This window comes from Vibrio sp. UCD-FRSSP16_30 (genome assembly GCF_001676025.1).
In the GTDB taxonomy this organism is placed as follows: domain Bacteria; phylum Pseudomonadota; class Gammaproteobacteria; order Enterobacterales; family Vibrionaceae; genus Vibrio.
In genome coordinates this window covers 115,344-173,014 of sequence record NZ_LZFW01000057.1, presented here as the reverse complement: position 1 = coordinate 173,014, position 57,671 = coordinate 115,344, and the positions used below count along the sequence as shown (strand labels likewise).

The window sequence follows — 57,671 nt, the reverse complement described above, 5'->3', positions numbered from 1 at the left end:
GTTTTCAGCTTGGCCAATGGCTTTTAATGCATCGGTATAACCTTGCGCGATAAAGTAGTTCACCGCTTGCATGTCACCGGCTGCAATGGCTTGTGACACCATGGTGGTTGCCTTTGCTTCCGCTTCCGCAGAACGTTCACGCGCTTCGGCTTGTAAGATAGCTGCTTGCTTTTCACCTTCTGCTTTTAGGATCTCAGATTGCTTGTGACCTTGAGCTTTTAGAATTTCAGCTTGTCTGATGCCTTCCGCTTCTAGTACTTCAGCACGTTTGTTACGCTCAGCCTTCATCTGCGCATTCATTGCCGCCGTTAGATCCGCGGGTGGTTGCACGTCTTTAATTTCAATACGGGTAACTTTAACGCCCCATGGGTTGGTTGCTTCATCGACAATAGTCAGTAGGCGGGTATTGATGACGTCTCTTTGGCTGAGCATTTCATCAAGCTCCATAGAGCCCAGAACAGTACGAATATTGGTTAGAGTTAGGTTGCGAATGGCATGCTCAAGCTCGGTAACTTCATAAGCGGCTTTAGGCGCATCAAAAACTTGCACGAAACAGACGGCGTCGATAGTGACATTGGCGTTGTCTTTTGAAATAACTTCTTGAGCTGGAATATCCATCACTCGTTCCATCATGTTGATTTTATTACCGATAGAGTCGATAAATGGAACGATTAAGTTAAGTCCTGGTTGAAGAGTTTTAGTGTAACGACCAAAACGTTCAACGGTCCAGTTACTCCCTTGAGGAACAGTTTTGATACCAGAAATGATTAAGATAACGGCCAATGCGATAAAAATAGCAATGGTAATGAGGGTTGAATCCATACTGACTTTCCTCTAAGTAAAAGTATTTAAGCATTCACTATACCTTATTTTTTGTTGAATCTATGTCCAACTACAAGAAAAAGTATCGTCAATAAAAAGAAAAAAGGCGTGAAATAATCACGCCTTAATAGGATAACGGTTTTAATATTCAATAGGGTTAGTAAAGAATAGAGTACAGCTGTCTGCGGTATTGTTTTGCTACTGTATTTTCTTGGCCTAATGCCGATAACACATCCATAAAGGTCTTTCTTAATTCACCGTCTAATACACCGAGCTCTTTAGAGATAAATGACCAAAGCAGCTCTAGCGCTTCATCACTACGGTTAACTGCATGGTATTGCAGTGCCAGTTCATTGGCGATTTGAGCATTGCTTGAATCATTGGCAAGTTGCGTTTCTAGCGCTTGAATTTCAGGGCTGTTAGCGGCTTGAGCATGAAGTTCGAGTTTGGCAATTAACCCTTTGTAATAGTTATCTTGATACTCAAGTGGAATGCGACTCAATAGCGCTTCAGCTTCACTAAACTGCGCGGTGGCGAGTAGGCAGTCTGCTGTCGCGAGTTTAACTTCAGCCTTATTTTTCATCTCATCAGCCACTGAATTAAAAAGTGCTAATGCTTCAACATATTTTTGCTCTGACATTAATGTGAGGGCTTGTTGCAGGTTCAACTCATCTTGGCTAGGAAGATGCTTTTGTAACATGGCTTCAATAGCTTGTATTGGTTGTGGGCCACCCAGACCATCAACAGCTTGTCCTTGATTGAATAAAGCTATAGTTGGTAAAGCCTGAACACCAAATTGCCCAGCGATTTGCTGTTCTTGTTCGCAGTTAAGCGTCGCGAGAGTAAATGCACCTGCATATTTTTGAGCAAGTTGCTGCATTTGAGGAACAAGATCTGCACTTTCTTGGCTCATTGGAGCCCAGAAGTAAACAACAACGGGGGTGGTCATGGAGCCTTCCAGTATTTGTTGGAAGTTTTGCTGGTTCATTTCTACGATGAATTCTGAGTGCATGGTGGTTGTTCCTAGACTAAGAGTAGTTACGCTAATTACTTTATAGATTGGGTTAGTTTAGGCAATCTCAAGGTGTGACTTGATTAGAAACAAAAAACTCAGGTCATTCGCGTTAAATAGATAGATAACGGAGTGAACCTGAGCTTTGGTAGGCTTGGTTGTAGTAGGGGTTACAATAGTACTAATACAAGAACCACAACCCCTACACTTAACCAATTAAGTTTGTTTAAAGACATCTCGTCCTTTGCAACCTGTAATAGGATTAACTGTGATAGACGCTATTTTGCCCAACTTTTATTACATATTTATGGCGAAAGAGAACTTTTATGAAATTGCTTTAATAAAACTTGTTAATTTGTTGTGTAAATAGTCATAAATTTCAATTTATCTAATTCTACTTATCACTTGTTTTTTACGATTATTAGCGTGGCAATAGCTGTGTCAGTGCTGGTTGCAGCCGAGAATAAGTAAACCTAAAGCCCATTTCCGTTAATCGTTTCGGCTTGGCTTTGACACTGTCAAACAGTAGGCAACACGACTCACCAAGTGCCAGTTGCATGACAAATCTTGGAGTAAAAAGAAAATGTGGTCTGGCGAGGGTTTTGGCTAACGTTTGGCTGAACTCTTTGTTTGTCACTGGGTGGGGAGCCACCATATTAAACGGACCACTGCAATTGGGCGTTTCTAGCAGAAACTGAATGGCACGAACCATATCTTGGATATGAATCCAAGGCATGTATTGTTGCCCTGCGCCAAAAGGACCACCCAGTCCAAGTTTATATGGCAACAACATCTTATCTAAAGCGCCTCCATTTTCACCTAATACGATACCGGTTCTAAGGATGGCTACGCGAGTTGAATTATTAACCACTTGATTGGCTAATTGCTCCCATTTTTGGCAAACATAATGGGGAAATCCATCCGATTTATACGGTGTATCTTCAGTGACAATAAGCTGTTTTTGATCGCCATAGATACCAACAGCCGAGCCATTAATCAAAACGGCCGGTGGATTGTCACTTTGATTAATGAGCTCAACCAATCTCTGGGTAATTTGCCATCGACTATCACAAATAAGCTTCTTTTGGCTGTCTGACCAACGCTGATTGGCGATGGGTTCGCCAGCCAAGTTAATAATAGCGTCAAACTCTGAAACATCATCAATAGCATCTAAAGATGCAATTAGCTTTAAGCAGTTAGGATTAACATGTTTGAACTGACTTGCCGCATGCTCACAATCTCTGGTTAAGATCGTCATTTGGTGAGGTATTAGCTGTTTGATCAAGGCGCGACCAATAAACCCAGTGCCTCCAGTAATCAATATGTTCATACCTGCTCCAAATAAAATAATGAAATAGTGCTGTGTAAGCGAAATGAGTAACTACACACTATTATTTATACGACGTGACGAAAACACCGTGCTACTAACCTAGCACCTTGTGGGTAAAACCTATAATTATAGAGATCGTATTTCTGGCTTTACATCACACCTTGCCGTCGAAATATTGACCATAGTGACATTATAAAGACTATTCCATCATACGAAGTATCCAATCTATAAGGAACAGTTACCGCTGATGCATGCCTTTCTGCGATCTTTTATTGATAGTGCAAAAGATCTGACCCCCATTGTATTGGTGGTGGCATTTTTTCAGTTGGTGATCCTACAGCAACCGTTACCGTACTTTTTTACCATTCTAATTGGCATGTTATTGGTGGTGTTAGGGCTAACCTTATTTGTGTTAGGCCTTAACATGGGACTGTTTCCAATTGGTGAGTCTATGGCGCAAGCTTTTGCTCGTAAAGGCAGTGTCTGTTGGTTGTTGTTTTTTTCATTCTGCCTTGGATTTGGCACCACCATTGCAGAGCCAGCACTGACTGCGGTTGCGATGGAAGCGGCGCAAGTGGCAGCAGAAGAGGGCATCATCAAGCTTGGCTTGGAGAGCATGCAAACTTATGCTGATAACCTTAGACTGACAGTCGCATTATCTGTGGGCTGCGCGTTGGTGCTTGGGGTCTATCGCATACTAAAAGGTTGGCCTATACACATCATGATCATTAGTGGTTATTTGCTGGTGGTATGTCTCACTTTTTTTGCACCAGAGAGCATTATTGGTATTGCCTATGACTCTGGTGGCGTGACCACTTCAACCATTACTGTCCCTTTAGTGACCGCTCTGGGGGTTGGGCTTGCCTCTTCGATTAAGGGACGAAACCCTATGGTCGATGGTTTTGGTTTAATTGCCTTTGCCTCTTTGCTACCGATGATCTTTGTCATGCTTTATGGAGTATGGCTGTCATGATCACTTTAACTCACACCATTAATGTATTTGCCTCTACGGTACTGGATATTCTTCCCATTGCAGTAATCCTGTTTACTTTTCAAATAGCGGTATTGCGCCGTCCTATCCGTAACTTGCCGTCAGTACTTTTAGGTTTCGTATTGGTCATTATTGGATTGGCTCTGTTTCTCATTGGCTTGGAAGCGGCTTTATTTCCTTTAGGGGAAACGATGGCAATGCAGCTCACTACGCCTGAGTTTTTACAAGAGATGCGTTTGTCCGATCTTGGGGTTTTACAATGGTTTGATTACTACTGGGTCTATCTGTTCGCTTTTTGTATTGGCTTTAGTACCACCGTTGCCGAGCCGTCTTTAATTGCGGTTGCGATTAAAGCCAATCAAGTCTCAGGTGGCAGCATCAAGGTCAATGGACTGCGCCTCGCGGTGGCACTTGGTGTGGCATTTGGCATCACTTTAGGCTGTTACCGAATTGTGGCAGGCGACCCTATTCATTACTACATAATCGTCGGTTATCTGATTGTGATTATTCAGACCTATTTAGCCCCTGCGATGATTGTCCCGCTGGCTTATGACAGTGGCGGAGTGACGACCTCAACGGTCACCGTCCCCTTAGTCACAGCGCTTGGGCTTGGATTAGCTTCAACGGTTCCGGGTCGAAGCCCATTAATTGATGGCTTTGGCTTAATCGCATTTGCCAGTTTGTTTCCCATTATTACCGTTATGGGATACGCACAGATCACACGCTGGCTAAACCAGCGCTGTCCTATAAAGGAGGACTCTAATGAGATTTAAATTGATATTAGCCTTTGTTGAAGACACCCGAACCGATGCGGTTTTGGATGCGGCAAGAACCGCAGGCGCAACAGGTGCTACGGTGATCAGTAATGCACGAGGGGAAGGACTTAACAAAAAGCGCACCTTTTTGGGCTTAACGTTAGAGGTGCAAAAGGATGTACTGCTGTTTGTGGTAGAGGAGCACCTATCTCGTAGAATCCTCGAAAAAATCAGTGATATTGGTGAGTTTGATCAACAGCCAGGGCAGGGCATTGCGGTGCAAATTGATGTGGAAGATGCGGTTGGGGTTGCTCATCAAGTCGAAACATTGACCAAAATGGTCGAGGGGGAAATATGAAAGGCCATGTAAATCGAAAGGTTCGGGACGTCATGTCTGCCACTTATGCCGTTGTTGATGGCTTGATGACAGTGCAAGAGGCGATTGGTATTGCGCGTGATAACGAGGTGAAAGCCTTGATTGTGAATAAGCGCCATGATGACGATGAATACGGCGTGGTTTTGATGAATGATATTGCCAAAAAAGTATTGGCGCAAAATCGCTCACCTGCGCGAACGAATGTCTATGAAATTATGAGCAAGCCGGCATTGTGTATTTCACCGGATATGAATGTTAAATATTGCGCGCGCCTTTTTGAGCGATTTGGCATTAGCCGTGCTCCGGTGGTGAGTGAGGGCAAAGTGCTGGGTATGGTGAGCTATAACAATATCGTAATTAAAGGCATGGTTTTAGATTCAGAGTAAAGAAAGCGATGTGTGATGTGGCTCTTTTGTCTCTGGTGCAACACTCATGCGATTGTTACACTCTTGGCAAATTTACAATGATAGAGTGATTCACTATGAAACTGTTTTTTGCTTCTGATTTACATGGCTGTTTAGCATCAACAAAAAAAGTGCTTGAAGCGTATAAAGCCTCTGGTGCTGAACATTTTGTTTTATTGGGCGACATTCTTAATCATGGACCGAGAAACCCAGTTCCGAAAGCGTATGCGCCAGCGGAAGTTGCTTTGCTATTGAACGAGTATAAAGATGACATCATCTGCGTTCGAGGAAACTGCGATAGCGAAGTTGATCAAATGTTATTGGATTTTCCTATCATGAGCGACTTTGCGATGGTGTTATTAGAAGGTGGTCAGCGATTGTTTCTAACTCATGGCCATTTATACAACCAAAGCAAGCTACCTCATTTGAAACAAGGTGACGTATTAGCGCATGGTCATACTCATTTACCGGTAGCCGAGAGCAAGGGGGAATATATTCTGTTTAACCCAGGTTCGAGTACTTTGCCAAAAGGCGGCAATGTTGCAAGCTACGGTCTATTAAATGATAAGACACTGAGTGTGCTGAGCTTTGAAGGGCAAGTATTAGCTGAGACTCAAATATAAGTCAGCAAGTACACCAATAAAAAAAGGAGACAATAAATGTCCCCTTTTTTATTGGTGTACTTGATAGTTACATTGCTGGGGTAGAAATTAATATTCTAGAACCATGTCCTAAACTAGTGAGCAAAATAGAGTTCTCATTAATAATATCGACTTTACGGCTTTGCTGAGCGTCGGTACGCAACATTTGTTTTATGTGGCCGAGTTGAGTTTCATTAAAGGCTTGGCTATCAATCGCAGGGGATTGCTTAAAGTCTTTAAGGCTGATTAATAAATAATCATCACTTAATTCCCAAGTACCTGACTCTGCAATATTCAAAGTATGAGTTTCTGTTTTATCTTTAGTGAACAATTGAACTCGAGATGAACGAATGTATTCACCATTTTTTAGGTATTTTACATTTGATGTGACATGAACTTTTCTCAATGGTCCAATGCTATCATCAATTTGTTCTGTATGAATAACCGCATCTAGATTAGTTTGCCACTCACGAGAAGTTAACACCTGCTCGACTTTGACATCGCTTCCCCAATACAACCAACCACTCACGACAGCAGAAATGGCTAATAGAATTAACGCTATACGCTGATTCATTTTTTATGATCTCCTGTGGCACAGATCTGAGCGAGATCTTGTTGATCTGCGACTAAACGTACGGTGCTATTTTCTGATGTAAATTCTGATCGATGTATGTAGCTTAAAAATAGCTGTTGAGACTGACTTGCCGTAGCGATGACTTCTACAGGCGCTGATTCATTAGGGTAGGTTTCCACATAGTAGTTTACACAGGTTTTAATGCTGTCTACCCACTGAGTTAGTGGCGGATGTCCTTCCGTAGTCTTAACCGGAATATCATTAACTACCGTTACTGAGCGAAATGATGCCGGTGCTGAGTTTGGTATGACTAGTGCAATAATCGGCAATAATAAGGCGATGACTAGAATAATACGGGTATTCGTGTCCCAACAGGTCCAAAACGCTTGTTTTTTTGGCTCAGGGGTTGGGGCAATAGTCGGTTCTACTGTTGTAGTGGCGGTCGCTGTTGTTATCGAGGCGAGTGCAGGCTCGGCTTCAAAAGTCGTTGCTTCTTCTTGCAAACTCTCTAGCGTTTGAGGTTCAACTGATGAGATCAATTGATAACCACGCTTAGGCACAGTTTTGACAAACTCTGGTGATTTTGTTGAGTCTTTTAGCATCTTTCTCAGGGTAGAAATCGCCTGAGTTAGGCTTGAGTCATCAACTTGAAAACCTTGGTCTCGCCAAACAAATTCATGCAATTGATCTCGGGTTACGACTTCATTGTGATGTTCGCACAGCAACAGCAGAATTCGACTTTCGTTACTACCAAGTCGCACTAAACTATCGTCATCTGATTGGTCGATAAGTGAGTTGCTTTTTGGATCAAAAATATACTTCTGGGCCAGTACGTATTTAATACCGATTTTGCTCATTTAGATCTTCTTTGATTTTTACCTGCATGTTTCCTGAAAGCGCCGCACTCATTCTTTATGCAGTGTGAGATGAATCGCATTTATAGCGAATGACAGGCATAGCATAATAAAATTTTTTCTAAAAAACAGTTTTTTGTCACATTTGACCTTGAAATTACTCAATAGACCCTTATCTCTTGCTTCATAAATGCAAGTACTAACGAATATGCGCCCTGATGCACTTATTTGTAACAAAACACATGGAGTCAATATGACCGAGACAGTATCAGCGAATAAAGAAACTCGAGGTTTTCAATCAGAGGTTAAGCAATTACTGCACCTTATGATTCACTCACTGTATTCAAATAAAGAAATTTTCTTGCGTGAGCTAATCTCAAACGCTTCAGATGCATCCGATAAACTGCGCTTTCAAGCTCTATCTCAAACTGACTTATACCAAGGGGATGCAGACCTTGGTGTGAAACTTTCTTTTGACGAAAAAACCAACACCATGACCATCTCTGATAATGGTATTGGTATGACTCGTGAAAATGTTATTGAGCATCTAGGTACGATTGCAAAATCAGGCACAGCAGAGTTTTTCTCTAAACTGTCTGATGACCAATCAAAAGACTCTCAACTGATCGGTCAATTTGGTGTTGGTTTCTACTCTGCCTTTATTGTGGCGGATGCAGTGACAGTGCGTACTCGCGCAGCGGGTCTTGCAGCAGATCAAGGCGTTCAGTGGCATTCTGCTGGTGAAGGCGACTACACCATAGAAGACATCACTAAAGAATCTCGCGGTACTGATATCGTGCTGCATATGCGTGAAGAAGGTAAAGAGTTCTTATCTGAATGGCGTCTGCGCGATGTTATTAGCAAGTACTCTGACCATATTGGTATTCCTGTTTCGATCTTAACTAAAGTTAAAGACGAAGAAGGTAATGAAACCGAAGAGACTACGTGGGAACAAATCAACAAAGCGCAAGCATTGTGGACTCGCTCTAAGTCTGACATTACCGATGAAGAATATAATGAGTTCTACAAGCACATCTCTAATGACTTTGCTGATCCACTGCAGTGGAGCCATAACAAAGTAGAAGGTAAAAACGATTACACAAGCCTTCTATACATCCCAGCAAAAGCACCGTGGGATATGATGAATCGTGAACATAAAAGCGGTCTAAAACTGTATGTTCAACGTGTCTTTATTATGGATGATGCGGCGCAGTTCATGCCGTCATACCTACGTTTTGTTAAAGGTCTGATTGATTCAAACGATCTACCACTGAACGTATCTCGTGAAATTCTGCAAGATAACAAAGTGACTCAATCACTGCGTAATGCGTGTACTAAGCGCGTATTAACCATGCTTGAGAAACTGGCTAAGAGAGACGACGAAAAATACCTGTCTTTCTGGAAAGAATTTGGCCTAGTACTAAAAGAAGGTCCTGCTGAAGACTTCTCTAACAAAGAGAAAGTTGCGGGTCTACTGCGTTTCACATCAACAGAAACCGACAGCAGCGAGCAATCTGTTAGCTTGGCAAGTTATATTGAGCGCATGAAAGAAGGTCAAGATAAGATTTATTACCTTACTGCTGATAGCTATGCAGCGGCGAAAAACAGCCCTCACCTAGAGCAATTTAAAGCGAAAGGTATTGAGGTTGTATTAATGTACGATCGCATCGATGAGTGGCTAATGAACTACCTTACTGAGTTTGATGGTAAGCAGTTCCAGTCAATCACGAAAGCAGGTCTGGATCTTGGTCAATTTGAAGACGAGCAAGAAAAAGCCAAGCATAAAGAAACAGAGCAAGAGTTTAAGTCTGTTGTTGAGCGCACTAAAGAGTATCTAGGCGATCGCGTGAAAGAGGTTCGCACTACCTTCAAGCTTGCAAATACGCCAGCTGTAGTAGTCACCGATGACATGGAAATTGGGACGCAAATGGCGAAACTTCTAGAAGCTGCAGGTCAAGCGGCTCCTGAAGTGAAGTACATTTTAGAGCTAAACCCTGAGCATGACGTTGTGAAGCAAATGGCAGATACAGCAGATGAAATTGCCTTTGGTCGTTGGGTTGAGCTATTACTTGGTCAAGCTATGCTGGCTGAGCGTGGTTCTCTAGAAGATCCAAGTCAGTTCTTAAGCGCTGTAAACCAGTTGCTAACTAAATAAGCGATGTAGCGGATTCGTTGCAAAGCTGAACATTAAGCCCGGAATTATGATAGTATTCTGGGCTTAATTACTATTAAACGCAGACTTATACCGAAACTTACATAAAATCAGTTACTTACTGATTTATTTGTATTTTGTGAGCTTCGGTATAAAGAAGAACATTTAAAGAGGAAAAACAATGCGCATCATTCTTTTAGGTGCTCCTGGTGCTGGTAAAGGTACTCAGGCTCAGTTCATCATGGAAAAATACGGTATCCCACAAATCTCAACGGGTGATATGTTACGTGCTGCAATCAAAGCAGGAACTGAGTTAGGCAAAAAAGCTAAAGGTGTAATTGATGCAGGCCAGTTGGTTTCTGATGACATCATCTTGGGTCTAATCAATGAGCGTACTGCACAAGACGATTGTGAAAAAGGCTTCCTACTTGACGGTTTCCCTCGCACTATTCCACAAGCTGACGGCTTGAAAGAAATGGGCGTACAAGTTGATTACGTTATCGAATTTGACGTAGCAGACGATGTTATCGTTGAACGTATGGCGGGTCGCCGTGCACACCTTGCATCTGGCCGTACATACCACGTTACCTTCAATCCTTCTAAAGTAGAAGGCATCGATGATGTAACTGGCGAAGCGTTAGTTGTTCGTGATGACGACAAAGAAGAAACAGTACGTGCTCGTCTAGATGTATACCATACGCAAACTGCGCCTCTAGTTCAGTACTACGGTAAAGAAGCAGAAGCTGGAAATACTCAGTATCTAAAATTTGATGGTACTAAGCAAGTTTCAGCAGTCAGTGCTGATATCGAAAAAGCGCTGTCTTAATCTTCGTATTATTCCACGAATTTAGATATTATGAGGACGACCATTGGTCGTCCTTTTTTTATATGTCAGGGTAATGATGCAAGTACAATCAAAAACAGGCGTGTTGCTCGTCAACTTAGGAACACCCGATGAAGCGACACCCAAAGCGATAAAACGTTTTTTAAGTCAATTTTTACATGATAAGCGTGTGGTCGATACCAATCGCTTATTATGGTGTCCTTTATTACACGGCATTATTTTACCGATACGTGCCCCTAAAGTTGCCAAGCTTTATCAAGGTGTATGGATGGAGGAGGGCTCACCGCTGTTAGTCTTTTCTCAAAGACAAGCGGCCAAGCTAAAACAGCAACTGTCCATTCCTGTTGAGTTGGGTATGACCTATGGTAATCCAAGCTTACTCTGCGGTATGCAGTCGTTGATTGAGCAAGGAGTGGAAAAGGTGGTGGTACTGCCTTTATACCCTCAATACTCTGCTACTACGACCGCTGCGGTAGTGGATGGGCTCAGCCTCGCCTTTAAACAGATTACGGTTCTGCCTTCATTTGAAGTCATCAGTAGCTATCATGACCATCCGCTATACATCAAAGCTCTGGCAGATTCGATTCGACAGTCATGGGCAGAGCATGGTCAAGGTGAGTACTTGCTTTGCTCTTATCATGGCATTCCTAAGCGTTTTGCTGATAACGGTGATATTTATCCGCAACACTGTGAAGCAACCACAGAGCTGCTGGGCAAAGAGCTGGGTTTAGACTCTAGTAAAATAGGCATGACCTATCAGTCTCGTTTTGGGCGGGAAGAATGGTTACAACCTTATACAGATAAAACACTGCAAAAATTGCCAGCTCAGGGTATTAAAAAACTGGATATTTTAGCACCTGCATTTTCGGTTGATTGTCTTGAAACACTGGAAGAGATCTCTGAAGAGTGCAGCGATATCTATAAAGAGGCAGGAGGCGAAAGTTTCCGCTATATTCCCTGTTTAAATGATAATGATGCACATATAGAATTGATGGTTAGCTTAATTAAAAGTCGAATGTTGACTAGTGAGTAATCACTTACGCGTGAGTGAATACTCAGCCGTTTATTTAGCTGATAGAATGGCAAGATAAACTGCAGCCGAGGAGGATCGGCGCAGAGAGCAACTATACAGTTAAGGGTAATGCTATGAAACGTTGGTATTTGTTGTACTGCAAGCGAGGCGATCAGCCCCGAGCAAAATTGCATTTGGAAAACCAAGGCGTTGAAGTGTATTACCCTAAATTGACTGTGGAAAAGAGGGTGCGAGGCAAATGTCAGCAAAAAGAAGAGCCTCTTTTTCCCGGTTATATGTTTGTTCGATTCGATTTTGAGCAAGGCCCATCATTTACTACCGTTCGTTCAACGCGTGGCGTTGCAGATTTTATTCGTAACGGAGTTTATCCTACTGAGTTACAAGGCGACCTTATTTATAGTTTAAAACTATTAGAAGGTGAACAAGAAACTGTTCAATTAAACAGCCCAAATCAAGGGGATAAGGTCGAGATTAAATCAGGGCAGTTTGCTGGCGTAGATGCTATCTATCATGAGGCTGATGGTGAAAAACGGTCTATTTTGCTGATTACTATGATCAATAAAAAGGTTGAAGTGACGGTAGATAACAAGGACTTACAGCTAGACTGATCATTGACTTACTGTGATTGGCATTACGGATTAGATAAACAAAAAAGAAGGGCGCTATAATTAGCGCCCTTCTTATATTTATCTAAACAAATTAATAAGCTTCGTTATGAATCGATTTAACTGCGCGACCTGATGGATCGGCGTTGTTTTTAAAGGATTCATCCCACTCAATCGCTTTTGCTGATGAACAAGCAACGGAAGGGCCACCAGGAACACATTCTGCAGCTGATGGTAGCGGGAATAGTTCTTCAAAGATTTCACGATACACATAGCCTTCTTTGGTTAAAGGCGTGTTGTATGGGAAACGGAATTTAGCGGTTTCCATTTGTTGCTCAGTCACTTTTGCTTCAGCAACTTCACGTAATGTATCAATCCAGTTGTAGCCTACGCCATCAGAGAACTGCTCTTTTTGACGCCAAGCAATTGCTTCAGGAAGGTAGTGTTCAAAACACTCACGAAGAATGTGTTTTTCCATCTTACCGTTACCACACATTTTGTCTTCTGGGTTAAGACGCATTGCCACATCGATAAATTCTTTATCTAAGAATGGTACACGACCTTCTACGCCCCAAGCTGCCAAAGATTTGTTAGCACGAGCACAATCAAACATGTTTAGAGCAAGCAGTTTACGCACGGTCTCTTCATGGAATTCTTTCGCGTTTGGCGCTTTGTGGAAGTATAAATAACCACCAAAGATTTCATCCGCACCTTCACCAGAAAGTACCATCTTAATACCCATCGCTTTGATCTTACGGCCCATGAGGAACATAGGAGTAGAAGCGCGGATAGTGGTAACATCATAGGTTTCGATGTGATAGATAACATCACGAATCGCATCCAGTCCTTCTTGAACGGTATAAGTCATCTCATGGTGAACTGTACCAATTTGGTCTGCAACTTCACGAGCCGCTTTCAAATCTGGTGCGCCTTCAAGGCCGACGGCAAATGAGTGTAACTGTGGCCACCAAGCTTCAGATTGGCTGTCATCTTCCACACGCATTGCTGCAAAACGTTTTGCAACGGCTGAGGTGATTGAAGAGTCCAAACCACCCGATAGCAGTACGCCATAAGGAACGTCAGTCATTAGCTGACGTTTAATTGCCGCTTCTAATGCTTCTGTTAGGTCTTCTTTGCTGGTGGAGTTACCTTGTACTGCTGCATATTCGTTCCAATCACGAATGTAGTAACGAGTAGGAGCGTCGGCACCTGATTCTAGGTAGCTACCAGGAGGGAATTCACTGACCGTCTTACAAACCGGTACTAGGGCTTTCATTTCTGATGCAATGAAGAAGTTACCGTGTTCGTCATGACCTTGATACAGTGGAATGATACCGATATGGTCACGGCCGATAAGGTAGGTGTCTTTTTCTTCATCATAAAGAACAAAGGCAAAAATACCGTTCAACTCTTCTAGCAAATCAACGCCTTTATCTTGGTATAGCGCTAAAATAACTTCACAGTCTGAATCTGTTTGAAATTCATACTTCCCTTCGTAGCGAGCACGAATTTCTTTATGGTTGTAGATTTCACCATTCACCGCCAAGATAAGTTTTTTATCTGGGCTATAAAGAGGTTGAGCACCACTGTTTAGGCCAACAATCGCTAAGCGCTCATGAGCTAAAATAGCTTTTTCTGATGAATAAATACCAGACCAGTCAGGCCCGCGGTGGCGAAGTTTCTTCGACATTTCAAGCGCAACAGGGCGAAGTTTGTCCGCATCACTTTTTATATCGAGGATACCAAATACCGAACACATATATCTTCCTTACAAATTCATTTCCGTATAAGTTCAATGTGCCATTGTTAATAAAAAAAGCAACCCACCAATCGACATTTAGATAGCAAAAGACAGATTAAGGTATATGTAATTTAACAAAAGGCCGATTTTAGTGGATGGTATCTATCTGTCGACGCAAAAAAACACAATTATGTTGGTGTAATGATAAAATTATTTCGCCCAGAGGCTTTTACTTGATAGAGGGCTTGATCGGCTGTTTTAAAAAAGGTCGTTCTGTCCATATTGTGATTGTCGAGCTGGCAACCGCCAATACTAATGCTTAATTTAGGCTGAATTGGATGGGGCAGCTCTAAATCAGCAACAGCTTGTAATAGGCATTTACAGATGGCAGATAATCCATCTTGAGAGGTACTTGGCAACAGAATAACAAACTCTTCGCCGCCAAAGCGAGCCACAGTATCGGTTTCCCTGCGACAGGTATGAGATAGAACAGTGGCGACTTTTTGTAGATATTCATCGCCTACACTGTGCCCAAGTTTGTCATTGATCATTTTGAAGTGATCAATATCAATAACAAGAAGACCTAAAGGGGAATTTGAGCGAGAAGCGCGTTGAATTTCTTCCGTTAGTTTTTGATCAAAATAACCTCGATTAAATAGCCCAGTTAAGGCATCTCGTCCCAATAACATTTGAAGCTGTGTTTTTTGTGCTTCTAACTGCATCATTTGCATTGTGATTTTTTGATTAGACTTATGTTGCTGCAGCCTGTGAATGAAGCTTCTTAGTTGGGTTAAGTAATGATCTTGTCCCAAATAAAGTAGCCAAATCAAAATTATGATATTTGAAAGGACTAAATGCCAGCTAACGATATCGGGTTGTCCTTGGTGGAGGACGACAAAAGTTAAGCCAAATACAATACTACTGCCATAAATTGCGGCAATCTGCTGCATCTTTAAGATGGTCACTTTAACCAGTGCGGTAATTAAAATGATAGAGATCGGGGCTAAGGTAAAAGAGTGGCTAAGTAATGCTGCGTGAAATACTGAAAGAAAACAGGCAGCAAAAAATAGCCCAAGAATATTATAAATATTGCGCTGTGGCAGAAATGAGATCAGAACCCAAACCAGCATACAAAGCACAGGGGCTTGATATAACAGGTAGTTCCTAAACTGACGAATATCTTCCAGTGAATCTAACAAGGCACTTTTGGGTGCCCAAAGTGGCATAACAAAACCAAAACAGAATAAGCACAAGGCAATAATAGGTAGCCATATTAATAATTGTTTGTGGTTATGAGTCGTGACAAATTCTTGAAATTTGGACTGCTGTATAGGAGAAAGTTTGATCGTCAATGCACTCTAAAGATTAGAAGATAATTAAGCTTAAGAATAGTACATTAAGGCGTGGAAGCACGAAATAATGCCTATTCTAAACTTAATATTATGTTTTATATCAATGATTTATCTTTTGTTGCTGCGTGTTATCTATAGTTTCATTGGCAAACTTAGGTGATAACGTGTCGCAAACATGGCGCGCAAAACCACTTCCTGCTTCGCGGTAAATATTGAACGCCGCATCTGCCCCAAGCTCTTTAAATTGCTCTACTTGGTCTTGATACTCAGCGATAGCGGCAATTTTTCCGGTATAACCTCTAAGTCTTAATTGCTCAAGGGCATAGCGATTACCTTTATTATTCGGTATAGCCAGTAATACCAGTTCTACCTGTTCAAGGTTTTGCACTCGTTCCCAAAAATCAGAATCGGTCACGTCGCCACAAAGAATATTACGCTGATTTTGCGTGTGGTGCTCACTGGTGTCGGTTCGTATTTCTATTCCGAGACAGATCTCACCATGACGTTGTCTAAGTTCGTCATAAGCTCCAGTACCAATTCTCCCCATACCTAAGACTAATATTTGTGAGCGACCTAAACTGATAAATTGATCACGTACGTGAATTTTATTCTCTGTATGTTCCTTGAGCCAATTTGCACTGCGTCGGTAAATATTATTACTAAAGCGGTTAAGAGGCGCTGCAATGATAAAAGAGATGGAAACTGCCAGCGCGATAGACACCATGATGTCTCCAGATATCCAACCTTGTTGATAGGCAAGGCCACCGACAATCAAGCCAAATTCACTAAAGTTAAATAGCGTTAAAGAGGTGAGTAGCGAGGTTCGCACGCGAAATTTAAAGCGATCTAAAATGACGTAGTACAGAATCCCTTTTACTGGCAGTAGTGCCATAAAAATTAGCGCCAGTACTAAACCTGCGATGGTGGGTTGTTCTGACAGTCCAATATTGAGAAAGAAGCAGACTAAAAACAGCTCTTTAAGGTTAAATAAGGATTTTGAAAGCTCGGATGCTTTTTTGTGTCCGGCCAATAGCATACCTAAAATAAGCGCACCAAGATCGCCTTTCACGCCAACTAATTCAAATAAGCCTGCTCCCACCACTAAAGCAAAGAATATGCCGCATAGCACTAGCAACTCACCATGACCGACTTTATCTAAGACTTTATAAAAGAGTGGTCGAACTACAGGCAGGGCAAATAAGAAGATGGCGTACCATTCTGGGATTTTACCGGTAGAAACGGTTAGGAAGACGACCGCAAAGATATCTTGCATGACCAAGATACCGATAGCTAAGGTGCCATAGGTAGAGTTTATTTCACCATTATCTTGTAGGGCTTTAATTGCAAATACGGTACTAGAAAAAGAGAGTGCGAAACCTAAGATAATCAGTTGTGAAGTGGACGTATCGGAAAATAAACTCACTCCGACAAACTGCAGTGCGAGTAAACATAAGGTAAAGAAAGCAGTAGAGGCTAAATTGTGTAGTGTGGCACCCGCCCAAATTTCTTTTGAAAGTAAGACTTTTATATCTAACTTTAAGCCAATAGTGAATAAAAGTAGTGTTACCCCAAGGTCTGCGATATGACTGATAGCGTAGTTACTTTCAAAGCCAAGTGCGTTAAGGGTAAAGCCTGCTAGCAAGAAGCCGACTAGAGGAGGGAGGTTACATCTTTGGGCTATAAAACCGGCTACAAAAGCGCCACAGATGAGCATGATATCCATTTATGCAGTCTCGAATTGGTTGAGGGATGACGCTCTCTCAACCGCAAACGAGCCTGCTAAATTGAACTTAGTGCGTTGAATCCATTAATTTTTGTAGCAGCATACCATTTAACATTGCACGTTTTATCATAGCAAATGGCCCCATAGTCGGACTCTGCTCTAAGTCAGATGAGACAATAGGGAGATCCTTGTTAAAGGCAGATAAAGATTGGCTGTTAACATTCCGTTGAATTGCAGAGAATAATACCTCTTTTGCTTGAGTAATATCACCTGCAATAACAATTTTTTGTGGGTTAAACAGGTTTATTACAATCGCGATGGCTTTTCCTAGTTGCACACCAACACGAACAATACTTTGCGTCGCTAACGCATCACCAAGCAATGCGTGTTCACAGATGGTTTTAATGGTCACGTTGGGTTCATCTGCAAGGGTGGAATTATAACCTCGTGCTAGACGTGTATTGACCCCTTTAATGATTGCTGGATTGGATGCAATCGTTTCGAGACAGCCAAAGTTTCCGCACTGACATTGCTCACCCAATGGATCAACTTGAATGTGACCGATTTCACCCACATTTCGGTTTGAGCCTAGGAACACTTGACCGCCAGCCATAATGCCGGAGCCAGTACCTCGGTGAACACTGATTAAAACGGAATCCATACAGTTTTTAGTCGCGCCAAAATAATGCTCAGCTAGAGCCATTGCTCGGATATCATTACCGACAAAGCATTCAATGTTGAATTGCTCAGTAATTAACTTAGCCAATGGCAAGCGATCTATTTTAGTGTTCGGCATATAGTGAACTTCACCTTCATCTGGATTAACCAGACCAGGTAAAGTAATACCGATAGCAATAAGGTTATATTTATCCTCTTCAAAGCCGGCTTTAAAGAGCCTGATCTTATCGATAAGTTGGCTAACCAACTGCTCTTGATCCGTATAGTGAAAAGGAGACTCAGTTTGAGCTAGAATGTCACCACTTAAATCATGCAGTGCCATCTGGATATAATCTCGTCCAACTCGAATAGCGATCGAGTGGAAAGGTGCTGTCTGTGTTGTTAATGATATCGCTCGTCGCCCACCAGTAGAGGCTTGCTGAGCAACCTCCTGTACTAAGTTGAACTCCAGTAGTTGACGAGTGATTTTAGTAACACTAGCCGGTGCTAAGTGGCTCAACTCGGCAATTTGAATTCGAGAAATAGGTCCTTGTTGGTCTATCAGTCTATAAACAGCTGCGCCGTTTAATTGCTTTACGAGATCAACGTTGCCAATTTGTCCACCAGTCATAACTAACTATCCCTTTTTAAATTGGCCGTTTACTACGGTCGCTTCAACATTAAAATCGCTATTAAAAATAGTAAGGTTTGCAATCATGTCGGCTTTGACTCGACCTAGCTGATCCTCCATGCCAATTGCTTTAGCAGGGTAGAGGGTCGCCATACGCAGTGTTTCGTCTAAAGAGAAGCCAACATGTTTAACGCAATTTTCTACAGCTTCAATCATAGTCAGAGCTGAGCCGCCTAGTGTACCATCTTCACCAACACATACACCATTGCGTACATAAACCGTTTTACCTACAAAATTAAACTGGTCTATATTTGCGCCAGCAGGTGCGGTGGCATCCGTTACTAGCACAAGCTTGTCACCTTTTTGCTTTTTCGCCATACGTACATTGGCATAATCCACATGGTGTCCATCTACAATGACTCCAGCGTACACGTCGGCACTGTCAAAAATAGCACCCACTACACCAGGTTCACGTCCGGTTACCGGTGTCATGGCGTTAAATAAGTGAGTGGCAAAGGTAATACCATGCTCAAAGCTGTCTCTTGCTTGTTGGTAAGTAGCACCGGTATGACCGATAGAAACCACAATTCCCGCTTCTTTTAGCTGTTGAATATGTTTTGGGTCATTCTTTTCAGGAGCTAAGGTAACTTTAGTAACAAATTCAGCATTTTGGCAGATGAAATCAATCATGTTGTCATCTGATTGTCGAATGTAGGATTCAGTGTGAATCCCTTTTCTTGCGATATTTAGGTATGGACCTTCAAGGTGCAGACCCAGTGATTGATATTTATTGTTCTCTTTAAACTGACGCTGGGCTTCAATTGCCGCTCGCATGCTTTCATCAGAAGAAGTAATTAAGGTTGGTAAGAAACTCGTACAGCCAGATTTAAGGTTTGCTTGATGCATCGTATGTAATGTTTCTGGTGAAATTTCATCATTTAACATGACGCCACCACAACCATTGAGCTGTACATCGATAAAGCCAGGGCTCACGTTTGCACCTTTAAGATCAATACGCTCAATACCTTGCTCTAATTCCTGCTCCGGACACACCGCTTTAATGCGGTCATCTTTCACAACTACTGCGTGGTTATATAATGTGTCGTTACCGGTAAATACAGTACAGTTCGTTAATGCATACATACGTGCAGCTCCTGTTTAAAATTGGTTACTTCTTGATTTTTGAAAACGGTTTAAAGAATTCATTCAATCTTTGCTAAGACGCTAGCGGAATCTTACGGCTCTTTATTGGAGCTTAGTACGGTTGTCACCTTAATAAACAGATTAGGCATTTTTGATGCTAATTTAGATTTAAGTAATTGATACTGTTTACTAAATATTGATTCATTAATGTCTAATTTCCTCACTATTATCGGGTGGAACCATTCCTAAAGATGCGCCTAAGCAAAATGAAAATTCTTTAGATATCGAGAGTATACTTAAAAAAAATGTTATTTTATATAGTAAAATAAGTTTTATGATCTAGGTAACAAAATCACCTTAGGTCCATGTTTTCATATGATACTGATCACGTTTTATGGGGTTTTAATTTGCGACGCAAATTTATCCCTTTAAGATGAAAAGGACTAAATTAATTAGCTAAAAAAAGTTTTTAGATTCCTTAGGGGGAGACGTAACGTGAACATTCTTGGATATTTTCAGAAGGTAGGTAAGGCGCTAATGGTGCCAGTTGCTACGCTACCGGCAGCAGCGATATTAATGGGTATTGGTTATTGGATTGACCCGACGGGTTGGGGCGGTAACAATGCATTGGCAGGTTTCCTAATTAAAGCCGGCGCGGCAATTATCGACAACATGTCATGGCTATTTGCCGTTGGTGTTGCTTACGGTATGTCTAAAGATAAAGATGGTGCAGCAGCACTAGCCGGTCTGGTAATGATGTACGTTGTGACAACGCTACTATCACCAGGAGCCGTCGCACAGATTCAAGGCATCAGTGGCGATGCCGTTCCAGCAGCATTTGGTAAAATCCAAAATCAGTTTGTCGGTATCCTTGTGGGTATTATCTCTGCTGAAATTTATAACCGTTTCTCTACAGTTGAACTGCACAAAGCATTGGCGTTCTTCTCAGGTAAACGTTTAGTGCCTATCTTGACGTCATTTGCCGGTATCGTACTGTCATTTGTCCTAATGTACGTATGGCCTGCTATCTATGACGGTCTTGTACACTTTGGTGAGTCTATCCAAGGTATGGGTTCTGCGGGTGCTGGTATCTACGCATTCTTTAACCGTCTACTTATCCCTGTTGGTCTTCACCACGCATTGAACTCAGTATTCTGGTTTGATGTTGCAGGTATTAACGACATCCCTAACTTCCTAGGTGGCGCTAAATCTATTGCTGAAGGTACTGCAACACTAGGTGTTACAGGTATGTACCAAGCTGGTTTCTTCCCAATCATGATGTTTGGTCTACCAGGTGCAGCACTAGCTATCTACCACACTTCAAAATCTAAGAATAAAGAAAAAGTAGCATCTATCATGATTGCTGCAGGTTTCGCTTCTTTCTTCACAGGTGTAACAGAGCCGCTTGAATTCTCATTTATGTTCCTAGCACCTGGCTTGTACGTATTGCACGCAGTATTAACCGGTATCTCAGTCTACATTGCAGCGTCAATGGAATGGATTGCAGGCTTTGGTTTCTCTGCAGGTCTAGTTGATATGGTTCTTTCTAGCCGTAACCCACTAGCGAAAGATTGGTACATGCTGATTCTGCAAGGCTTTGCATTCTTCGGTATCTACTACGCAGTGTTCCGTACCGTAATCGTTAAGTTCGGTCTTAAAACACCTGGACGTGAAGATGATGAGGGTGAAGCTTCAACAGTAGTCGGTTCTTCAAACTCTGCTGAACTTGCAAAACAGTACCTAAAAGCACTAGGCGGTCATGGCAACATCAGCTCTATCGATGCATGTATCACTCGTCTACGTCTAACTCTTAATGACACAACTATCATTAGTGAGAAAGTACTGAAAGATCTTGGTGCGATGGGTGTGGTGAAACTAGGTTCAAATAACGTTCAAGTTATCCTAGGCCCACTAGCTGAAATCATTGCCGGTGAGATGAAAAACATCCCTGCTGATGCAGACCTAACCGCAATTGAGCTTCCATCTTAAGCAATAACAGTTAATAACGTCCTTATGCCTCCTTCGGGAGGCATTTTTTTTGCTTTTGACACCACAAACACCTAGATTTCGTTGCTTAGACGAATACAATGTACGGTTATAGAAGAATTTCAAAAATTGAACCATGAGGTGCTATAGATGAGTGAAGCTGAGGCTCGACCATCGAATTTTATCCGTCAGATTATCGACAAAGATATCGCGGATGGTAAACACAACAGCGTGCATACCCGTTTCCCGCCAGAGCCAAACGGCTACCTGCATATTGGGCACGCTAAATCGATCTGTCTAAACTTTGGTATCGCTCAGGATTATCAGGGCCAGTGTAACTTACGCTTTGATGACACCAACCCAGAAAAAGAAGACATTGAATACGTTGACTCTATTAAGAGCGATGTTCAGTGGTTAGGCTTTGATTGGTCTGGTGAGATTTGTTATTCATCTAACTACTTTGATCAACTGCATGCGTACGCGATTGAACTGATCAATAAAGGCCTAGCTTATGTTGAAGAGCTAACAGCCGATGAAATTCGTGAATACCGTGGCACTTTGACCGCTCCTGGTAAAGAAAGCCCATACCGCACTCGCTCAGTTGAAGAAAACTTAGCACTGTTTGAAAAAATGCGTGCTGGTGGCTTTAAAGAAGGCGAGGCGTGTCTACGCGCCAAGATTGATATGAGCTCATCATTTATGGTGATGCGCGATCCTGTTTTATACCGCGTTCGTTTTGCTCATCATCATCAAACCGCTGATAAGTGGTGCATTTACCCAATGTACGACTTTACGCATTGTATTTCTGATGCGCTGGAAGGTATTACGCATTCACTTTGTACGTTAGAGTTCCAAGATAACCGTCGTCTTTATGATTGGGTATTGGAGAACATTACTATCGAAGTACAGCCTCATCAGTATGAGTTTAGTCGTCTAAACCTTGAATATACGGTGATGTCTAAGCGTAAACTGAGTCAGCTTGTGTCTGAGCAATTGGTTAATGGCTGGGATGATCCACGTATGCCAACGATCTCTGGCTTGCGTCGCCGTGGCTTTACTCCAGCGTCTATTCGTGAGTTTTGTCAGCGTATCGGTGTGACCAAACAAGAGAATATGATTGAGTTTGGCTCACTAGAATCTTGTGTTCGTGATGACTTAAACGAAAATGCACCTCGTGCAATGGCAGTGCTTGAGCCCGTTAAAGTGGTTATTGAAAACTTCCCTGAAGATCAGGTTGAAACATTGAATGTTGCCAACCATCCGAACAAACCAGAAATGGGTAGCCGTGAAGTACCATTTACGCGCGAAATCTGGATTGAAGCAGATGATTTCCGTGAAGAAGCAAACAAGAAATACAAACGCTTGGTGCTAGGCAAAGAAGTGCGTCTACGTGGTGCTTACGTGATTAAAGCTGAGCGTATCGAAAAAGACGAGCAAGGTAATATCTCGACTATTTTCTGTAGCTACGACGATGAAACGCTTGGTAAAAACCCAGCAGATGGCCGTAAAGTAAAAGGCGTTATCCATTGGGTTTCGGCAGACAAAGGTATTGCTGCAGAAATTCGTTTGTATGACCGTTTATTTACAGTGCCTAATCCAGCTGCCGCTGAAGACTTTAAAACAGTACTTAACCCTGATTCACTAACAATCAAGCAAGGATTTGTCGAACCAAGCCTTGTGACTGCGCAAGCCGACGCCGGTTGCCAGTTTGAGCGTACGGGTTATTTCTGTGTTGATAGCAAAGACAGTACTCCAGATAACTTAGTATTTAACCGTACTGTTGGCCTTAGAGATACTTGGGCTAAAATTAGCTAAATTATTACTCTACTGAAACAAAAAATGCCAGCAACGTTGCTGGCATTTTTATATCAACTATTTACGGTGACTACATTAATCGTTGTTAGCGTACCAGACATTGCCAGTGCGAGAGTCGTACCAGATAACATGACTTGTTAAATCAGGATCTTGGTTAAATCCTTCTTTTGTATAGGCATAAAAACACTTTGTTTTATACGGACCACTGCCATCCGCTAAGTTACCGTCGACACGCCGCGCATAAAAGTCATGGCTTTCTGCTTGGTTAAATACCTGAGTGGCAGTAAGAGAGGTAACTAAGATAGCCTCAAATAATAATGAACAGGCTGGTTCACCGATACCGATATTATACGGTGCTTTGAAAGCTACATTTTTATCGGTGCCGATAGGGAAACCGACGTCATTAAAATCCACTTCGCCATTAGCGTAGTTAGGGAGATTGACTTGAGGGGAGTTTGCGCGTCCTTCAATAGCCCACTTCTGCTGCCCAAAATTAATGGCTTGCTGAAATTCGGCTGCGACGCCTTTAAGCATTGATTCTCTAGCATCAGAACTGACAGTTAAAAATCGCGGCGCAGCAACAACTGCTAATACCGCGACAATAACAATAATGACGGCTAGCTCAATCAGCGTAAATCCATTTTTGCTGAGTGACATAATTACCTTTGTTGTAAATGACTAACTGTTGGCTTTGTGTGCTTTCGGATTAGTTTTACAATCACCAGAAGCACAGCGGCCATATAAATATAGGCTGTGGTTGGTGAGGTTAATGTTGTATTTTTTAGCAATGGCGTGTTGACGCTCTTCAATGACTTCATCATTGAACTCAATCACAGCACCGCAATCAAGACAAACAAGATGATCATGATGTTGTTGAGTAGACAGTTCAAATACCGACTTACCACCTTCAAAGTGATGGCGAGTAACAATACCAGCATCATCAAATTGGTTTAATACTCGGTAAACCGTCGCAAGGCCAATTTCTTCACCGATATCAATCAGTTTTTTATACAACTCTTCGGCACTAACGTGCTGACAACCGGGTTGTTGTAGAAGCTCTAAAATTTTTAGGCGTGGAAGGGTGACCTTCAACCCTGCTTCCTTTAGGGCTTTATTGTTATCTGGCATGTACATTCCTTTAAAATTGAGCCGTACTCTGTTTACTATTATATGGGAAGGAAAGAAAACAATAAACCATGGACTTATTGTGTCTTTTATCTTTTGCTAATAAAACAGAAGGATATCACTAATACTAGAAGGTATTTGTTAGGTTTTGTCACATTAATTAAATGATCAGAGATTTTCTACGATTGGTATAAATAAACCGTTAAACTAAAAAAGGGGCCTAAGGCCCCTTTTATTGACATTATTCAATGAGATTAGTCTTCTAATTCAGCAAGGCACATCTCTGAGTGAATTTGGTCAACCCAAGTTTTTACACGTTGGTCTGTTAGTTCTGGTTGACGATCTTCGTCGATACAAAGTCCAATGAAGTTGTCATCATCAACAAGTGCTTTAGAAGCTTCAAACTCGTAACCTTCAGTTGGCCAGTAACCAACGATAGTGCCACCTTTAGCTTCAACCACATCACGCACGGTACCCATTGCATCACAGAAGTACTCAGCATAATCTTCTTGATCACCACAGCCAAAGATCGCAACCAGCTTGGTGCTAAAATCAATGCCTTCTAACTCAGGAAGAAAGTCATCCCAATCACATTGAGACTCACCGTAATACCAAGTTGGGATACCAAGTAGCAATAAATCGAAGTTATCAATATCTTCTTTGCTGCTCTTTGCGATATCTTGAACGTGAACCAGTTTTTTACCGAGTTGTTTTTGAATCATCTTTGCAACAGCTTCTGTATTACCAGTATCACTGCCGAAGAAGAGACCTACACTTGCCATAAAATCAGTACCTATAATTGGATGTAATAGGGGCCTTTTGCCTATATTTACGCTATAAACCGGTGCCTTCCCAAGAGAGTTGAATAATCCCCTTGGTGACAAAACCAGCACAACCTAAAAATAGTACAAGCCATACGATACGGCGACCAAAGGGAGGGACATTACCCTCTTTTAGGACGTCTTTGATTGCAAGACCGATGAGTAAAAATACGGAAGCAAACAGCAAATCAAGCCCAATGGACTCAATTTGATTGATGTAGTCGTACAGCATGGCATCCCTTTATGCTTTATCAATCGCGAAACTATATCATAACCGAGTTGCTTGTGTTTACCCTCGTATTCAATTTTGTGCGATAAACTTGCGAATAGTTCTCAGTACCATGTCTGGTTTCTCTGCATGCAGCCAATGTCCAGTATTGGAAATGATATGCGCTTTAGCGCAGGGGAATTGCTGCATAATCGCTTTCTGATCCTTTTGTTGGATGTAATCAGAATCGCCACCCTTAATAAAGAGGGTAGGTAAAGAATTAGCAGAAAGTGGCTCCCAGCCCATAATTTGTAAATATTGGTCATGTAACGCGAGATGGTTAAAACGCCAATCTAAAGTATCGCCATTTTTATACAGTGATTTGCTTAAAAACTGCCTGACACCATCTAACTCTATGTGCTGCGCTAATAGTGCCATTGCCTCACTGCGCAGTTTCGGTTTTTGTTTGGCGACTTCTTGGATGCCTGCGAAGACATTGCTATGTCGATCAACGTGATAGGCGACAGGTGCCATATCGAGCACGATCAATTGTGTAAATAATTCAGGCTTTAATGAAGTTAGCGTCATGGCAACTTTACCACCCATAGAGTGGCCAACTACCGCGATATCGCTAAGCCCAAGATCATTGATGAGATTGAGTATGTCATTCGCTTGGGCTGCATAAGTGTGCTGGGATAAATGCGGTGAACGGCCGTGATTGCGTAAGTCGACACTGATCACTTGATGATCGCTTTCAAGATCTCTGGCAAGCAGGCCTAGGTTATCTAAACTACCGAACAAACCGTGGATTAACAGTATAGGTTGACCACTACCTTGGATCTTATAGTGTAACTGGCTCGACATTTTCTCCATTTCCTTTTGCTTTCCGTAGAGACTTGCTCAATAACTGGGTATAATCTGAAGCAGTTTAAACTAATAAGATTGTGAAAAGCGAATGAAAACCATCGAAGTTGACGAAGAACTGTATAGATTTATCGCGAGCCGTACCCAACGTATTGGAGAGAGTGCATCCGATATCCTACGACGTTTACTCGATGTGGATGGTGTCGCTAAGCAAGAAGCTAAGCCAGATGAAACCTCATCTATAGAAGAACCCACTGGCGCGGCAACACCTATCATCGTGGGTAAACCAACCCAATCTATCGATCCAATTAAGCAAATTCGCAGTGAGTTAATCTCTGATGAGTTTGCCGCGCTTGATAAGGCTATCGATAAATTTATGTTTGTATTATCCGCTCTTCATCGAATAGATAAAGACGGATTTGCAGAAGCAACCCAAGTAAAAGGGCGTAAGCGCGTTTACTTTGCAGATAACGAAGCGGTACTTTTGGCAAGTGGCACTACGACCAAACCAAGAGCAATTCCCGGGTCTCCTTTCTGGGTCATTACCAACAACAACACCAGCCGTAAACGTCAGATGGTTGATCAGTTGATGGTAAGGATGTCCTTCCCTGCAGAGTTAATAGAGCGAGTTACTCGCTCCATCTAAATTTAAGGCTTATACCCACTGATATCGTAACGATTCGTGGGTATTTTAATATTTAAGAACTATAAGAAAGGAACGTCATAATGGCTATGCATCCTCGCGCCGGGCAAAAGGCTCAGCAAGAAGATCTTCACAACATCCCCCAGTTAGTGGCTAATTACTACTTGCTTCAACCAGAAGCAGGAAATGCAGCTCAAAAAGTCGCATTTGGTACCTCAGGGCACCGTGGTAGTGCAGATAAAGTAACATTCAATGAAAACCACATTTTGGCGATTGCTCAAGCGGTTGCTGAAGTGCGTGCAAGCAAGGGTGTCACAGGACCACTGTTTGTCGGTAAAGATACTCACGCATTGTCAGAGCCGGCATTTTCTACCGTTGTCGATGTACTGGTTGCCAATGGTGTTGAGGTTATTTGTCAAGAAGATGAAGGCTACACACCAACACCGGGTATCTCTCACGCTATTTTGACTCATAACCTAGTTAATGATGCAAAAGCGGATGGTATTGTTATCACACCTTCGCATAACCCACCGCAAGATGGTGGTATTAAATACAACCCGGTACACGGCGGTCCAGCTGAAGGTGAATTAACCAAAGCGATTGAAGATCGTGCTAATGACATTATTTCAGCCGGTCTTGTGGATGTGAAGCGTGTTGGTATTGCACAGGCAAAAGCCAGTGACTTCTTTATCGAGAAAGATCTTGTTGCGCCTTATGTTGCCGATCTCGTCAACGTTGTTGATATGCAAGCTATCCAAAAAGCAAATTTACACCTTGGTGTTGATCCACTTGGTGGTTCTGGTATCGATTACTGGCGTCAAATTCAAAAAGCATACAACCTAGATTTAACGCTAGTGAGTGAAGCCATTGATCCTAGCTTCCAGTTTATGTCTTTAGATAAAGATGGCGCGGTACGTATGGACTGTTCTTCGCCGTATGCAATGGCCGGTTTATTGGCACTTAAAGATGATTACGACCTAGCATTTGGTAACGACCCTGACTATGACCGCCATGGTATCGTAACCCCTGCTGGCTTAATGAATCCTAACCATTTCCTAGCAGTGTGTATTGATTACCTATATCGTCACCGTGAAGGTTGGGGCGCAGATGTTGCTGTCGGTAAAACACTGGTATCAAGTGCGATTATTGACCGCGTTGTGGCCGATCTTGGTCGTGAACTGTGCGAAGTCCCTGTGGGCTTTAAATGGTTTGTTGATGGCTTATATGAAGGTAAGTTTGGTTTTGGCGGCGAAGAAAGTGCAGGCGCATCTTTCTTGCGTAAAGACGGCACGCCTTGGGCAACAGACAAAGATGGCATCATCTTGTGTCTACTAGCTGCTGAAATTACTGCGGTAACGGGCAAAAACCCACAGCAGTACTACAACGAGCTTGCGGCTAAACACGGTGAGTCTAGCTACAACCGTATTCAAGCGGTGGCTAACGGCCCACAAAAAGATGTACTGACTAAGCTTTCAGCTGAAATGGTGACTGCTGATACGTTAGCAGGGGATGCAATTACTGCTCGTCTAACTCATGCACCAGGTAACGGCGCTGCTATCGGTGGCCTTAAAGTGACAACAGCGAACGGTTGGTTTGCTGCGCGTCCATCTGGTACTGAAGAAATCTATAAGATTTACTGCGAAAGCTTTAAAGGTGCCGAGCATCTAAAGCAAATCGAAACTGAAGCACAACAGATTGTGAATGATGTCTTTAAGGCTGCGGGTTTATAATAAAACCCGATATAGCCTTATGAATAAAGCCCCATTTTACCTTCGCGGTATATGGGGTTTTTTAATGGCGAGAGTCGGCCAGAGCTTGTCTGCTTAAACGCCTGTTTGCTTTTCTTGTTTGCAGATGCTCAAAAAGAGTCACGATAAGAATTGGGGTAAATAACATCAACAAAAAAACTAACAATGCTTCAACTAATTGTGCCATGTGAGTTCCTAACCAAGCTCGTGTTTGAATGTCAAATGACTGTATGCCTAAGTGGGTACTAGTTCAATATGAGCCTAGAAGCGTGCAAGCAATCTGATTAACTTGAGGGAAATACATTAGTTGTTGTTTTTATTGGGTTTTTATCGAAGCCTCTTACATTTCTCATGAATGTGAAATCACTGTTTTAACAATTACTTAGCCGTTATTAGGCCAATTATTAGCCACTATAAACCAAAATCGTCCGGACTCACTTTGGCAGTGGATAATGTTTTGCTTAAAATCGGTCACCTGCGCTGAAGAATCTTGTCTTCCTATTGCCCAGCAAGACTTATTGAGTTGAAAAAGCTTTTCTTTAATTTGACTGGCCTGGCTTTGATAACACCAAAAACCTGTAACTCGCTTGGAGTTAATTAATTGTCCTGCACAATGAGTGGGAATATCGGTCTCAGAGAAAGGATTGATATACAACCGACCTTGCAGCAGTAGATGCTGTAATAGATGTTGCCATTGCGGAAACTGCTGAATAAAAGTGTCAGTTTCAGTATGCTTTAACTGATGATTTAACATGTGATTCAGTTTTTTATCTAAGCGGTCTATGGCGTTAGGCCCGTACCATTTATCCTCATGGAATAAGTAAAACTTAATCGCGACTTCCCAGTGTTCCGCTTTTGTTTGTCCATGATGCAAAATAAAATCTAATTCACCAATGGTTCGTCCATTGTCATTGAGCTGAAGCTCGGTCTCACACACAGAAAAATCAGGATGGTGCTCAAAAAGCTTCTGGCACAGATATTGATAAATAAACCCTAAACGGGAGTTACCATCATAGTCAGATAGGCTATCAAGGCGTATTTGCTCAAAGGGTAACTGCTCCACAATAACGTTATCTTTAGCTCTGTCTTTATTATCGCTACAAAATAGAGGCGCTGTGGTCGCAATCCAGCGTGCAAATTGGGTTAAAATTGCTGAATCAACGGTATAATTAGGCATAGATAACGGTCTCTATCGGCTAGACGAGCAAAGGTTTGTTTGTTTAACTTGCTACATATCACAAGTATTTTCAAATGTTTGGAACAAAAATGAATAATTTAACCCTGCAACGAATTCTCAATGACAAGTTATCACCGCAGCTTATTAAAGATTATGCACCAAATGGCCTTCAAGTTGAGGGCGCGCAAATTATTAAAAAGATAGTGACCGGTGTGACCGCCTCTCAAGCATTAATCGATAAAGCGATAGAGCTTAATGCCGATGCATTATTGGTTCATCATGGTTATTTCTGGAAGGGTGAACCACAGCAAATTGTCGGTATGAAAGGTCGCCGCATTCGTTCTCTGATAAAAAATGACATTAACTTATATGGCTATCACCTCCCTTTAGACATTCATCCTGAACTGGGTAATAACGCCAAGCTTGCGCAGTTACTTGATATTGAAGTAGAAGGTGGGCTTGAAGGGCATGCTCAATCAGTGGCGATGTATGGTCGACTGAGTAAGCCGGTAACAGGGGCTGAGTTTGCGCAGCGTATTGCCACTGCATTAGATCGCGAGCCTTTGCATATTGCGCCGCAGATGCAAGATAAGTTAATCGAAACAGTAGGTTGGTGCACAGGTGGCGGGCAAGATTACCTTCAGTTAGCCGCAGATAATCAGTTAGATGCCTTTGTATCTGGTGAGATTTCAGAGCGCACTACGTTTGTGGCGCGTGAACAAGATATTCATTATTTTGCCGCTGGTCATCATGCAACGGAGCGCTACGGAATTAAAGCGCTAGGGGAGTGGCTTACACAAGAACACGGACTTGATGTAACCTTTATTGATATAAATAATCCGGTATAAACTAAAAGGCTTGAACCGAGGTTCAAGCCTTTATCATAGGTACTTTTGCAAAGTTATCGACTATTCACGTTCGTGAAGAGGCTTAAATTCACGCTTAGTTTCACCGGTGTAAAGCTGACGCGGACGACCAATACGGTTGTGTGGATCGCTGTGCATTTCGCTCCAGTGAGCAATCCAGCCCACAGTACGAGAAATAGCAAAGATTACGGTAAACATAGACACCGGAATCCCAATCGCTTTAAGAATGATACCAGAGTAGAAATCTACGTTCGGGTACAGTTTCTTCTCAACAAAATACTCATCAGACAGAGCAATTCGTTCTAGCTCCATTGCCACATCCAGTAGAGGATCGCTGATGTTAAGCTCGTCGAGCACTTCGTGACATGCTTCACGCATAACCGTTGCACGAGGGTCGTAGTTTTTGTAAACACGGTGACCAAAGCCCATAAGACGGAAAGGATCATCCTTGTCTTTTGCTTTAGCTACGTATTCTTCAATCTTATCGACACTGCCAATCTCTTCTAACATGCGTAGACATGCTTCGTTAGCACCGCCGTGAGCAGGTCCCCACAAAGAAGCGATACCCGCTGCGATACAAGCAAATGGGTTTGCACCAGAAGAGCCAGCAAGCCTAACGGTAGACGTAGACGCGTTTTGCTCATGGTCGGCATGCAGAGTGAAAATCTTATCCATTGCACGGCCTACAACAGGATTAACTTCATACTCTTCGCAAGGGTTTGCAAACATCATATGTAGGAAGTTTTCTGCGTAACTTAGGTCATTACGTGGATAGATAAACGGTTGACCCACAGTGTATTTGTAACACATAGAGGCAAGCGTTGGCATTTTCGATAATAGTCTAAACGCGGCGATTTCACGGTGTTTATCGTTATTGATATCCAGTGAATCGTGATAGAAGGCCGCTAATGCACCGACTACTCCACACATGATTGCCATTGGGTGAGCATCACGGCGGAAGCCATGGAAAAAGCTTGCGATTTGCTCATGTACCATAGTGTGGCGCGTAACAATTTGCTTAAAGTCGTCATACTTTTCACGAGTAGGCGCTTCACCATAAAGAAGGATGTAACATACTTCTAAATAGTCCGCATTATTCGCTAATTCATCAATTGGATAGCCGCGGTGTAATAAAATTCCAGCATCGCCATCGATGTAAGTGATTTGAGATTCACAAGACGCGGTGGCTAGAAAACCAGGGTCAAAGGTGAAATACCCTTGGCTTCCTAATGTACGAACATCGATCACTTCTGGGCCATCTGTTCCCTTCATAATCGGCAATTCGATAGGCGCTTGACCCTCTATCGTAAGAGTCGCTTGCTTATCTGCCATAACATTCTCCTTTGTTATTTATATTCCATCTTGATTCAATGGTGCACCAAATTTGTACTGTTGTTCGGCCTAGAAGTCAATTTATATAGCCTTTTGTGTGCACTTGTTGGCGTTTCTATAAGTAGAAATGATAAAAACTAGGCCTGTGTGGCATTATTTGTTAATAATATTGTATTAGTATGTTAACGGTCGTATAGTGGCGCTGAACTTAATGCTATATCCTTGATTTCACTCTGTGAATTAAGTTTTATTAATGAGAGTTAGATCAAGTTTATTAGTGATTAAAGCGACAAAACATTAGTGGGAAGCTGAAGTTATAATAGCTTTTGTTAAAGTTCTGCTAAAAACGCCCAAATGTTGACTATTTGTAACTGCTCAAAGGAGCTGAGTGAGCACACTGTGAACAAGAAAAAAACGAGACCTGTCAATCTGGATCTGCAAACGATTCATTTCCCTATTACTGCCATCGCTTCGATCCTACACAGGGTATCTGGTGTTATCACCTTTGTCGCTGTAGGAATCTTGCTTTGGTTACTTTCTATCTCCCTATCATCACCGAAAGGATTTATGGAGGCGGCCAGCTATGTTGACGGCTTCTTTGTTAAATTCATTTTGTGGGGAATACTCACTGCACTTTTCTATCATATCGTCGGTGGTATCAGACATCTTTGCCAAGACTTAGGCTATTTTGAAGAACTAGAGAGCGGCGCTAAAAGTGCGCAAATCTCCTTCATTGTGACTGGCGTATTAGCAATCGTTGCGGGAGTCATCGTATGGTAAATAACGTTTCTTCATTTGGACGTAACGGCGTCCATGATTTTCTGTTAGTTCGTGCAACGGCAATTATTCTTACTCTATACACTATTTACCTATGTGGTTTCTTACTGCTGGCAGGTGATGTGAGTTATATGGAGTGGACTAATTTCTTCGGTGGACTATTCACCAAGATCTTCACCATGCTCGCACTGCTGTGCATTCTTATCCATGCTTGGATTGGATTGTGGCAGGTACTGACCGATTACATCAAACCAGCACTCCTGCGCGGTAGCTTACAGTTACTGCTTGTCGCGGTGCTGTTTGGTTATTTCTTCTCTGGCCTATTTATTCTTTGGGGGGCATAAATGACGATTCCAGTTCGCGAATTTGACGCAGTAGTCATTGGTGCTGGTGGTGCAGGCATGCGTGCAGCACTACAAATATCTGAGCAAGGTTTAACTTGCGCATTGCTATCAAAAGTATTTCCTACTCGTTCACACACTGTTTCTGCGCAAGGTGGTATCACCGTAGCGCTTGGCAATGCTCATGAAGATCATTGGGAACAGCACATGTACGACACCGTTAAAGGTTCCGATTACATCGGTGACCAAGATGCGATTGAATATATGTGTAAAAATGGACCTGAATCAGTAATTGAGCTTGAGAAAATGGGTTTGCCGTTTTCTCGCTTTGACGATGGTTCTATCTATCAGCGTCCTTTTGGTGGCCAATCTAAAAACTTTGGTGGTGAGCAAGCCGCTCGTACGGCAGCAGCCGCTGACCGTACCGGTCATGCATTATTGCATACGCTTTATCAGCAGAACATCAAACACAAAACCACGATTTTTTCTGAGTGGTATGCCCTTGATCTGGTTAAGAATGATGAAGGTGCCATTCTTGGTACTACCGCACTATGTATGGAAACTGGTGAGGTTTGTTACTTTAAAGCGAAAGCAACTATCTTAGCCACTGGCGGTGCAGGGCGTATTTATGCCTCTACAACGAATGCACACATCAATACCGGTGATGGTGTTGGTATGGCCATTCGTGCCGGTGTTCCTATGCAGGACATCGAAATGTGGCAGTTCCACCCAACGGGTATAGCAGGCGCTGGTGTTTTGGTGACCGAAGGTTGTCGCGGAGAAGGTGGTTATCTTCTTAATAAAGACGGCGAGCGCTTCATGGAGCGTTACGCACCTAATGCTAAAGATTTAGCCGGTCGTGATGTTGTTGCGCGTTCAATGATGATTGAAATTCGTGAAGGTCGCGGCTGTGATGGTCCTTGGGGTCCACATATTAAGCTAAAACTTGATCACCTTGGCAAAGACACCCTTGAATCGCGTTTGCCTGGTGTCTGTGAATTATCACGCACCTTTGCCCACGTTGATCCGGTTAAAGAGCCAATCCCGGTTATCCCAACATGTCACTACATGATGGGTGGCGTACCGACTCAGGTTTCTGGACAAGCAATTAAGCAAACCGAAGATGGTACAGATGTGGAAATCCAAGGCTTATTTGCCTGTGGTGAAATCGCTTCTGTTTCCGTGCATGGCGCGAACCGTCTTGGTGGTAACTCACTACTAGATTTAGTGGTGTTTGGCCGCGCAACCGGTCTGCACCTTGGCGAAACTTTGCAAAAGCAAGCTGAAGCAAAACCTGCGACAGAGGAAGACATTGCCCGTTCATTAGAGCGTTATAACCGTTGGGAAAACAGTACCGAAGGTGAAGACCCAGCTCAAATCCGCAAAGATTTGCAGCAGTGCATGCAAAATAACTTCTCTGTATTCCGCGAAGGGGATGCAATGGCTAAGGGTTTAGAAGAGCTTAAAGTGATTCGTGAGCGCCTAAATAATGCCTACCTTTCTGATAAATCGACCGAATTTAATACTCAACGCATCGAATGTCTTGAGCTAGAGAATTTGATGGAAACGGCATTTGCAACCGCAGTTGCTGCTAATTTCCGTACAGAAAGTCGTGGTGCACATGCTCGCTTTGACTACCCAGATCGTGATGATTCACAGTGGCTATGTCACTCGCTTTACAATCCTGAAACGGAAAGTATGTCTAAGCGTGGTGTGAACATGGAACCTGTTCATCGTGAAGCATTTCCACCGAAAGCTAGAACCTATTAAGGGAGCGAGATATGAACCTCAATTTCTCTGTCTATCGCTATAACCCAGATGTAGACAGCAAACCTTATATGAAGCAGTACTCCTTAGATGTGGAAGAAGGCTCGGACATGATGGTGCTTGATGCACTGATCTTGCTTAAAGAACAAGATCCGTCTCTTTCTTTCCGCCGCTCTTGTCGTGAGGGGGTGTGTGGTAGTGATGGTTTAAATATGAATGGTAAGAATGGATTGGCGTGTATCACGCCACTTTCTGCTCTTAAAGGCGATTCGCTGATCATTCGTCCATTACCAGGCTTACCAGTTGTTCGTGATTTGATTGTCGATATGACTCAGTTTTATGATAACTACACAAAAGTGAAGCCGTTTTTGATTTCTGATGGCGAATTACCACCATCAAGAGAACATCATCAGTCTCCGGAAGAGCGTGCACACCTAGATGGTTTGTATGAATGCATTATGTGTGCATGCTGTACCACATCGTGTCCTTCTTTCTGGTGGAACCCGGACAAGTTTATTGGACCGGCGGGTCTTTTAGCAGCGTATCGCTGGTTAATTGATAGCCGAGATACCGCAACTGATGAGCGACTCAGCAATTTAGACGATGCATTTAGTGTTTTCCGTTGTCATGGCATTATGAACTGTGTCAGTGTATGTCCTAAGGGGTTAAACCCGACCAAAGCGATTGGACATATCAAAACAATGTTGGTCAATCGTTCGGTTTAGATTATTGAAATTACGGGCTTTTCGGAGTTTACTGATAAGCCTGTCATGCCAGCGTAAAGTTGGCCATAAGTTCGGCAAAGACCGAAACAACAAGTACTAATCTACAGGTTAAGGGAATATATGCATAACAGTGTGATGAAGGCATGGCTCGAGTCTTCACACTTGGCTGGCGCCAATGCAACGTACGTAGAAGAACTCTACGAACTTTATCTAAGTGACCCAGATCTGGTGAGTGAGGAATGGAAGCGCGTGTTTGATGATCTGCCTGAGCAGGCATCAGAACAAGGAGAGCAATCTCATACGCGTGTTCGTGACTACTTTCGCCGACTAGCACAAGAGACAAAGCATTATAACGTCCAAGTAAGTGATCCTGATGTCGATGCAAAACAAGTAAGGGTTCTACAACTTATTAATGCCTATCGATTTAGAGGCCATCAAGCGGCTAACCTAGATCCATTAGGTTTATGGGAACGTCCAGTTCAGCCTGAATTGGACCCTGCGTTCCATAATCTTACAGAAGATGACCTCAACGAATCATTCAACGTCGGTTCTTTCGCTGTTGCGAAAGAGACCATGCAGTTGAAAGATCTCCATCAAGCACTCAACAAAACCTACTGTGGCTCAGTCGGTGCAGAATATATGCACATGACTAACACAGAGCAAAAACGTTGGGTTCAGCAACGCCTTGAATCAGTTCAATCTCAACCAGAGTTCTCTTTAGAAGAGAAAATCACCTATCTTGATGAATTGACTGCCGCAGAAGGCCTAGAACGTTATCTTGGCGCGAAGTTTCCTGGTGCAAAACGCTTCTCTCTAGAAGGTGGTGATGCACTTATCCCTATGACTAAAGAGCTGATTCGTCATGCTGGTCGTAGTGGAATGCGCGAAGTTGTTGTAGGCATGGCTCACCGTGGTCGCTTAAATATGTTGGTCAACGTTCTGGGTAAAAAACCTCAGGATTTGTTTGACGAATTTGCCGGTAAGCACGATGACACTTGGGGTACTGGTGATGTTAAATATCACCAAGGGTTCTCAGCAGACTTTGCCACTCCAGGCGGTAATGTCCATTTAGCCCTTGCATTTAACCCCTCTCACCTTGAGATTGTTAACCCTGTAGTGATTGGCTCAGTACGTGCTCGTCAAGATCGCTTAGGCGATAAGAACGGCGCAAAAGTACTGCCTATTACGATTCATGGTGACTCTGCAATCGCAGGCCAAGGGGTAGTGCAGGAGACATTTAATATGTCTCAAGCGCGCGGTTTCCAAGTAGGCGGTACGGTTCGTATCGTGGTCAATAACCAAATTGGTTTTACCACGTCCAACCCAAGAGATACTCGCTCTACAATGTACTGTACCGATATCGCTAAGATGGTACAGGCACCGATTTTCCACGTTAATGCTGACGATCCTGAAGCGGTTGCTTTTGTGACTCGTATTGCATTGGACTATCGAAATACCTTTAATCGCGATGTTGTGATTGATTTGGTTTGTTATCGCCGCCACGGCCATAACGAAGCCGATGAGCCAAATGCAACGCAGCCATTGATGTACCAAAAAATCAAAAAACACCCAACGCCACGTAAGCTTTATGCGGATGTGATGATGGAGCGTGATGAGATTGGTATTGATACTGCAACGCAATTGGTTAATGAATATCGTGATGCCCTTGATCATGGCGAAATCGTGGTCAAAGAGTGGCGTCCTATGGCTCTACATTCTGTTGATTGGTCTCCTTATATTGGCCATGAATGGGATATGGAATGGGATAACAAATATGAGCTAGAGCGTCTTAAAGAGCTGGGTTCTAAAGTGTGTCACTACCCAGATAGCCATAAGTTGCAAAGCCGTGTAAACAAGCTTTATAACGATCGTAAAGCGATGATCGCTGGCGAAAAAGCCATTGATTGGGGTATGGCTGAAACCATGGCCTACGCAACGATTGTGGATGATGGAAAACGCATTCGTATCTCAGGTCAGGATTCTGGTCGTGGTACTTTCTTCCACCGTCACGCGGTATTGCATAACCAAGGCGATGCAAGTACTTACGTACCTCTTGCCAATATCCATGATAAACAAGGCCCGTTCCAAGTCTTTGACTCCGTGTTATCGGAAGAAGCGGTATTGGCGTTTGAATATGGTTACACCACAGCAGAGCCGGGCGGTTTAACTATTTGGGAAGCGCAGTTTGGTGATTTTGCCAACGGTGCACAGGTAGTGATCGACCAGTTCATCTCATCAGGTGAGCAAAAGTGGAATCGTCTATGCGGTATTACGTTGCTGCTACCTCATGGTTATGAAGGACAGGGTCCTGAGCACTCATCTGCACGTTTAGAGCGTTACTTACAGTTGTGTGCTGAGCAAAATATGCAAGTTGTCGTGCCATCGACACCTGCTCAGATTTATCACATGCTGCGTCGTCAAGTGGTGCGTCCTATGCGTCGTCCTCTTATCGTTATGACGCCTAAGTCTTTGTTACGTCACCCACTATGTGTGTCGTCATTAGAAGATTTAGCTGAAGGTACTTTCCAAGCGTGTATTCCAGAAGTGGATGAGTTGCAAGCGTCTAAAGTACGTCGAGTCGTCTTTTGTTCTGGTAAGGTTTATTACGATCTTCTCGATGAGCGTCGCAAGCGTGAAATTGATGATGTGGCGATTGTTCGTATTGAACAATTGTACCCATTCCCACTTGCCGATCTGCGTGAAGTTCTGTCTATTTACCCGCAAGTCACTGACTATGTTTGGTGTCAAGAAGAGCCTCAAAACCAAGGTGCGTGGTATTCAAGCCAGCACAACTTCCGAGCTGCAACGCCATTTAATACAACGTTAAGTTATGCAGGGCGTCCAGCGTCTGCGTCACCTGCGGTTGGTTACATGTCTGTTCACTTGAAACAACAGAAAGCGTTAATCGATGACGCTCTTACAATTGATAAAGAACTAGAAGAATAAGGAAGCCCAACACATGACAATTGAAATTCTGGTTCCTGATTTACCTGAATCAGTTGCTGATGCTACCGTTGCAACTTGGCACAAAAAGCCTGGCGATAGAGTAGAGCGCGATGACGTATTAGTTGATATCGAAACTGATAAAGTTGTCCTTGAAGTCCCAGCTCCAGAAGCGGGTATTCTTGAAGAAATTTTTGAAGAAGAAGGCACAACGGTTTTGGCCAAGCAGCTTCTTGCAAAAATCAAGCTAGGCGCTGTGGCCGGTGAGCCAACCAAAGACAGCACTCAAGCGACAGAATCTTCTCCAGATAAGCGTCACAAGGCGACATTAACTGAAGAAAACAATGAGGCGTTAAGCCCAGCAGTTCGCCGTTTATTGGCAGAACACAGCCTAAGCCCTTCTGATGTGAAAGGCACAGGTGTGGGCGGTCGTATTACTCGCGAAGATGTTGATGCGCACCTAGCGAGCGCAAGCAAAGCAGCAGCGCCAGCGCCTGTTACTGAAGCAGAAGTGCCAGCCGCCGCTCGCAGTCAAAAACGTGTTCCTATGACTCGTTTGCGTAAAACTGTGGCTAAGCGTTTGCTGGAAGCGAAGAACAACACTGCGATGTTGACTACTTTCAATGAAGTGAACATGAAGCCAATCATGGATCTGCGTGCTCAATATAAAGATTCATTTGAGAAGCGCCATGATACTCGCCTTGGGTTTATGTCTTTCTACGTGAAAGCGGTAACAGAAGCGTTGAAACGCTACCCAGAAGTGAATGCTTCTATCGATGGTGAAGATATTGTTTATCACAACTATTTTGATATCAGCATGGCGGTTTCTACACCGCGTGGCTTGGTAACGCCAGTACTAAAAGACTGCGATACGCTAGGTTTTGCTGATATTGAAAAAGGCATTAAAGAGCTCGCAATCAAAGGTCGTGACGGCAAGCTAACCGTTGATGAGCTAATGGGTGGTAACTTCACTATTACTAACGGCGGCGTATTTGGCTCCCTGATGTCGACACCTATTATCAACCCACCACAAGCGGCTATTTTGGGGATGCATAAAATCCAAGATCGTCCAATGGCGGTGAATGGCAAAGTCGAAATTCTACCAATGATGTATTTGGCTCTTTCTTACGATCACCGTTTAATTGACGGTCGTGAGTCAGTTGGTTTCTTGGTGACAATCAAGGAACTACTAGAAGATCCAGCACGTCTTCTATTAGATGTTTAATTAAGAATTAAGGGCGCCGTCAGGTGCCCTTACTAGACCTTTTGGTCACGCTCAAGAAGCACCCTACACCTGTTAAAGCTCAGTCTTTAACATGAGGATATAAATTGAGTAATAACCCCGTTATTACTTAAAAAATAAAATGGAAGATACCAATGAATTTGCATGAATATCAAGCGAAACAACTTTTTGCTGAATATGGCCTGCCTGTACCGGAAGGTTATGCTTGTGATACGCCTCAAGAAGCGTTTGAAGCAGCAGGAAGAATCAGTACTGCAAAGAAAGTCGTCAAGTGTCAGGTTCACGCAGGTGGCCGCGGTAAAGCGGGCGGCGTAGAACTGCATGATACGAAAGATGGCGTTAAAGAATTTGCCCAAAAGTGGCTAGGTAAAAACCTAGTAACTTATCAAACAGATGCGAACGGTCAGCCAGTCACTAAAATTTTAGTTGAAGAAGCATCAAATATTGCCAATGAGCTTTATTTAGGCGCTGTGGTTGATCGCGCATCACGTCGCATTGTCTTTATGGCATCGACTGAGGGTGGCGTAGACATTGAAAAAATCGCAGAAGAAACTCCAGAGTTAATTCATAAAGCGGCGATTGATCCCCTAGTGGGCCCACAGGCTTACCAAGGACGTGAACTTGCGTTCAAACTTGGCCTTGAAGGTGACCAAATCAAGCAGTTCGTGAAGATCTTTATGGGTCTTGGCGATATGTTTGCTCAGTACGACTTAGCACTACTAGAAATTAACCCGCTAGTGCAAACAGCCGAAGGCAACTTATTGTGTCTGGATGGCAAAATCAACATTGATTCCAATGCGATGTACCGCCAACCAAAACTGCGTGAAATGCACGATCCATCACAAGAAGATGAGCGTGAAGCACATGCTGCACAATGGGAACTCAACTACGTTGCTCTAGATGGCAGCATTGGTTGTATGGTGAACGGCGCAGGCCTTGCAATGGGCACAATGGACATCGTGAATCTGCACGGTGGACAGCCAGCTAACTTCCTTGATGTGGGCGGCGGCGCAACTAAAGAGCGTGTAACAGAAGCGTTTAAAATCATTTTGTCTGATGACAATGTGAAAGCGGTTCTTGTGAACATCTTTGGTGGCATTGTACGTTGTGATCTTATTGCTGACGGCATCATTGGTGCGGTTGAAGAAGTGGGTGTTAAGGTTCCTGTCGTGGTTCGCTTAGAGGGTAATAACGCGCCTCTAGGTTCTCAAAAATTGGCTGAAAGTGGTCTAAACATTATTGCTGCAACTTCTCTAACAGAAGCTGCGGAAAAAGTTGTAGCTGCAGCGGAGGGCAAATAATGTCTGTACTAATTAATAAAGATACTAAGGTTATCTGCCAAGGTTTTACCGGTGGTCAAGGTACGTTCCACTCTGAGCAAGCGCTTGAATACGGAACAAAAATGGTCGGTGGTGTTTCACCGGGCAAAGGTGGTCAAGTTCATCTTGGTCTACCTGTATTTAATACGGTACGTGAAGCTGTCGAAACCACAGGTGCAACGGCATCGGTTATCTACGTGCCAGCGCCGTTTTGTAAAGATGCCATCCTTGAAGCGATTGATGCTGGTATTAAGCTCATCGTTACTATCACAGAAGGTATTCCAACGCTGGATCTTCTCGACGTTAAGGTTCGTTTAGACGAAGCTGGCGTGGTAATGATCGGTCCTAACTGTCCGGGTGTGATTACACCTGATGAGTGTAAAATTGGCATCATGCCAGGACACATTCATAAGAAAGGCAAAGTGGGTATTGTATCTCGCTCTGGCACATTAACTTATGAAGCGGTTAAGCAAACAACAGATGAAGGCTTTGGTCAGTCTACTTGTGTTGGTATCGGTGGCGACCCAATTCCGGGTTCAAACTTCATTGATATTCTAAAGTTGTTTGAAGAAGATCCTGAAACTGAAGCTATCGTCATGATTGGTGAAATCGGCGGAACAGCAGAAGAAGAAGCAGCAGCGTACATTAAAGACAATGTCTCAAAACCTGTTGTATCTTACATTGCTGGCGTAACGGCGCCTCCAGGTAAACGTATGGGCCATGCCGGTGCGATTATCTCTGGTGGTAAAGGTACGGCTGAAGATAAGTTCCAAGCACTGGAAGCCGCTGGCGTTAAAACAGTGAAAAGCCTTGCTGATATCGGCGTAGGTCTGCGTGAAGTCACTGGCTGGTAATTCGCTATCTAGTTGAATCTATATAAAAAAGCCTCTGATTTTTCAGAGGCTTTTTATTGGGTACTAGATTATACCGCGCAATAAAGCTGGGATTAGCGACTCTGAGGCTTAAATTGAGCCAATAAGAATAACGTTGCAGCGCTGACAACCACTGATGGACCAGCAGGAGTATCATAAAACCACGATAAACTCAGTCCCGCAAACACACAGATTGCGCCAATCAGAGAGGCAATGACGGCCATCTGCTCTGGGCTTTTAGATAAGCGTCTAGCGGTTGCCGCAGGGATGATCAGCAGCGAGGTAATAATCAACGCGCCAACAAATTTCATGCCGACCGCAATCACTAAACTTATCATCAACATCGTTATCAAGCGCATTAATGAGATATTCACCCCTTCAATTGCAGCAAGCTCTTCATTGACAGTGCTCGATAATAATGGACGCCAAAAAATCACTAATAGCGACATGACGACCACAACCCCAATATAAATAAACACAACATCTTGGGTGTTAACAGCCAGTAGATCACCGAACAAATAACCCATCAAATCCACTCGGACATTGTCCAAGAAGCTCACGGTAATCAGACCAAGAGATAGGGCACTGTGCGCTAAAATACCCAGCAAGGTATCGGTAGCAACCATTTGCTGCCGTTGCAGCGTCACCAAAATAATGCCTAGTGCCATACAGCAAATAACCAGAGCAAAATACAGATTTATATCGAATAAAAAGCCAAGGGCCAATCCCATTAGGGACGCATGCGCGAGAGTGTCACCAAAGTAGGCCATTTTACGCCAGACAACAAAAGAGCCTAAAGGTCCGGCAATGATGGCAATACCTAATCCAGCAAGAATAGAGGGAAGTAGAAACTCAATCATTTGTTTGTCCGTGGTTATGATTTTTGCAGATGTAGATATCCTCAGGGATAGGTTCGCCGGATAAATCATGCTGATGGTGGTTATGCTGATGTCTGTATAGAGCAAGGCTCGCTTCTGGCGCGTGGCCAAACATTTGTAAGTAGCTTGGGTGAGTTGAAATGGCCGCGGGTGCACCAGAGCAACAAATATGATGCTGTAGACAAATCACATTGTCAGTTTTTGCCATTACCAAATGTAAATCATGAGAAATCATAAATATTGCGCATTTAAAGCGGTGGCGTATGGTATCGATAAGATTGTATAGATCAATCTGGCCTTGCACATCAACCCCTTGTGCTGGCTCATCGAGTACCAATAACTGAGGTCTTACTAGCAGTGATCTTGCTAATAAAACACGTTGGGTTTCGCCACCAGATAACTTATGAGCATCGGAATTTAATAGATGACTTGCTCCCACTAGACCAAGAGCCTCTTGCAGTTCTTGCTGACTATATTTACCACCAAGGCGTAAAAAACGGGCTACAGTTAGCGGTAAGGTCTCGTTGAGGATCAGCTTTTGCGGAACGTAACCCACTCTAAGCTTATTTTGTTTGCTGACCTTACCCGTATAATCTTTATGCAGGCCTAAAATCACTTTTACTAAAGTAGATTTCCCTGCGCCATTAGGACCGACTAAAGTGGTGATCTCAGATTCATTGATAGTAAGGCTGATTTTATCGAGTACCTTACGCTTATCAAATTGAACAGTCACGTCTTCTAGTGTGACGAGTGGAGTCATAGTAGTTGGCCTATTTTGGTAATATTAAAGTTATTTTTCTTAAGCTTATGATGAGCAAGAAGGTGCCTATTGTGCAACCTTTATATTCATTTGCCAAACGTTAGTGTTATAAAGTAACATTTAAGCTATATTTATTTCTATTGTAATGGAACCCAGTCGATGAAACGCATTTTTTTATGCCTACTATCACTTGTTTATTTCAACACAGCTCAAGCTGTTGAAGTTATAAGCAGTATTAAACCAATACATCTTATTGCTCAAGAAATCACGTCGAACTCTGCTTCTTCCTCAGCTTTGCTAGGAACAGCTATGTCGCCTCATGATTATTCTTTACGCCCATCAGATGTAAAAAAACTTCGCAGTGCTGATTTAGTGATTTGGTTTGGACCTGATCTAGAAGCCTTTATGTCTTCTGCGGTTTCTGAGCAAAACAATAAACTGACTATCAGTGAAATCCCAGACCTTGACCTTTTCCACTTTGAAGGTGGTCATCATGATCATGACGGTCATCACCATGGTAATACTGATCCGCATTTCTGGTTAGGTCCAAAGCAAGCAGCAACAGTTGCAAAAGCGATTGCAGCCAGAATGGGGGAGATTGATCCTGCTAATAAAGCGCAATACAACGCAAACCTTGACGCTTTCTTGACTCGCCTGCAGCAAACCACTTTAGAAATCACCGCTAATTTGAAGTCTGTACATGATCGCGGATATTTTGTTTTTCATGACGGTTACGGCTATTTCGAAAGAACATTTAATCTTAACCATTTGGGTCATTTCACTGTTAGCCCAGAAAGAAAACCGGGTGCCAAGACTCTAATTGAAATCAAACAGCGCCTTGCCAAAGGTGATGTCGCGTGTGTATTCAGTGAGCCTCAATTTACCCCAGCAGTTATCAATACTGTTACCCGTGGTTCAAATGTTCATCGTGGCGTTATTGACCCATTAGCATCGGATATTGAAAATAAACCCGGTGCTTACTTTGTCTTCCTTAAAGACTTGTCTCAGCGCTTTGAAACATGCTTAAAAAAATAACTATGCTTTAGTTTTTTTGTACAAGTTGAGTTGCTGATAAAACGCCCTAGATAGGGCGTTTTTTTGATCTAACACAATCGAAATGTAAGATAATGTGTTAAAGTTACCTTAAATGATAACAATTGGCATTTAGATTATGAAACTCGGCGAATTAAACATCGGGCAACAAGCTACAATTTGTTCTTTACAGGAATTAGACAGTTCCACTCGAAAAAAACTGATGGTTATGGGAATGCTTCCTCGCACTCCAATAACGATAATACGAAAGGCCCCGATGGGCGATCCGTTACAGGTTCGAGTAAGAGATGTTAGCGTTGCGATTCGTAAGTCTACAGCCAACCAAATTGCAGTAGAGGTACTATAGTGGATTATTCAATTTTAACTGTAGGTAACCCAAACAGTGGTAAAACGACATTATTTAATGCGTTCACTGGTGCAAACCAAAAAGTGGGTAACTGGGCAGGTGTCACGGTTGAGAAAAAAACCGGTGTTTATTCTCTTGCAGGAGAAGAGTTTAGTCTTACTGATTTACCGGGTATTTATGCGCTAGATAGTGGCAACCATGGCAACAGTCTGGATGAAACCATTGCTTCACGCGCAGTATTGTCTACTCCTGCTGACGTTATTATTAATGTGATTGATGCTAGCTGTTTAGAGCGCAGTCTTTACGTTACTCTTCAATTGCGAGAATTGGGTCGCCCAATGATCGTCATCTTAAATAAGATGGATACTCTATCTCGCACGGGTCAAAAGGTTAATATTAAAGGATTAGCTAAGGCTCTTGGTTGTCCTGTGATGGCAGTAACAGCCACGCGACTTAACGAAGTGAACCAGCTTAAATCTGATCTGCATAGAATGTTAGCCAGTGGCATTAAGGTTGAACCACTTAAGTTAGATTATGATAGTGCGTTTGAAAACGTTATCTCAGACATTGAAGACCAGTTTGAAAATGACATGGTGGCTAATCGTGCATTAGCAATACGTGCGCTTGAAGATGACCAATTAGTTTTTCGTACTCTAGATTCAACGGTACGAGATAAAACGGCTCAGGCTCGTCACTCATTAGACATGGATATTGATCTGCATATTGCCGATGTGAAATTCACTTTTCTACATGAACTGACTAAAGCATTTCGCTCACAAGATGGCAAGATTACTCGCCGCGTCAGTGAGCATATCGATTCAGTTGTGCTGAACAAGTGGATTGGTATTCCTCTATTTTTCTTTGTCATGTATTTGATGTTTATGTTCGCTATCAATATTGGTGGCGCATTCATCGACTTCTTTGATATTGCGTTTGGTGCGGTGTTAGTTGATGGCACTCATGTATTACTTGACCCAGTTTTACCGCAATGGCTAGTGACTATTTTAGCTAATGGTATTGGCGGTGGTATTCAAACCGTTGCGACCTTCATTCCTGTTATTGCGGGCTTGTACTTATTCCTGACTATTTTGGAAGGTTCAGGCTACATGTCACGCGCCGCGTTTGTATTAGATAAAGTGATGCAAAAAGTAGGCTTGCCAGGTAAAGCCTTTGTGCCGCTTGTTCTTGGTTTTGGTTGTAACGTACCGGCTATCATGGCAAGTCGTACCTTAGATCAGGAACGTGAGCGTCGTTTAGCAGCGTCAATGGCACCATTTATGTCTTGTGGTGCTCGCTTGCCAGTATATGCACTGTTTGCTGCCGCTTTTTTCCCTTCTGCGGGACAGAATGTTGTTTTTGCACTGTACATCATTGGTATTTTAGCCGCGGTCTTTACTGGCTTAATGCTTAAAAACACGATTTACCCAGGTAGCAACGATAGCTTTGTTATGGAAATGACGGATTATGAAATTCCGCGTTTGCGTAACGTTATTATCAAAACATGGCACAAACTAAAACGTTTTGTTTTTGGTGCAGGTAAAACCATCGTGCTGGTTGTCACCGTTTTAAGTTTCCTTAATTCAATTGGTACTGACGGCAGTTTTGGTAATGAAGACAGTGATGGTTCTGTGCTATCAAAAGTAGCGCAAGTGATTACCCCAGTGTTTGAACCTATGGGAATTGAACAAGATAACTGGCCGGCAACGGTTGGTATCGTAACCGGTATCTTTGCAAAAGAAGCGGTTGTGGGTACGTTGAATAGTCTTTATGCAACGCCTGCTGCTGATGAGTCTGAATTTGATTTAGTTGCGAGCCTTAAAGAAGCGGTAATATCTATACCAGAGAACCTAAGCGGATTGAGCTTTAGTGACCCTCTAGGTATTGAAGTAGGCGATTTAACCGATAGCCAAGCTGTAGCAGAAGAACAAGATGTTGATCAGTCAGTGTTTGCTAACTTACAAAGTAAATTTGTAACCGGTCATGCCGCATTTGCTTACCTACTGTTTATTCTATTGTACGTACCTTGTGTTGCGGCAATGGGTGCTTATGTTAGAGAGTTTGGCGGTCAATACGCAAAATTCATTGCAGTATGGACGATGGGCTTAGCGTATCTAAGTGCCGTATTGTACTACCAAATTGCAACATTTAGTCTCAACCCTATCGGGAGCTCTATCTGGATAATTTCGACGATTATTATTGGTATTGCCACATACTTTGGCCTCAAGTATCAGGCGAAGAAAGACCAATCACATCATGTTGAAGAAGTTGGCGCTTAATAGATTAGGGCAGGAGTAAAAGATGATTTTACAAGAATTAAAAGCCTACCTTGAACAGCATGGCACCAGTGAGAGAGCAGTATTAGCCAATCACTTTGGTCTATCAGAAGACGGTGTTGATGCCATGCTTCAGGTATGGATTAATAAAGGTAAAGTGTCTCGTATGCACGATACCATTAAAGGAATAGAGAAGGGCGTACGCTACACTCTCAATCAGGGAATTAGCTTAAACGTTCAAATGTAAGCTCATTATTGAGTGACTATTTCCAGTCAGCTAGGCGCATCTGCTTGCAGTCGCCTAGCTTTTTTTTATCTAAAAATACGGTATTACTTACTACGATTGGTATTTCCCAACTGCTATTAACACTAGGCTGCCACAAGCTCATTTTGTACAGATTGCTTAGGCTCACGACTGATCATTAGTGCGCCGCCAACAAGCAATGCAGCGCCAATAATTTGCAACGGGGTTAGCGTTGCATCAAAAGCAAACCAGTTAATTGCGACAGCTGAAACAGGGAAAAATAGCTCGGCAATCGTGCCATATCGAGCGGGTATTTTTTCAAGTCCCTTATAATAGATAAACATACCGAGTAGCCCCGATAGCATCACCATATAAAACAGATTGATAAAACTGCCGTCGGAAAGGGTGAAGGGTTGCTTTTGCCACAGCATTACAACCGTTAATGCCACTAAAGCTAAAGTGAATCGACCCGACATAATCTGCATTGAGTTGTAGCCCATCATGGTCAGTTTACGCCCATAAACAGTGGACGCTCCCCACGCCACGACAGCCAATAATGCTGAAGCGTAGCCCAGTAAAATTGCGATAAGCTTAGGGTCATAATGCCAAACCGACTCTTTTGACCAAAGTTCGATAATGTCCGGCGCAATCATAATAATACTGCCTAACAAGCTAATACTTGCCCACAGCAAAAAGTGCTTTTGCAGTTTTTCTTTTAGCAAAATAACCGATAAAGAGATGGCGACGATAGGTTGCAGCTTTTGTAATAAGATCACTATGGTGGGGTTCATTAAAGTAAAGGCTTTAGTGAACGCAAGCGTACCAATAGCAGAGCCAAACACACCAATTAAGATAAAGGCAAACAGTGAACCTTTGATATAAGCAAATCGCCAACGAGGAACGAGGATTTGTAATAGAGCGATAATGACCACCAAAACGATGTGCTCAAAGAACACGATTTGTAAGGTGTTATTAGTCTCTAATAGAGGATAACGAAATAGGGTATCAGCAGCCCAAAGGCCCGCTGCAATCATAACAAAAATAATACCTGCCACGAGGATCTCCAAATTCAGATCAAACAAAACTAACGACAATCGTTAGCAGCGTGATGTGATTTATGTAAACGTGAACAGAGCGTAAGAGGTAAGGCAATTTGTAGCGCCAACCACTAAACCTCACTAAGAATATAGTGTGGGTTAAGGCAAATATTGCCTGTGATTTAGCGCAAACACAAAAGCACCAATAGCGAGTTAGCAAATTGGTGAATATGAGAATCAATTGTCACTTCTTTCATCCGGACTATAACCGTCGGCTCTGGATTTACACCAGATCTGCTGTCCCTTAATTCAACGGATAGTCAAAAAACTACAAGAAGAAACTAAGGCGCTCGTGGGCTCAAGCTAGGCTTTTACCACCGGTGGGGAGTTTCGCCCCGCCCTGAAGTCTGCTTAAAGTAACAAATTTTGTCAGCCCCGCAAATGTTTTGTTGAACTGTTTTATTTTAGATTGGTATGACGCAGTAATCGGGCAGGAATTAGACATAAAAAAACACACTTAACTTAAAGTTAGAAACCCCTTATACAACGAGGGCTAGAAGTCATTTATCTAACTTTATATGTACTGGTTCATACTCAGTCTGACAAAATCAGTGGTTCGATTTGACCTGATCTGCTCCAGTCAGACTGGACACCGCATTAAGCGACATATTGTTTTTCAAAGTTAACTGGGCTTACACGCCAGTCTAAACATTACAGTAAATGAGTGGGCGGACTACCGATAGGGGGTAACTCTGGCATTTTTCCAAATAGTGCCAACAATAATTTTTGGAAAGATTGTAAGTAGTGCTCTTCAGATGATAAATCGATATAAACTTTTGAGTGAAGAGCTAAGGGGATATTTTTTCCGTTCGAATTCTTTGCAATTATAGGAATATACTTTCTATGATTTGTATTTTGAAACAAATCACTACTTATAATTGACTCTTCATAACCCACTCCACCAGAACGGCTATCTGACTTTTCTTTGTACTTTTCAGTGCATACGATAAGTACAAAATCTGAGGTTGAAATCGACTTCTCCATAAATTCCGTAATTGGATCTCCAGGTCGTAGATACCAATCATCAATAAAAGCATCAACACCGCTTTGTCTTAGTTCCGTTGCAAATTGAGCAACCCACTTTTTGTGAGCTTCATTATCCCAAGAATATGAGATAAAGACTTTTGGTGGCTGGTGTGTGATTTCATCAGTTTTTTCAACATTTTCGTCAATCCGTCCTCGCTTCACGTAAGTACGTTTCTTCCGTACTTCAATTTGACCTGACTTGTCATTCGGATTATTGATTGTGAGTGTAGATCGTTTCTTTCTTTGCAGATTGAGTCTTGCCGATGGTTTTGATGAACTATCAAACTCAGAACGTAAAAAAGCCAGCAATACCCTCTTATCTTCATCGCTAACTTCATCATTTTCCGATGAGTGACTCAGACCAGCTGAAGATAACTGATCTAGTAATCGTTCTACAGGTGTACCGATTTCTTCTGCTAGTACTTTTACTGAAACGTAATTAACCATCAAAACTTCCTAATTTCTGTACTTCAGTTAAATTCGGGCATATAGACATAATGACCCCCACAAGGTGCTAGCCTCCAGTTGTGTGGGTTAGCTAAAAGCCAGTGCCATAATTAGTGTGTTCAAACAACTAAGCTGGAGGCTAGCATGAATAACAATAACATAATTTTCATTGGCTTAGATACACACAAGTCTTTTATCCAAGTCGCTGTTTTACAAGACCATCGAGGGGCTAACCCTCAAGATCTAGGGCGGATAAAGTCAAATAAATCCGCGTTAATAAAACTCGCACAACAATTGCAGTCTAAATTTCAAAAAGCCACGCTCCATTTCATTTATGAAGCTGGGCCGTGCGGTTATTGGACCTATCGTTTGCTAACGAGTTTGGGACATTGTTGTTATGTAATCGCCCCATCACTCATACCTAAAAAACCAGGTGACCGTGTTAAAACCGACAAACGAGATGCAGCAAAACTTGCCAAGCTTTTTAAGGCAGAAGAGCTCACACCTATTTATGTTCCTGAATCTGAAGACGAAGCCATTCGAGATTTATCTCGAGCCAGAGAAACTGCGATGAAAGACCTCAAGGATGCCAAGTTTCAACTCAAAGGCTTCCTCCTAAGAAACAATATTCAAGCAGTGGTGAAAGATAATTGGTCCAAAAAACATCTACGGTGGCTGACTGACCTCATCTTGCCTCACCATAGTCAACAAATCGTTCTGCAAGAGATGATTATTACCATCAGCGAGCGAATGCAACGATTACAACGACTCGACAATGAGTTACTCCATCAGGTGAAAAACTGGCGCTATTATCCAGTAGTGAAAGCGATTCAAGCTATGCGTGGAGTACGTCTATTAGTCGCTCTTGGCACTATCGCTGAGCTCGGTGATTTACGACGCTTCGACCACCCAAGAAAACTCATGGCCTACCTCGGACTGGTGCCAACTGAAAACTCCAGTGGTAATAAGACACGGCGAGGCAGTTTAACAAAGTGTGGGAATAGTCGAGCAAGACGCCTATTAGTGGAAGGAGCTCATACCTACAAACATAAAGCCAATATCTCCGTGGAATTGCAACTTAGGCAAGAAGGGTTACCTAAAGAAATTGTTGATATTGCTTGGCAGGCTCAACAACGATTGTGTCGCCGTTATCAACGGTTACTTCAAAAAGGTAAGCATCGAAATGTCGTTGTTGCGGCCATCGCTCGTGAGATGATTGCTTACATTTGGGCAATCGCACGAGAAGTAGTGATCAGCAATGTGGATCCTAAAACTCGCATTGCAAGGCTGCCTGCATGAGAAAAGAATTAGTGTTAGCGCGTTGGATGAAACATCGGGTGTGGCACAACTACCGACGGCGTTAGGATGGCAATAGAGCGCAAGCTTTATTGAACCACGAGCATAGACTGAAGACAGGTGCCACGACGGAATAAGTAAGGTAGGCGCTGCTCATAAAATAATGAGTAATCCACGAATATCAGCATGAGAACCGACGAAATTACTTGTTTCATCTATGCGTTAACACTATCACTGAAAACACTAAAGGCTCTGAAACGTGGGAGCAGAAACTTCTATGTTTTAATTGACAGTATGGGGCATATCAACGCCGCGTTAAGCGGTGAGTAATAGTAGGCTAAAATGTGTAGCGAAGCGGAACCGAGCCTACTATTACGAATCCGCCTTTAATGCCTTGTTAGGTGTATTACCCAACTCCAAAGCAATAGGAATTGTAAATTTTAACTTCTGAGTTGAATTTGTTTGATTTGTACTTGAAGAGCCTGCATCTATTGATCCATCAAAGTTGATTACACTTAAAACTTTTGCGCTTGCCCCTGCTTTAGTTTGCGAGCTATGAGAGCTACCGTCCTGCACTGCTACTGTGACATCAAACTGAACCGCAATTATTGGCTTTGATTTCTCATCTTGAGTATCGGACTTAAGCAAACCAACATGAATTAGGTCTTGACCTCGCGTTGTTAGATTATCAAGGTACACGCTTCCATGACCATTTTCTTGCAAAGCCTCGTTAGCCAAGTAAGCCCCTTCGCCAATTTCAGCGACAACATTAGATATATAGTCTTTGAGACTTAAGCTGCTCTCTTCTTTTTGTTGTTTTTTACCAAACATATTTATCCAAATTTAATTGATGATGCACACTGACACCTAACATTATTAATAACAGGCCTGCTCGTTTTTCTGCTTGCCTATCTTTCATTCAAACTACCATAAATCAATGAAATATAATGCATATATATCACACTTTGAGTTCTGTCTTTACGTAAAAACGAGCGTGCGTGTTATCATATTTTTAATAATGCCTATTATCTCAAGAAGAACAGTATTAACTATATTATTAACAGTAACTTATATAAACTTCTATCAAATAAACAAGACTGAGCCCTCGACAAAACAAGCCATTTGTCATACTCAAATCGATTTCAACCCCAATAAACTGTATAAAGATACAGCAGTAGAAGTTGAATATAGCTAACAAATTTTTAGAAAAAATTCGATGACATATGAGTATGCGAGGATTTTAATGGACTGGAAATTTTAGCCACTTGGTCAGAGTTCTTTGCATGAGGAAATTTAAGTTAATTTGCGCCCCTTTCATTCAACTTCAACCTAGCTCTGACTCACTTCGGGGCAAATGTGAGTTTAATCCTACATGGCATCAACCCCTCCACTTTCTGAAAGCACGCGTTTAAGGAGTGACTGAATTTCTGGAAACTGATAACAAAAGTTTAAGATTTAGGAAAAATAGCTAAAAATCACTATTTTTTTGGAAAAGGCTCGCAAGCTTTATCATACAAACCTTTCCAGATTTATTTCAGAAGTCACCTGTGTTGGTATTTTAAGGCTGTAAAAAAGAGACCCAATTGGGTCTCTTAGATGGTATAGATTGAGCCTTATAGTTTTCTAGAAATCAGCGCAGTCAATCCTATGATAGCCAGTGCTAAAATCATGATTGGACCTTTGCCACTCTCAAAACCACTAAGAATGCCCGCACATGCGACAACCGCAACCGCAACAGGAATGACGTATTTAACTAGGTTGTACCATAGGCCAAATAGTGGGAAAGAAACGTCACCATTGTTGGTCAGCTCTTTTTCTAAATCAACACGGTTAAGACGCCAGCCGGCAAAGATACAGATAAACATACCGCCAACCGCTAGGAATACTTTGTCTGTTAACAAGTCAAAGATGTCAAAGATGCCAGTATCAAACAGCTTAGGTCCGATGCCGCCTAAAGATAGGGAGGCAAACACACACATCACAGCCATTACTGCACTTGCTGAAAGTACAGCGGTAACGCGCTTCATGCCTTTTTCTTCAATCAGGTAAGACACCACAACTTCCAGTAATGAAACAGAAGACGTTAACGCGGCAACCGTTAGGCCAACAAAGAACATCAAAGCAAAGATAAGACCGACGTGACCCATCTCAGCAAACAATTGCGGAACCACAACAAACACTAGTCCAGGGCCTGCGGCAGGTTCCATATTAAATGCAAACATAGCAGGGAACATGGCAATACCAGCCAGTAACGCAACAGCGGTATCCATGCCGACAACCATACCGGTGGTTTGAATTAGGTTCTCTTTTTTCTTCAGATAACTACCATAGGTAATCATTGCGCCCATACCCAATGATAGAGAGAAGAACGCTTGCCCTAGAGCCGCAAGTACAACGGTGCTATCTACTTTAGAGAAGTCAGGGCTAAATAAGAACTCAAGACCTGCGCCAGCGCCAGGTAATGAAAGGCCTTTTACTGCGACAACGATAAGGATAATGAATAGCAGAGGCATCAGGATTTTACCTGCTTTCTCGATACCACCAGAGATCCCTTTACTGACAATGACAATATTTAAAACTAAATAAGCAGCCATCCAAAGTAGTGGTTGCACAGGATCGGAGATAAAGCCACCAAAGCTATCACCAATCGCTTCAGGCGTATCCAGTAAGCCTGTGGCAATTTTAGGGACATACGCTAATGCCCAACCACCCACAACAGGGTAAAAGCCCATGATAAGTAGGCCACTTAATACGCCGATGATGCCAACAAAGCTCCAGCGCTTATCTGTTGATTTAAATGATCCCACAACTGAACGACTCGTATGGCGACCAATGGCAAATTCGGTAAGCATTACGCTAAAGCCAATCACAATCACAAACGCGAGATAGATCAGTACAAATGCTCCACCGCCGTTTTCACCTGCGGTATAAGGAAACTTCCAAATATTACCAAGTCCAACAGCCGATCCAGCTGCTGCCATTACAAATCCAAGTTTTGAACCCCAGTTATCACGAGGGGCTGATGCTGCATTTCCAGTCGCCACAATGTCTCCAAATTACAAGTTATGATCTTAATAAGCGTCTAAAAAAAGAAGTGTAAATATAAGTTTACATTAATATCGATATTAACTGACGCTCTAAGACTAGCAAGTTAATCAGTTTGTCGGTAAAGTTGAAACCCTCAAAAATGTTTTTATTGGCTCTTAATCTTATTTCTGTGATCAAATGCTCGTTTATGGCGATTTGCTTCTAACTTTGTTTGAACTGAGCCTATTGATTTTTTACCAAATTGATCAATTTAGACATACTTAGCGTTATTTAACCTCACTTTATGCCATATACTCCTTATCTATAGCTCGTCACTTTCTTTTCTTTTACTAGCTTTTGTAACATGCTGATTACAAATAAAGCGAATTATATACGCTTAGTTTCTAAAATAGACCACTTAAAATCTAAGCTAAGGCGCTTTAATGTGTCGAGTTCTTTCTTTGTTTCTGTTTGTATCCATTGATTAATTTCTTCAACAATGGGGGATGACCCTCTGCAGTGACAAAAATATTGCCATGCACTGGGATGAATCTGCGCTTGATCGGGGCAAACAAGATAGCCATGCTCCAACTCAGGTAAAATTAACAATAGATCCGTTACGGTCATTCCTTGACTCGAGAGGCAAGCACTTAGCGCAAGATCTAATGTAAAGAAGGTGGTGTTCCTTACTTTATAATTGTCTTTATGCCCAACGGTGGAGAGCCAAGTTTTCCAGTCGTGGTGATCAAGGGTCGGGTGTAATCGAGGTAAGCTGAGTAAAGATTGAAAGTCAGAACCATTGGCATAAAGCTCTTGCGAGCAAACTGGCGCCATATACTCATCCCTTAGAAATTGCACATCCGGGCGATTTTTATATTGCTGAGGAAATCGTGACGTTAAAATTAATAAATCATAGTCACCAGAATTAAGAACACTATCTTCATCAATAGTGGGAATCACTACAATCTCATGTTCAGGATAGCGCTCCTGCAACTGCTGAATCTTGGGCAATAAAGAGCGAGTAGCAAAACTTAGCGCCGCTTTAATCACAATTCGTTTTTGTTTATCAGGCTGCCAAGATTCAATCAATGCTTGCAGGCTTTGGTAGTTGCGTTGTAGTACTGCGAGTAATTCCACGCCTTGATTAGTCAACTCGATACTACGATGTTTTCGTATGATTAAACTGACTGCCAGCCCTTCTTCTAACTGCTTAACCTGTCGACTGACTGCACTTTGCGTCACATTCAATTCATTGGCTGCCAGCGTAAAACTCAAATGCCTTGCGACCGATTCAAAGGTTTTTAAACTGTTATGAGAATAAGGGATATCAGAATAAGGCTTCATGGCTTTGGTATGATCTCAAGTAATGTAAGGCTCGCGTAAATGTCAATTGAATCCTAGCCCACTAATCAGTACTTTGACTAGGATTATCAAGAGGGCAACATGAAAAATATTCTTAAATTAGCATTACCACTGACATTATCCCAGCTCATTGCAATGGCTCTAGTATTAACCGACGTGTGGATGATGTCGCACATCAGTGTGGCGGATCTTGCCGCTGGTGGATTGGGCGCATCGGTATATTCATTTGTTTTTCTTATTGCCGGCAGTGTGGTGGGTTGTGTAGCCAACCTTATTGCGATTGCTTATGGGCAAAGCATTGCACGCCCTCGATTTGGTAGACAGCAAATTCGTTTTGCTGTGAAAGGCGCGGCAATGTTATCGGTACTGCTAACTTTGATATTAACGGTCGGCTTTTCCTTTGCACCTGAGCTACTGATTAAAGCCAAGCAGTCTCCAGAGGTCATCGAGATTGCGATGCGCTATTTGAATGCTCTTAAATGGGCAATGTTACCAACGTTACTTTTACTGGTATTAAGAGGGCTCACTAGCACCTTTGGTGATGTTCGCTCAGTAATGATGATGTCCATTATTACCGTGTTGATTAATGTGCCAATTAGCTACGTTTTAGCCTTTCCCCTTAATTTAGGCATTGCAGGCTTAGGTTACGGAACCACTCTCTCGGCTTGGATTGTACTATTGGGATATGGCAATTGGGTATTTAGACAACGTAAATATCTTCGGTTTTCACCATGGAAAAATCTGCAAGAGTTCTCTCCAAAATTGATGTTGCCATTATTATCTATGGGGATGCCGATTGCATTGGCATCGATGCTAGAACATGGGCTTATTTATGGCGGAACGTTACTGGCGGGTATGATTGGCATTGCTTCGCTGGCCTTGCACCAAATTTTATTACAGTGCCTATCGTTTACTTGGAACATTAACTTTGGTTTCGCACAAGCTTCAGCGATTTTAGTCGGCAAAGAGTTTGGCTCAGGTAATTTTGCTGAGATTAAAGTGATTGCCAAGAAAAGTTTTCTAGCGGTAACGGCTTTAAGCGTGTTTGTTGCTTCAGGCTTTGCTGTTTGGCCTGAACTCATCGCTAAATTATTTCAGCTCGATAGCCAAGGTCATCAATTAACCGAACTATTGGTTTCGGTAATTTGGATTGTTGCTTTGTGCTTTATTGTTGATGCATGGCAACTATTGGCCATCAACCTATTGCGCGGGATGAAGATTGTTATGATGCCGACCATGCTGACGGCGATTGGTTACTGGCTATTTGGTCTACCTGCTGCGTGGTGGTTAATGAAAAGCTATGGCCTAGCGGGTATCTGGGGCGGGATAGGCATTGGCCTTGGAGTCACTGGCGTGTTGTTATTAGGCCAGTTAATCTATGAAACTAAACGTGTGGCTTATCAAGAGTTGGCTCCAACGGCTTAGTTTGCTGTATAGATTTAGCGCAATTACAGTGCTGGATTAAAGCGTCTGGTTAACTTGGGATCTGGGTATACGTGTTAGAGTCATGGTTTGTTATACTGATTTGCAAATCAATTCAAAAGTGAGTGCATAATGTCAAAAACAGCCAAGATTCATAATGAAGATAAGCTTGTTAAAAAAGCGATAGAAGTCGGTTTTAAAATGGCAAAGTTGCAAGGATTTGATCTT

Annotated in this window: 54 protein-coding genes and 1 riboswitch (2 of these 55 cut by a window edge); of the genes, 29 read left to right on the top strand and 25 right to left on the bottom strand. The window is 42.6% G+C overall.

The features are described from left to right. The 3 genes from A9260_RS14150 to A9260_RS14140 form a co-directional block, all read right to left on the bottom strand. A protein-coding gene (locus tag A9260_RS14150; protein WP_068700033.1) for an SPFH domain-containing protein crosses the window boundary here: on the bottom strand, positions 1-822 show its 5' portion. Its footprint begins 102 nt before the window's first position; the window shows 822 of its 924 coding nt (coding positions 1-822); it begins with the start codon at positions 820-822; the stop codon falls past the left edge of the window. 157 nt (positions 823-979) lie between these two features. Continuing rightward, a complete protein-coding gene (locus A9260_RS14145) occupies positions 980-1,834 on the bottom strand; it encodes a co-chaperone YbbN (RefSeq protein WP_068700031.1) in 855 nt (284 codons plus the stop codon). A gap of 421 nt (positions 1,835-2,255) precedes the next feature. After that, positions 2,256-3,164: a TIGR01777 family oxidoreductase gene (locus A9260_RS14140; protein WP_068700029.1), complete on the bottom strand. Its 909-nt coding sequence runs from the start codon at positions 3,162-3,164 to the stop codon at positions 2,256-2,258. Between the two features lie 247 nt (positions 3,165-3,411). Here A9260_RS14140 and A9260_RS14135 point away from each other — a divergent pair, with 247 nt between their 5' ends. From A9260_RS14135 to yfcE, 5 genes are all read left to right on the top strand, one after another. After that, on the top strand, positions 3,412-4,137 hold the full coding sequence (locus A9260_RS14135) for a DUF1538 domain-containing protein (RefSeq protein WP_068700027.1): 726 nt from the start codon (positions 3,412-3,414) through the stop codon (positions 4,135-4,137). After that, entirely contained in the window at positions 4,134-4,928 is a 795-nt protein-coding gene (locus A9260_RS14130; protein ID WP_068700024.1) for a DUF1538 domain-containing protein, read from the top strand. The genes A9260_RS14135 and A9260_RS14130 overlap by 4 nt, the downstream gene beginning before the upstream one ends. Then, positions 4,918-5,268, top strand: coding sequence for a P-II family nitrogen regulator (locus A9260_RS14125; RefSeq protein WP_068700022.1), 351 nt, complete (start codon positions 4,918-4,920; stop codon positions 5,266-5,268). Before A9260_RS14130 ends, A9260_RS14125 begins: the two co-directional genes overlap by 11 nt. Further along, complete coding sequence (locus A9260_RS14120) at positions 5,265-5,672, top strand: CBS domain-containing protein (protein ID WP_068700020.1); 408 nt, start codon at positions 5,265-5,267, stop codon at positions 5,670-5,672. Before A9260_RS14125 ends, A9260_RS14120 begins: the two co-directional genes overlap by 4 nt. Before the next feature lie 95 nt (positions 5,673-5,767). Beyond that, positions 5,768-6,313 carry a phosphodiesterase gene (yfcE, locus tag A9260_RS14115; RefSeq protein WP_068700018.1) on the top strand — a complete coding sequence of 182 codons (546 nt, stop codon included), beginning with the start codon at positions 5,768-5,770 and terminating at the stop codon, positions 6,311-6,313. 67 nt (positions 6,314-6,380) lie between these two features. Here the strand turns inward: yfcE and A9260_RS14110 are convergent, their stop codons facing one another. Together A9260_RS14110 and A9260_RS14105 are read right to left on the bottom strand one after the other, a co-directional pair. Then, entirely contained in the window at positions 6,381-6,905 is a 525-nt protein-coding gene (locus A9260_RS14110) for a regulatory protein ToxS (protein WP_068700016.1), read from the bottom strand. Continuing rightward, entirely contained in the window at positions 6,902-7,762 is an 861-nt protein-coding gene (locus A9260_RS14105) for a transcriptional regulator (RefSeq protein ID WP_068700014.1), read from the bottom strand. The genes A9260_RS14110 and A9260_RS14105 overlap by 4 nt, the downstream gene beginning before the upstream one ends. A 250-nt stretch (positions 7,763-8,012) precedes the next feature. On the opposite strand from A9260_RS14105, the gene htpG reads away from it, so the two are divergent. The 4 genes from htpG to rfaH all read left to right on the top strand — a co-directional run bounded on the left by htpG (position 8,013) and on the right by rfaH (position 12,396). Beyond that, the gene (gene htpG / locus A9260_RS14100) at positions 8,013-9,914 is read left to right on the top strand and encodes a molecular chaperone HtpG (RefSeq protein ID WP_068700013.1); all 1,902 of its coding nucleotides are present in this window, start codon (positions 8,013-8,015) and stop codon (positions 9,912-9,914) included. 178 nt (positions 9,915-10,092) lie between these two features. Beyond that, complete coding sequence (gene adk, locus A9260_RS14095) at positions 10,093-10,737, top strand: adenylate kinase (protein WP_068700010.1); 645 nt, start codon at positions 10,093-10,095, stop codon at positions 10,735-10,737. Between the two features lie 76 nt (positions 10,738-10,813). Next, a complete protein-coding gene (gene hemH, locus A9260_RS14090) occupies positions 10,814-11,788 on the top strand; it encodes a ferrochelatase (RefSeq protein ID WP_068700008.1) in 975 nt (324 codons plus the stop codon). Positions 11,789-11,901: 113 nt separating this feature from the next. Beyond that, on the top strand, positions 11,902-12,396 hold the full coding sequence (gene rfaH / locus A9260_RS14085; protein WP_068700005.1) for a transcription/translation regulatory transformer protein RfaH: 495 nt from the start codon (positions 11,902-11,904) through the stop codon (positions 12,394-12,396). 91 nt (positions 12,397-12,487) lie between these two features. On the opposite strand, the gene asnB is transcribed toward rfaH, so the two are convergent. The 5 genes from asnB to nagA form a co-directional block, all read right to left on the bottom strand. Continuing rightward, positions 12,488-14,152 (bottom strand): asparagine synthase B, encoded by a 1,665-nt coding sequence (gene asnB, locus A9260_RS14080; RefSeq protein WP_068700003.1) that lies wholly within the window; start codon positions 14,150-14,152, stop codon positions 12,488-12,490. Positions 14,153-14,322: 170 nt separating this feature from the next. Continuing rightward, a complete protein-coding gene (locus A9260_RS14075; RefSeq protein WP_082957132.1) occupies positions 14,323-15,360 on the bottom strand; it encodes a GGDEF domain-containing protein in 1,038 nt (345 codons plus the stop codon). 226 nt (positions 15,361-15,586) lie between these two features. After that, positions 15,587-17,209 (bottom strand): cation:proton antiporter family protein, encoded by a 1,623-nt coding sequence (locus tag A9260_RS14070; RefSeq protein ID WP_068699999.1) that lies wholly within the window; start codon positions 17,207-17,209, stop codon positions 15,587-15,589. 67 nt (positions 17,210-17,276) lie between these two features. After that, positions 17,277-18,497: a DNA-binding transcriptional regulator NagC gene (gene nagC / locus A9260_RS14065; protein WP_068699997.1), complete on the bottom strand. Its 1,221-nt coding sequence runs from the start codon at positions 18,495-18,497 to the stop codon at positions 17,277-17,279. Between the two features lie 6 nt (positions 18,498-18,503). Then, positions 18,504-19,640, bottom strand: a complete 1,137-nt coding sequence (gene nagA, locus A9260_RS14060) for an N-acetylglucosamine-6-phosphate deacetylase (RefSeq protein WP_068699995.1) — start codon at positions 19,638-19,640, stop codon at positions 18,504-18,506. Positions 19,641-20,135: 495 nt separating this feature from the next. Here nagA and nagE point away from each other — a divergent pair, with 495 nt between their 5' ends. Further along, positions 20,136-21,629: an N-acetylglucosamine-specific PTS transporter subunit IIBC gene (gene nagE / locus A9260_RS14055; protein ID WP_068699991.1), complete on the top strand. Its 1,494-nt coding sequence runs from the start codon at positions 20,136-20,138 to the stop codon at positions 21,627-21,629. 147 nt (positions 21,630-21,776) lie between these two features. Beyond that, positions 21,777-23,441, top strand: a complete 1,665-nt coding sequence (gene glnS, locus A9260_RS14050) for a glutamine--tRNA ligase (RefSeq protein ID WP_068699990.1) — start codon at positions 21,777-21,779, stop codon at positions 23,439-23,441. 75 nt (positions 23,442-23,516) lie between these two features. Here the strand turns inward: glnS and A9260_RS14045 are convergent, their stop codons facing one another. The 5 genes from A9260_RS14045 to A9260_RS14025 all read right to left on the bottom strand — a co-directional run bounded on the left by A9260_RS14045 (position 23,517) and on the right by A9260_RS14025 (position 26,459). Next, on the bottom strand, positions 23,517-24,098 hold the full coding sequence (locus tag A9260_RS14045) for a prepilin-type N-terminal cleavage/methylation domain-containing protein (protein ID WP_068699988.1): 582 nt from the start codon (positions 24,096-24,098) through the stop codon (positions 23,517-23,519). Between the two features lie 21 nt (positions 24,099-24,119). Continuing rightward, entirely contained in the window at positions 24,120-24,569 is a 450-nt protein-coding gene (gene fur, locus A9260_RS14040) for a ferric iron uptake transcriptional regulator (protein ID WP_068699986.1), read from the bottom strand. Positions 24,570-24,820: 251 nt separating this feature from the next. After that, positions 24,821-25,348: a flavodoxin FldA gene (fldA, locus tag A9260_RS14035; protein ID WP_068699983.1), complete on the bottom strand. Its 528-nt coding sequence runs from the start codon at positions 25,346-25,348 to the stop codon at positions 24,821-24,823. Between the two features lie 52 nt (positions 25,349-25,400). After that, positions 25,401-25,619 (bottom strand): DUF2788 domain-containing protein, encoded by a 219-nt coding sequence (locus tag A9260_RS14030; RefSeq protein WP_068699981.1) that lies wholly within the window; start codon positions 25,617-25,619, stop codon positions 25,401-25,403. Positions 25,620-25,688: 69 nt separating this feature from the next. Next, entirely contained in the window at positions 25,689-26,459 is a 771-nt protein-coding gene (locus A9260_RS14025) for an alpha/beta fold hydrolase (RefSeq protein ID WP_068699978.1), read from the bottom strand. Positions 26,460-26,550: 91 nt separating this feature from the next. Here A9260_RS14025 and seqA point away from each other — a divergent pair, with 91 nt between their 5' ends. Next, complete coding sequence (gene seqA, locus A9260_RS14020; protein ID WP_068699976.1) at positions 26,551-27,105, top strand: replication initiation negative regulator SeqA; 555 nt, start codon at positions 26,551-26,553, stop codon at positions 27,103-27,105. An 80-nt stretch (positions 27,106-27,185) separates the two neighbouring features. Then, positions 27,186-28,832, top strand: a complete 1,647-nt coding sequence (pgm, locus tag A9260_RS14015; protein ID WP_068699974.1) for a phosphoglucomutase (alpha-D-glucose-1,6-bisphosphate-dependent) — start codon at positions 27,186-27,188, stop codon at positions 28,830-28,832. Between the two features lie 61 nt (positions 28,833-28,893). Here pgm and A9260_RS16970 read toward each other — a convergent pair whose 3' ends face one another. Next, positions 28,894-29,037: a hypothetical protein gene (locus tag A9260_RS16970; protein ID WP_156684064.1), complete on the bottom strand. Its 144-nt coding sequence runs from the start codon at positions 29,035-29,037 to the stop codon at positions 28,894-28,896. 195 nt (positions 29,038-29,232) lie between these two features. Then, positions 29,233-30,027, bottom strand: a complete 795-nt coding sequence (locus A9260_RS14010; RefSeq protein ID WP_068699972.1) for a DUF1853 family protein — start codon at positions 30,025-30,027, stop codon at positions 29,233-29,235. Between the two features lie 89 nt (positions 30,028-30,116). Between A9260_RS14010 and A9260_RS14005 the strand changes: the two genes are divergently transcribed. Then, positions 30,117-30,875, top strand: coding sequence for a Nif3-like dinuclear metal center hexameric protein (locus A9260_RS14005; protein ID WP_068699969.1), 759 nt, complete (start codon positions 30,117-30,119; stop codon positions 30,873-30,875). Between the two features lie 60 nt (positions 30,876-30,935). On the opposite strand, the gene A9260_RS14000 is transcribed toward A9260_RS14005, so the two are convergent. After that, complete coding sequence (locus A9260_RS14000) at positions 30,936-32,225, bottom strand: citrate synthase (protein WP_068699967.1); 1,290 nt, start codon at positions 32,223-32,225, stop codon at positions 30,936-30,938. Between the two features lie 354 nt (positions 32,226-32,579). Here A9260_RS14000 and sdhC point away from each other — a divergent pair, with 354 nt between their 5' ends. The 8 genes from sdhC (at position 32,580) to sucD (ending at position 42,194) form a co-directional block, all read left to right on the top strand. After that, on the top strand, positions 32,580-33,005 hold the full coding sequence (gene sdhC, locus A9260_RS13995; RefSeq protein WP_068699965.1) for a succinate dehydrogenase cytochrome b556 subunit: 426 nt from the start codon (positions 32,580-32,582) through the stop codon (positions 33,003-33,005). Then, entirely contained in the window at positions 32,999-33,346 is a 348-nt protein-coding gene (gene sdhD / locus A9260_RS13990; RefSeq protein WP_068699963.1) for a succinate dehydrogenase, hydrophobic membrane anchor protein, read from the top strand. Before sdhC ends, sdhD begins: the two co-directional genes overlap by 7 nt. After that, on the top strand, positions 33,347-35,113 hold the full coding sequence (sdhA, locus tag A9260_RS13985) for a succinate dehydrogenase flavoprotein subunit (RefSeq protein ID WP_068699961.1): 1,767 nt from the start codon (positions 33,347-33,349) through the stop codon (positions 35,111-35,113). Positions 35,114-35,124: 11 nt separating this feature from the next. Next, positions 35,125-35,835, top strand: a complete 711-nt coding sequence (locus tag A9260_RS13980) for a succinate dehydrogenase iron-sulfur subunit (RefSeq protein ID WP_068699959.1) — start codon at positions 35,125-35,127, stop codon at positions 35,833-35,835. A 120-nt stretch (positions 35,836-35,955) separates the two neighbouring features. Next, positions 35,956-38,781 (top strand): 2-oxoglutarate dehydrogenase E1 component, encoded by a 2,826-nt coding sequence (gene sucA / locus A9260_RS13975; RefSeq protein WP_068699957.1) that lies wholly within the window; start codon positions 35,956-35,958, stop codon positions 38,779-38,781. Between the two features lie 13 nt (positions 38,782-38,794). Further along, positions 38,795-40,003 (top strand): 2-oxoglutarate dehydrogenase complex dihydrolipoyllysine-residue succinyltransferase, encoded by a 1,209-nt coding sequence (gene odhB / locus A9260_RS13970; protein ID WP_068699955.1) that lies wholly within the window; start codon positions 38,795-38,797, stop codon positions 40,001-40,003. A gap of 152 nt (positions 40,004-40,155) precedes the next feature. Then, the gene (gene sucC / locus A9260_RS13965) at positions 40,156-41,322 is read left to right on the top strand and encodes an ADP-forming succinate--CoA ligase subunit beta (protein WP_068699953.1); all 1,167 of its coding nucleotides are present in this window, start codon (positions 40,156-40,158) and stop codon (positions 41,320-41,322) included. Continuing rightward, on the top strand, positions 41,322-42,194 hold the full coding sequence (sucD, locus tag A9260_RS13960) for a succinate--CoA ligase subunit alpha (protein WP_068699951.1): 873 nt from the start codon (positions 41,322-41,324) through the stop codon (positions 42,192-42,194). The genes sucC and sucD overlap by 1 nt, the downstream gene beginning before the upstream one ends. A gap of 92 nt (positions 42,195-42,286) precedes the next feature. Here the strand turns inward: sucD and znuB are convergent, their stop codons facing one another. Beyond that, complete coding sequence (gene znuB, locus A9260_RS13955; protein ID WP_068699949.1) at positions 42,287-43,072, bottom strand: zinc ABC transporter permease subunit ZnuB; 786 nt, start codon at positions 43,070-43,072, stop codon at positions 42,287-42,289. Beyond that, a complete protein-coding gene (gene znuC, locus A9260_RS13950) occupies positions 43,065-43,850 on the bottom strand; it encodes a zinc ABC transporter ATP-binding protein ZnuC (RefSeq protein WP_068699946.1) in 786 nt (261 codons plus the stop codon). The genes znuB and znuC overlap by 8 nt, the downstream gene beginning before the upstream one ends. 159 nt (positions 43,851-44,009) lie before the next feature. On the opposite strand from znuC, the gene znuA reads away from it, so the two are divergent. The 4 genes from znuA to A9260_RS13930 all read left to right on the top strand — a co-directional run bounded on the left by znuA (position 44,010) and on the right by A9260_RS13930 (position 47,769). Beyond that, positions 44,010-44,885, top strand: a complete 876-nt coding sequence (gene znuA, locus A9260_RS13945) for a zinc ABC transporter substrate-binding protein ZnuA (RefSeq protein ID WP_068699944.1) — start codon at positions 44,010-44,012, stop codon at positions 44,883-44,885. Positions 44,886-45,021: 136 nt separating this feature from the next. Then, on the top strand, positions 45,022-45,249 hold the full coding sequence (locus A9260_RS13940; RefSeq protein ID WP_068699941.1) for a FeoA family protein: 228 nt from the start codon (positions 45,022-45,024) through the stop codon (positions 45,247-45,249). Continuing rightward, positions 45,249-47,525, top strand: coding sequence for a Fe(2+) transporter permease subunit FeoB (gene feoB, locus A9260_RS13935; protein ID WP_068699939.1), 2,277 nt, complete (start codon positions 45,249-45,251; stop codon positions 47,523-47,525). The genes A9260_RS13940 and feoB overlap by 1 nt, the downstream gene beginning before the upstream one ends. Positions 47,526-47,547: 22 nt before the next feature. Beyond that, positions 47,548-47,769, top strand: a complete 222-nt coding sequence (locus A9260_RS13930; RefSeq protein WP_068699937.1) for a FeoC-like transcriptional regulator — start codon at positions 47,548-47,550, stop codon at positions 47,767-47,769. 122 nt (positions 47,770-47,891) lie between these two features. Here the strand turns inward: A9260_RS13930 and A9260_RS13925 are convergent, their stop codons facing one another. Then, positions 47,892-48,821 (bottom strand): DMT family transporter, encoded by a 930-nt coding sequence (locus A9260_RS13925; RefSeq protein ID WP_068699935.1) that lies wholly within the window; start codon positions 48,819-48,821, stop codon positions 47,892-47,894. 223 nt (positions 48,822-49,044) lie between these two features. Continuing rightward, positions 49,045-49,215, bottom strand: a riboswitch (FMN riboswitch). Between the two features lie 299 nt (positions 49,216-49,514). Then, positions 49,515-50,336, bottom strand: coding sequence for a translation initiation factor IF-2 N-terminal domain-containing protein (locus A9260_RS13920; protein ID WP_068699933.1), 822 nt, complete (start codon positions 50,334-50,336; stop codon positions 49,515-49,517). A gap of 144 nt (positions 50,337-50,480) precedes the next feature. Here A9260_RS13920 and A9260_RS13915 point away from each other — a divergent pair, with 144 nt between their 5' ends. Then, positions 50,481-51,635, top strand: coding sequence for an IS110 family transposase (locus A9260_RS13915; protein WP_068699931.1), 1,155 nt, complete (start codon positions 50,481-50,483; stop codon positions 51,633-51,635). A gap of 369 nt (positions 51,636-52,004) precedes the next feature. On the opposite strand, the gene A9260_RS13910 is transcribed toward A9260_RS13915, so the two are convergent. The 3 genes from A9260_RS13910 to A9260_RS13900 all read right to left on the bottom strand — a co-directional run bounded on the left by A9260_RS13910 (position 52,005) and on the right by A9260_RS13900 (position 56,003). Next, complete coding sequence (locus tag A9260_RS13910; protein ID WP_068699929.1) at positions 52,005-52,463, bottom strand: hypothetical protein; 459 nt, start codon at positions 52,461-52,463, stop codon at positions 52,005-52,007. A 782-nt stretch (positions 52,464-53,245) separates the two neighbouring features. Beyond that, the gene (locus A9260_RS13905) at positions 53,246-54,676 is read right to left on the bottom strand and encodes a sodium-dependent transporter (protein ID WP_068699927.1); all 1,431 of its coding nucleotides are present in this window, start codon (positions 54,674-54,676) and stop codon (positions 53,246-53,248) included. A gap of 370 nt (positions 54,677-55,046) precedes the next feature. Next, complete coding sequence (locus tag A9260_RS13900; protein ID WP_068699925.1) at positions 55,047-56,003, bottom strand: LysR family transcriptional regulator; 957 nt, start codon at positions 56,001-56,003, stop codon at positions 55,047-55,049. A 99-nt stretch (positions 56,004-56,102) separates the two neighbouring features. Between A9260_RS13900 and A9260_RS13895 the strand changes: the two genes are divergently transcribed. After that, on the top strand, positions 56,103-57,446 hold the full coding sequence (locus tag A9260_RS13895; RefSeq protein WP_068699923.1) for an MATE family efflux transporter: 1,344 nt from the start codon (positions 56,103-56,105) through the stop codon (positions 57,444-57,446). A 129-nt stretch (positions 57,447-57,575) separates the two neighbouring features. Continuing rightward, on the top strand, positions 57,576-57,671 hold the 5' portion of the coding sequence (locus A9260_RS13890; protein ID WP_068699921.1) for a DUF5062 family protein. The gene runs 165 nt beyond the window's last position; only the first 96 of its 261 coding nucleotides appear in the window; its start codon is at positions 57,576-57,578; the stop codon falls past the right edge of the window.

Bases quoted from the DNA above. Each gene is read 5' to 3' on its own strand.
- A9260_RS14145 (WP_068700031.1), bottom strand. From the start codon at position 1,834: ATGCACTCAGAATTCATCGTAGAAATGAACCAGCAAAACTTCCAACAA.
- A9260_RS14140 (WP_068700029.1), bottom strand. From the start codon at position 3,164: ATGAACATATTGATTACTGGAGGCACTGGGTTTATTGGTCGCGCCTTG.
- A9260_RS14135 (WP_068700027.1), top strand. From the start codon at position 3,412: ATGCATGCCTTTCTGCGATCTTTTATTGATAGTGCAAAAGATCTGACC.
- A9260_RS14130 (WP_068700024.1), top strand. From the start codon at position 4,134: ATGATCACTTTAACTCACACCATTAATGTATTTGCCTCTACGGTACTG.
- A9260_RS14125 (WP_068700022.1), top strand. From the start codon at position 4,918: ATGAGATTTAAATTGATATTAGCCTTTGTTGAAGACACCCGAACCGAT.
- A9260_RS14120 (WP_068700020.1), top strand. From the start codon at position 5,265: ATGAAAGGCCATGTAAATCGAAAGGTTCGGGACGTCATGTCTGCCACT.
- yfcE (WP_068700018.1), top strand. From the start codon at position 5,768: ATGAAACTGTTTTTTGCTTCTGATTTACATGGCTGTTTAGCATCAACA.
- A9260_RS14110 (WP_068700016.1), bottom strand. From the start codon at position 6,905: ATGAATCAGCGTATAGCGTTAATTCTATTAGCCATTTCTGCTGTCGTG.
- A9260_RS14105 (WP_068700014.1), bottom strand. From the start codon at position 7,762: ATGAGCAAAATCGGTATTAAATACGTACTGGCCCAGAAGTATATTTTT.
- htpG (WP_068700013.1), top strand. From the start codon at position 8,013: ATGACCGAGACAGTATCAGCGAATAAAGAAACTCGAGGTTTTCAATCA.
- adk (WP_068700010.1), top strand. From the start codon at position 10,093: ATGCGCATCATTCTTTTAGGTGCTCCTGGTGCTGGTAAAGGTACTCAG.
- hemH (WP_068700008.1), top strand. From the start codon at position 10,814: ATGCAAGTACAATCAAAAACAGGCGTGTTGCTCGTCAACTTAGGAACA.
- rfaH (WP_068700005.1), top strand. From the start codon at position 11,902: ATGAAACGTTGGTATTTGTTGTACTGCAAGCGAGGCGATCAGCCCCGA.
- asnB (WP_068700003.1), bottom strand. From the start codon at position 14,152: ATGTGTTCGGTATTTGGTATCCTCGATATAAAAAGTGATGCGGACAAA.
- A9260_RS14075 (WP_082957132.1), bottom strand. From the start codon at position 15,360: ATGCCACTTTGGGCACCCAAAAGTGCCTTGTTAGATTCACTGGAAGAT.
- A9260_RS14070 (WP_068699999.1), bottom strand. From the start codon at position 17,209: ATGGATATCATGCTCATCTGTGGCGCTTTTGTAGCCGGTTTTATAGCC.
- nagC (WP_068699997.1), bottom strand. From the start codon at position 18,497: ATGACTGGTGGACAAATTGGCAACGTTGATCTCGTAAAGCAATTAAAC.
- nagA (WP_068699995.1), bottom strand. From the start codon at position 19,640: ATGTATGCATTAACGAACTGTACTGTATTTACCGGTAACGACACATTA.
- glnS (WP_068699990.1), top strand. From the start codon at position 21,777: ATGAGTGAAGCTGAGGCTCGACCATCGAATTTTATCCGTCAGATTATC.
- A9260_RS14045 (WP_068699988.1), bottom strand. From the start codon at position 24,098: ATGTCACTCAGCAAAAATGGATTTACGCTGATTGAGCTAGCCGTCATT.
- fur (WP_068699986.1), bottom strand. From the start codon at position 24,569: ATGCCAGATAACAATAAAGCCCTAAAGGAAGCAGGGTTGAAGGTCACC.
- fldA (WP_068699983.1), bottom strand. From the start codon at position 25,348: ATGGCAAGTGTAGGTCTCTTCTTCGGCAGTGATACTGGTAATACAGAA.
- A9260_RS14030 (WP_068699981.1), bottom strand. From the start codon at position 25,619: ATGCTGTACGACTACATCAATCAAATTGAGTCCATTGGGCTTGATTTG.
- A9260_RS14025 (WP_068699978.1), bottom strand. From the start codon at position 26,459: ATGTCGAGCCAGTTACACTATAAGATCCAAGGTAGTGGTCAACCTATA.
- seqA (WP_068699976.1), top strand. From the start codon at position 26,551: ATGAAAACCATCGAAGTTGACGAAGAACTGTATAGATTTATCGCGAGC.
- pgm (WP_068699974.1), top strand. From the start codon at position 27,186: ATGGCTATGCATCCTCGCGCCGGGCAAAAGGCTCAGCAAGAAGATCTT.
- A9260_RS16970 (WP_156684064.1), bottom strand. From the start codon at position 29,037: ATGGCACAATTAGTTGAAGCATTGTTAGTTTTTTTGTTGATGTTATTT.
- A9260_RS14010 (WP_068699972.1), bottom strand. From the start codon at position 30,027: ATGCCTAATTATACCGTTGATTCAGCAATTTTAACCCAATTTGCACGC.
- A9260_RS14005 (WP_068699969.1), top strand. From the start codon at position 30,117: ATGAATAATTTAACCCTGCAACGAATTCTCAATGACAAGTTATCACCG.
- A9260_RS14000 (WP_068699967.1), bottom strand. From the start codon at position 32,225: ATGGCAGATAAGCAAGCGACTCTTACGATAGAGGGTCAAGCGCCTATC.
- sdhC (WP_068699965.1), top strand. From the start codon at position 32,580: ATGTTGACTATTTGTAACTGCTCAAAGGAGCTGAGTGAGCACACTGTG.
- sdhD (WP_068699963.1), top strand. From the start codon at position 32,999: ATGGTAAATAACGTTTCTTCATTTGGACGTAACGGCGTCCATGATTTT.
- sdhA (WP_068699961.1), top strand. From the start codon at position 33,347: ATGACGATTCCAGTTCGCGAATTTGACGCAGTAGTCATTGGTGCTGGT.
- A9260_RS13980 (WP_068699959.1), top strand. From the start codon at position 35,125: ATGAACCTCAATTTCTCTGTCTATCGCTATAACCCAGATGTAGACAGC.
- sucA (WP_068699957.1), top strand. From the start codon at position 35,956: ATGCATAACAGTGTGATGAAGGCATGGCTCGAGTCTTCACACTTGGCT.
- odhB (WP_068699955.1), top strand. From the start codon at position 38,795: ATGACAATTGAAATTCTGGTTCCTGATTTACCTGAATCAGTTGCTGAT.
- sucC (WP_068699953.1), top strand. From the start codon at position 40,156: ATGAATTTGCATGAATATCAAGCGAAACAACTTTTTGCTGAATATGGC.
- sucD (WP_068699951.1), top strand. From the start codon at position 41,322: ATGTCTGTACTAATTAATAAAGATACTAAGGTTATCTGCCAAGGTTTT.
- znuB (WP_068699949.1), bottom strand. From the start codon at position 43,072: ATGATTGAGTTTCTACTTCCCTCTATTCTTGCTGGATTAGGTATTGCC.
- znuC (WP_068699946.1), bottom strand. From the start codon at position 43,850: ATGACTCCACTCGTCACACTAGAAGACGTGACTGTTCAATTTGATAAG.
- znuA (WP_068699944.1), top strand. From the start codon at position 44,010: ATGAAACGCATTTTTTTATGCCTACTATCACTTGTTTATTTCAACACA.
- A9260_RS13940 (WP_068699941.1), top strand. From the start codon at position 45,022: ATGAAACTCGGCGAATTAAACATCGGGCAACAAGCTACAATTTGTTCT.
- A9260_RS13930 (WP_068699937.1), top strand. From the start codon at position 47,548: ATGATTTTACAAGAATTAAAAGCCTACCTTGAACAGCATGGCACCAGT.
- A9260_RS13920 (WP_068699933.1), bottom strand. From the start codon at position 50,336: ATGGTTAATTACGTTTCAGTAAAAGTACTAGCAGAAGAAATCGGTACA.
- A9260_RS13915 (WP_068699931.1), top strand. From the start codon at position 50,481: ATGAATAACAATAACATAATTTTCATTGGCTTAGATACACACAAGTCT.
- A9260_RS13910 (WP_068699929.1), bottom strand. From the start codon at position 52,463: ATGTTTGGTAAAAAACAACAAAAAGAAGAGAGCAGCTTAAGTCTCAAA.
- A9260_RS13900 (WP_068699925.1), bottom strand. From the start codon at position 56,003: ATGAAGCCTTATTCTGATATCCCTTATTCTCATAACAGTTTAAAAACC.
- A9260_RS13895 (WP_068699923.1), top strand. From the start codon at position 56,103: ATGAAAAATATTCTTAAATTAGCATTACCACTGACATTATCCCAGCTC.